Source organism: Rhizobium sp. P1_C7, assembly GCF_056406295.1.
Window position 1 is genome coordinate 55,537 of record NZ_JBFUAL010000021.1, and the last position, 56,763, is coordinate 112,299.

Annotated in this window: 55 protein-coding genes (2 of these 55 cut by a window edge); 27 read left to right on the forward strand and 28 right to left on the reverse strand. The window is 60.8% G+C overall.

Annotated elements, in window-relative coordinates; all coding sequences use genetic code 11:
- Window positions 1-464, forward strand: partial view of an ABC transporter permease gene (locus tag AC1D2R_RS25585; RefSeq protein WP_477971750.1) — the end only. It extends 520 nt beyond the left edge of the window; the window shows 464 of its 984 coding nt (coding positions 521-984); its start codon lies beyond the left edge, outside the window; its stop codon occupies window positions 462-464.
- On the opposite strand, the gene AC1D2R_RS25590 is transcribed toward AC1D2R_RS25585, so the two are convergent.
- On the reverse strand, window positions 461-1,186 hold the full coding sequence (locus AC1D2R_RS25590; protein ID WP_477971752.1) for an SDR family oxidoreductase: 726 nt from the start codon (window positions 1,184-1,186) through the stop codon (window positions 461-463). The two genes, AC1D2R_RS25585 and AC1D2R_RS25590, sit on opposite strands and share 4 nt — an antisense overlap.
- A gap of 438 nt (window positions 1,187-1,624) precedes the next feature.
- Between AC1D2R_RS25590 and AC1D2R_RS25595 the strand changes: the two genes are divergently transcribed.
- Window positions 1,625-2,152 carry a hypothetical protein gene (locus AC1D2R_RS25595; RefSeq protein ID WP_477971754.1) on the forward strand — a complete coding sequence of 176 codons (528 nt, stop codon included), beginning with the start codon at window positions 1,625-1,627 and terminating at the stop codon, window positions 2,150-2,152.
- A gap of 20 nt (window positions 2,153-2,172) precedes the next feature.
- Here the strand turns inward: AC1D2R_RS25595 and AC1D2R_RS25600 are convergent, their stop codons facing one another.
- The 3 genes from AC1D2R_RS25600 to AC1D2R_RS25610 form a co-directional block, all read right to left on the reverse strand.
- Window positions 2,173-2,916, reverse strand: a complete 744-nt coding sequence (locus AC1D2R_RS25600; RefSeq protein ID WP_477971756.1) for a hydrogen peroxide-inducible genes activator — start codon at window positions 2,914-2,916, stop codon at window positions 2,173-2,175.
- A 105-nt stretch (window positions 2,917-3,021) separates the two neighbouring features.
- Entirely contained in the window at window positions 3,022-3,585 is a 564-nt protein-coding gene (gene ahpC / locus AC1D2R_RS25605) for an alkyl hydroperoxide reductase subunit C (protein ID WP_477971758.1), read from the reverse strand.
- Window positions 3,586-3,869: 284 nt separating this feature from the next.
- Window positions 3,870-4,574, reverse strand: a complete 705-nt coding sequence (locus AC1D2R_RS25610; RefSeq protein WP_477971760.1) for an SDR family oxidoreductase — start codon at window positions 4,572-4,574, stop codon at window positions 3,870-3,872.
- Between the two features lie 128 nt (window positions 4,575-4,702).
- Between AC1D2R_RS25610 and AC1D2R_RS25615 the strand changes: the two genes are divergently transcribed.
- Entirely contained in the window at window positions 4,703-5,596 is an 894-nt protein-coding gene (locus AC1D2R_RS25615) for a LysR substrate-binding domain-containing protein (RefSeq protein WP_477971762.1), read from the forward strand.
- A gap of 21 nt (window positions 5,597-5,617) precedes the next feature.
- Here the strand turns inward: AC1D2R_RS25615 and AC1D2R_RS25620 are convergent, their stop codons facing one another.
- The 11 genes from AC1D2R_RS25620 to AC1D2R_RS25670 all read right to left on the reverse strand — a co-directional run bounded on the left by AC1D2R_RS25620 (window position 5,618) and on the right by AC1D2R_RS25670 (window position 16,622).
- A complete protein-coding gene (locus AC1D2R_RS25620; protein WP_477971764.1) occupies window positions 5,618-7,132 on the reverse strand; it encodes an aldehyde dehydrogenase family protein in 1,515 nt (504 codons plus the stop codon).
- Between the two features lie 94 nt (window positions 7,133-7,226).
- Window positions 7,227-8,102 (reverse strand): aromatic ring-hydroxylating dioxygenase subunit alpha, encoded by an 876-nt coding sequence (locus AC1D2R_RS25625; RefSeq protein ID WP_477971765.1) that lies wholly within the window; start codon window positions 8,100-8,102, stop codon window positions 7,227-7,229.
- A gap of 10 nt (window positions 8,103-8,112) precedes the next feature.
- Window positions 8,113-9,492 (reverse strand): amidohydrolase family protein, encoded by a 1,380-nt coding sequence (locus tag AC1D2R_RS25630; RefSeq protein WP_477971767.1) that lies wholly within the window; start codon window positions 9,490-9,492, stop codon window positions 8,113-8,115.
- A 36-nt stretch (window positions 9,493-9,528) separates the two neighbouring features.
- Entirely contained in the window at window positions 9,529-11,079 is a 1,551-nt protein-coding gene (locus AC1D2R_RS25635; protein WP_477971769.1) for a GMC family oxidoreductase, read from the reverse strand.
- A gap of 27 nt (window positions 11,080-11,106) precedes the next feature.
- The gene (locus tag AC1D2R_RS25640) at window positions 11,107-11,715 is read right to left on the reverse strand and encodes a thiamine pyrophosphate-dependent enzyme (protein WP_477971771.1); all 609 of its coding nucleotides are present in this window, start codon (window positions 11,713-11,715) and stop codon (window positions 11,107-11,109) included.
- The gene (locus AC1D2R_RS25645; protein WP_477971773.1) at window positions 11,712-12,212 is read right to left on the reverse strand and encodes a thiamine pyrophosphate-binding protein; all 501 of its coding nucleotides are present in this window, start codon (window positions 12,210-12,212) and stop codon (window positions 11,712-11,714) included. The genes AC1D2R_RS25640 and AC1D2R_RS25645 overlap by 4 nt, the downstream gene beginning before the upstream one ends.
- Window positions 12,213-12,305: 93 nt before the next feature.
- Window positions 12,306-13,235, reverse strand: coding sequence for a LysR family transcriptional regulator (locus AC1D2R_RS25650; RefSeq protein ID WP_477971775.1), 930 nt, complete (start codon window positions 13,233-13,235; stop codon window positions 12,306-12,308).
- Window positions 13,235-15,037 (reverse strand): adenine deaminase, encoded by a 1,803-nt coding sequence (locus tag AC1D2R_RS25655; RefSeq protein ID WP_477971777.1) that lies wholly within the window; start codon window positions 15,035-15,037, stop codon window positions 13,235-13,237. Before AC1D2R_RS25655 ends, AC1D2R_RS25650 begins: the two co-directional genes overlap by 1 nt.
- A 19-nt stretch (window positions 15,038-15,056) precedes the next feature.
- Window positions 15,057-15,689: a glutathione S-transferase family protein gene (locus AC1D2R_RS25660; protein ID WP_477971779.1), complete on the reverse strand. Its 633-nt coding sequence runs from the start codon at window positions 15,687-15,689 to the stop codon at window positions 15,057-15,059.
- Window positions 15,689-16,363, reverse strand: a complete 675-nt coding sequence (locus tag AC1D2R_RS25665) for a Rieske 2Fe-2S domain-containing protein (protein WP_477971781.1) — start codon at window positions 16,361-16,363, stop codon at window positions 15,689-15,691. The genes AC1D2R_RS25660 and AC1D2R_RS25665 overlap by 1 nt, the downstream gene beginning before the upstream one ends.
- A gap of 13 nt (window positions 16,364-16,376) precedes the next feature.
- Window positions 16,377-16,622 (reverse strand): hypothetical protein, encoded by a 246-nt coding sequence (locus AC1D2R_RS25670; protein ID WP_477971783.1) that lies wholly within the window; start codon window positions 16,620-16,622, stop codon window positions 16,377-16,379.
- A gap of 449 nt (window positions 16,623-17,071) precedes the next feature.
- On the opposite strand from AC1D2R_RS25670, the gene AC1D2R_RS25675 reads away from it, so the two are divergent.
- From AC1D2R_RS25675 to guaD, 8 genes are all read left to right on the forward strand, one after another.
- The gene (locus tag AC1D2R_RS25675; RefSeq protein ID WP_477971785.1) at window positions 17,072-18,193 is read left to right on the forward strand and encodes a BMP family ABC transporter substrate-binding protein; all 1,122 of its coding nucleotides are present in this window, start codon (window positions 17,072-17,074) and stop codon (window positions 18,191-18,193) included.
- An 88-nt stretch (window positions 18,194-18,281) separates the two neighbouring features.
- Window positions 18,282-19,856: an ABC transporter ATP-binding protein gene (locus tag AC1D2R_RS25680; RefSeq protein ID WP_477971787.1), complete on the forward strand. Its 1,575-nt coding sequence runs from the start codon at window positions 18,282-18,284 to the stop codon at window positions 19,854-19,856.
- Window position 19,857: 1 nt separating this feature from the next.
- The gene (locus AC1D2R_RS25685) at window positions 19,858-20,901 is read left to right on the forward strand and encodes an ABC transporter permease (RefSeq protein ID WP_477971789.1); all 1,044 of its coding nucleotides are present in this window, start codon (window positions 19,858-19,860) and stop codon (window positions 20,899-20,901) included.
- A 12-nt stretch (window positions 20,902-20,913) separates the two neighbouring features.
- Complete coding sequence (locus tag AC1D2R_RS25690; RefSeq protein WP_477971791.1) at window positions 20,914-21,849, forward strand: ABC transporter permease; 936 nt, start codon at window positions 20,914-20,916, stop codon at window positions 21,847-21,849.
- 17 nt (window positions 21,850-21,866) lie between these two features.
- Window positions 21,867-23,267: an 8-oxoguanine deaminase gene (locus AC1D2R_RS25695; RefSeq protein ID WP_477971793.1), complete on the forward strand. Its 1,401-nt coding sequence runs from the start codon at window positions 21,867-21,869 to the stop codon at window positions 23,265-23,267.
- A gap of 13 nt (window positions 23,268-23,280) precedes the next feature.
- A complete protein-coding gene (locus AC1D2R_RS25700; RefSeq protein WP_477971795.1) occupies window positions 23,281-24,138 on the forward strand; it encodes an aromatic ring-hydroxylating dioxygenase subunit alpha in 858 nt (285 codons plus the stop codon).
- A 4-nt stretch (window positions 24,139-24,142) separates the two neighbouring features.
- On the forward strand, window positions 24,143-25,474 hold the full coding sequence (locus AC1D2R_RS25705) for an amidohydrolase family protein (RefSeq protein ID WP_477971797.1): 1,332 nt from the start codon (window positions 24,143-24,145) through the stop codon (window positions 25,472-25,474).
- Between the two features lie 16 nt (window positions 25,475-25,490).
- Window positions 25,491-26,858, forward strand: a complete 1,368-nt coding sequence (guaD, locus tag AC1D2R_RS25710) for a guanine deaminase (protein ID WP_477971799.1) — start codon at window positions 25,491-25,493, stop codon at window positions 26,856-26,858.
- Window positions 26,859-26,883: 25 nt separating this feature from the next.
- Here the strand turns inward: guaD and mmsB are convergent, their stop codons facing one another.
- From mmsB to AC1D2R_RS25740, 6 genes are all read right to left on the reverse strand, one after another.
- Window positions 26,884-27,759, reverse strand: a complete 876-nt coding sequence (gene mmsB / locus AC1D2R_RS25715) for a 3-hydroxyisobutyrate dehydrogenase (RefSeq protein ID WP_477971801.1) — start codon at window positions 27,757-27,759, stop codon at window positions 26,884-26,886.
- Between the two features lie 75 nt (window positions 27,760-27,834).
- Window positions 27,835-28,824, reverse strand: a complete 990-nt coding sequence (locus AC1D2R_RS25720; protein ID WP_477971803.1) for a branched-chain amino acid ABC transporter permease — start codon at window positions 28,822-28,824, stop codon at window positions 27,835-27,837.
- A gap of 1 nt (window position 28,825) precedes the next feature.
- A complete protein-coding gene (locus AC1D2R_RS25725) occupies window positions 28,826-29,707 on the reverse strand; it encodes a branched-chain amino acid ABC transporter permease (protein ID WP_477971862.1) in 882 nt (293 codons plus the stop codon).
- Window positions 29,708-29,717: 10 nt separating this feature from the next.
- A complete protein-coding gene (locus tag AC1D2R_RS25730; protein ID WP_477971805.1) occupies window positions 29,718-30,419 on the reverse strand; it encodes an ABC transporter ATP-binding protein in 702 nt (233 codons plus the stop codon).
- A complete protein-coding gene (locus AC1D2R_RS25735; protein WP_477971807.1) occupies window positions 30,419-31,201 on the reverse strand; it encodes an ABC transporter ATP-binding protein in 783 nt (260 codons plus the stop codon). The genes AC1D2R_RS25730 and AC1D2R_RS25735 overlap by 1 nt, the downstream gene beginning before the upstream one ends.
- A 5-nt stretch (window positions 31,202-31,206) precedes the next feature.
- A complete protein-coding gene (locus AC1D2R_RS25740; RefSeq protein ID WP_477971809.1) occupies window positions 31,207-32,412 on the reverse strand; it encodes an ABC transporter substrate-binding protein in 1,206 nt (401 codons plus the stop codon).
- Between the two features lie 319 nt (window positions 32,413-32,731).
- On the opposite strand from AC1D2R_RS25740, the gene AC1D2R_RS25745 reads away from it, so the two are divergent.
- From AC1D2R_RS25745 to AC1D2R_RS25765, 5 genes are all read left to right on the forward strand, one after another.
- Window positions 32,732-33,652: a LysR family transcriptional regulator gene (locus tag AC1D2R_RS25745; protein ID WP_477971811.1), complete on the forward strand. Its 921-nt coding sequence runs from the start codon at window positions 32,732-32,734 to the stop codon at window positions 33,650-33,652.
- A gap of 110 nt (window positions 33,653-33,762) precedes the next feature.
- Complete coding sequence (locus AC1D2R_RS25750; protein ID WP_477971813.1) at window positions 33,763-34,950, forward strand: acyl-CoA dehydrogenase; 1,188 nt, start codon at window positions 33,763-33,765, stop codon at window positions 34,948-34,950.
- 94 nt (window positions 34,951-35,044) lie between these two features.
- Complete coding sequence (locus tag AC1D2R_RS25755; protein WP_477971815.1) at window positions 35,045-35,503, forward strand: DUF4126 family protein; 459 nt, start codon at window positions 35,045-35,047, stop codon at window positions 35,501-35,503.
- A complete protein-coding gene (locus AC1D2R_RS25760; RefSeq protein WP_477971817.1) occupies window positions 35,503-36,870 on the forward strand; it encodes an FAD-containing oxidoreductase in 1,368 nt (455 codons plus the stop codon). The genes AC1D2R_RS25755 and AC1D2R_RS25760 overlap by 1 nt, the downstream gene beginning before the upstream one ends.
- 45 nt (window positions 36,871-36,915) lie before the next feature.
- On the forward strand, window positions 36,916-37,485 hold the full coding sequence (locus AC1D2R_RS25765) for a DedA family protein (protein WP_477971819.1): 570 nt from the start codon (window positions 36,916-36,918) through the stop codon (window positions 37,483-37,485).
- Between the two features lie 20 nt (window positions 37,486-37,505).
- Here the strand turns inward: AC1D2R_RS25765 and AC1D2R_RS25770 are convergent, their stop codons facing one another.
- The 3 genes from AC1D2R_RS25770 to AC1D2R_RS25780 all read right to left on the reverse strand — a co-directional run bounded on the left by AC1D2R_RS25770 (window position 37,506) and on the right by AC1D2R_RS25780 (window position 39,527).
- Complete coding sequence (locus AC1D2R_RS25770; RefSeq protein WP_477971821.1) at window positions 37,506-38,549, reverse strand: NAD(P)-dependent alcohol dehydrogenase; 1,044 nt, start codon at window positions 38,547-38,549, stop codon at window positions 37,506-37,508.
- A 124-nt stretch (window positions 38,550-38,673) separates the two neighbouring features.
- Window positions 38,674-39,273 carry an NADPH-dependent F420 reductase gene (locus AC1D2R_RS25775; RefSeq protein ID WP_477971822.1) on the reverse strand — a complete coding sequence of 200 codons (600 nt, stop codon included), beginning with the start codon at window positions 39,271-39,273 and terminating at the stop codon, window positions 38,674-38,676.
- A 41-nt stretch (window positions 39,274-39,314) separates the two neighbouring features.
- Window positions 39,315-39,527: a hypothetical protein gene (locus AC1D2R_RS25780; RefSeq protein ID WP_477971824.1), complete on the reverse strand. Its 213-nt coding sequence runs from the start codon at window positions 39,525-39,527 to the stop codon at window positions 39,315-39,317.
- Window positions 39,528-39,778: 251 nt separating this feature from the next.
- Between AC1D2R_RS25780 and AC1D2R_RS25785 the strand changes: the two genes are divergently transcribed.
- From AC1D2R_RS25785 to AC1D2R_RS25810, 6 genes are all read left to right on the forward strand, one after another.
- Complete coding sequence (locus AC1D2R_RS25785; RefSeq protein WP_477971826.1) at window positions 39,779-40,234, forward strand: PTS sugar transporter subunit IIA; 456 nt, start codon at window positions 39,779-39,781, stop codon at window positions 40,232-40,234.
- Between the two features lie 614 nt (window positions 40,235-40,848).
- The gene (locus AC1D2R_RS25790; RefSeq protein WP_477971827.1) at window positions 40,849-41,874 is read left to right on the forward strand and encodes a sulfate ABC transporter substrate-binding protein; all 1,026 of its coding nucleotides are present in this window, start codon (window positions 40,849-40,851) and stop codon (window positions 41,872-41,874) included.
- A gap of 8 nt (window positions 41,875-41,882) precedes the next feature.
- Window positions 41,883-42,740 (forward strand): sulfate ABC transporter permease subunit CysT, encoded by an 858-nt coding sequence (gene cysT / locus AC1D2R_RS25795; protein WP_477971829.1) that lies wholly within the window; start codon window positions 41,883-41,885, stop codon window positions 42,738-42,740.
- Window positions 42,730-43,602 carry a sulfate ABC transporter permease subunit CysW gene (cysW, locus tag AC1D2R_RS25800; protein WP_477971831.1) on the forward strand — a complete coding sequence of 291 codons (873 nt, stop codon included), beginning with the start codon at window positions 42,730-42,732 and terminating at the stop codon, window positions 43,600-43,602. Before cysT ends, cysW begins: the two co-directional genes overlap by 11 nt.
- 10 nt (window positions 43,603-43,612) lie before the next feature.
- Window positions 43,613-44,656, forward strand: a complete 1,044-nt coding sequence (locus tag AC1D2R_RS25805; protein WP_477971833.1) for a sulfate/molybdate ABC transporter ATP-binding protein — start codon at window positions 43,613-43,615, stop codon at window positions 44,654-44,656.
- 209 nt (window positions 44,657-44,865) lie between these two features.
- A complete protein-coding gene (locus AC1D2R_RS25810; protein WP_477971834.1) occupies window positions 44,866-46,359 on the forward strand; it encodes a sensor domain-containing diguanylate cyclase in 1,494 nt (497 codons plus the stop codon).
- Between the two features lie 78 nt (window positions 46,360-46,437).
- Here the strand turns inward: AC1D2R_RS25810 and AC1D2R_RS25815 are convergent, their stop codons facing one another.
- The 3 genes from AC1D2R_RS25815 to AC1D2R_RS25825 form a co-directional block, all read right to left on the reverse strand.
- Window positions 46,438-47,430, reverse strand: coding sequence for an alpha/beta hydrolase (locus AC1D2R_RS25815; RefSeq protein WP_477971864.1), 993 nt, complete (start codon window positions 47,428-47,430; stop codon window positions 46,438-46,440).
- A 255-nt stretch (window positions 47,431-47,685) separates the two neighbouring features.
- Window positions 47,686-48,495: an endonuclease/exonuclease/phosphatase family protein gene (locus AC1D2R_RS25820; protein WP_477971836.1), complete on the reverse strand. Its 810-nt coding sequence runs from the start codon at window positions 48,493-48,495 to the stop codon at window positions 47,686-47,688.
- Window positions 48,496-48,586: 91 nt separating this feature from the next.
- Window positions 48,587-50,050: a phospholipase D-like domain-containing protein gene (locus tag AC1D2R_RS25825; protein WP_477971838.1), complete on the reverse strand. Its 1,464-nt coding sequence runs from the start codon at window positions 50,048-50,050 to the stop codon at window positions 48,587-48,589.
- Window positions 50,051-50,489: 439 nt separating this feature from the next.
- Here AC1D2R_RS25825 and AC1D2R_RS25830 point away from each other — a divergent pair, with 439 nt between their 5' ends.
- The 4 genes from AC1D2R_RS25830 to AC1D2R_RS25845 all read left to right on the forward strand — a co-directional run bounded on the left by AC1D2R_RS25830 (window position 50,490) and on the right by AC1D2R_RS25845 (window position 55,044).
- Entirely contained in the window at window positions 50,490-51,020 is a 531-nt protein-coding gene (locus AC1D2R_RS25830) for a dihydrofolate reductase family protein (protein ID WP_477971840.1), read from the forward strand.
- A 217-nt stretch (window positions 51,021-51,237) separates the two neighbouring features.
- Window positions 51,238-51,768 carry a hypothetical protein gene (locus AC1D2R_RS25835; RefSeq protein WP_477971842.1) on the forward strand — a complete coding sequence of 177 codons (531 nt, stop codon included), beginning with the start codon at window positions 51,238-51,240 and terminating at the stop codon, window positions 51,766-51,768.
- Between the two features lie 183 nt (window positions 51,769-51,951).
- On the forward strand, window positions 51,952-52,821 hold the full coding sequence (locus AC1D2R_RS25840) for a LysR family transcriptional regulator (RefSeq protein WP_477971844.1): 870 nt from the start codon (window positions 51,952-51,954) through the stop codon (window positions 52,819-52,821).
- Between the two features lie 1,563 nt (window positions 52,822-54,384).
- Window positions 54,385-55,044, forward strand: a complete 660-nt coding sequence (locus AC1D2R_RS25845; RefSeq protein WP_477971846.1) for a helix-turn-helix domain-containing protein — start codon at window positions 54,385-54,387, stop codon at window positions 55,042-55,044.
- 164 nt (window positions 55,045-55,208) lie between these two features.
- Here AC1D2R_RS25845 and AC1D2R_RS25850 read toward each other — a convergent pair whose 3' ends face one another.
- Complete coding sequence (locus tag AC1D2R_RS25850; RefSeq protein ID WP_477971848.1) at window positions 55,209-56,129, reverse strand: LysR family transcriptional regulator; 921 nt, start codon at window positions 56,127-56,129, stop codon at window positions 55,209-55,211.
- Window positions 56,130-56,251: 122 nt separating this feature from the next.
- On the opposite strand from AC1D2R_RS25850, the gene AC1D2R_RS25855 reads away from it, so the two are divergent.
- Window positions 56,252-56,763, forward strand: the 5' end (the start) of a protein-coding gene (locus tag AC1D2R_RS25855; protein WP_477971850.1) for an acyl-CoA dehydrogenase. Its footprint extends 703 nt past the window's final position; only the first 512 of its 1,215 coding nucleotides appear in the window; it begins with the start codon at window positions 56,252-56,254; the stop codon falls past the right edge of the window.

Genomic DNA, 56,763 nt, shown 5'->3' on the forward strand with positions numbered 1-56,763 from the left:
CGCTGGGTGCTTATGTCGTTGGCTGGATCTTCCTCGAACGGCATCCGTCAGGCCGCCATGTCCTGGCGATCGGCGATGGTCAACAGACTGCGACATTGATGGGCTTGAAGGTAGAGCGCACGCTTTTTGCGGTCTATGCCCTCTGCGGGCTGCTCGCCGGTCTTGCTGGCGTCATTCTGGCCTCTCAGTTCGGCGCCGGCCAACCAACCGAGGGCGTCGGCTGGGAACTCTTTGCCATTGCGTCTGTCGTCGTTGGCGGAACGCTGTTGGCTGGCGGATCCGGATCCGTGGGAGCGACACTTGCGGGCGTCCTGTTACTTGGCATGGTCTTCAACGTGCTCAACTTCGAAAACGGACTCGGCTGGATTTCGCTTTCCGCCTATTGGCAATCCGTCATTCGCGGCGCATTTCTGCTCATCGTGGTCGTGCTGCAGGCGCGCCTGACCGCAAGATCCGCGCCTTAGGAAACCGACAGCCCGCCATCGATCGGCAGCGAAACACCGTTGATCATGGAGGCCGCGTCGCTCAGCAAGAAGACTATGGCTTCCGCCACCTCATCTGGATCGATGAACCGACCGAGCGGAATGCGCGATTTCAAAGGAGCGGCCTTGGCGGGGTCACTCCATGCCAGCTCACCCATCGGGGTCAGGGTGACGGTGGGATTGACGCTATTGACCCGGATGCCGGATGGTCCGAGCTCTGCGGCAAGGACCCGTGTCAAGGCATCGAGGGCTGCCTTCGAAGCGCAATAGGCCGTGTGGTTTACCACGCCACGGCGTGCCGCGTCGCTGGAGACATTGACGATAGCACCCCCGATGCCACGCCGCAGCCAATCGCGTACTACGATCTGCGACAGCACCATCGGCGCTACGGTGTTGACGTTGAGAACACGATTGAAGTCCGAGAGCTCGCTTGAAACAAAAGACTGCAGGACGGTGGTGCCCGCACAATTGACCAGGAAGTCGACGGGAAGCGCAACGCTGACCATCGGCTCGATCGCCTCGATCTTTGCGAGGTCGATGCAGATTGCTTCGCATCCGATTTCAGAAATAAGTGTCGCAAGATCGTCTGGCGTGCGGGTAAGAGCCACGACCTTCGCGCCTCTTCCTGCGAGCATGACCGCGGTCGCCCGTCCTATGCCCTTGCCGGCACCGGTCACCAGCACGCGCTTTCCGTCCCAATTCATGAAAACTCGCTCCTCCAAGCGTCTTCAGGTACGAAGTACCATGCTTTCAGCGCCGCATGAATGGCCGCATGCAGCCGTCCAGCCAAAACGAAAAAGCCTGCCGCGGGAGGAGGTGCGGCAGGCTTTTCGAAAATAACCGAACAGCAGCTGGGAGGAGGAGTGCTGCTGTTCCCGCAAGCGCCCTCGGGAGGAGGATAAGGTCGCCTGCAAACACGAAGCTCTGCGGGAGGAGGTGCATCACTTCGATGGAACTAAGCATACAGACCGTTCGCCCAAATGATAGGCATGATTTTGCAGTACAGCTATGCGTTATGCGCGTGGCGCGCGGCTTAATGGCTGTATTCAGCATCCACAGCATCTGAGACGCAAATCAGTCGACACGCTTTGGTCGCGTCGTGTTTTCTGCTAACACGCCGCCGACGAAAAAAGGAATTGCAGATGACCGCGGCATTCTATCGGGACTACATTGTCGACCTGACGTTGAGGATCGATGATCTTCACACGGACCCTGACAGGTATCAGACATACGATCTGACGATGGAGCTGCTGGCGCAGCGCAACCTGGTCAGCTACACCATGAAAAGGCAGCGCGGCCAAACGGACAGTCTGTTCTATCGCCGCGACACGACAAACGACCAGGGTGCGCAGCTCCAGCAACACACGGCCTTTAAGCTGTTTGCGGGCTTTTTCGGTCTCGGCCAGTTTCTGGCCTCGACAGGACGCACCGATGGTCTTGGCGAGCAGGGATTTGCCGAGACGCTGACGGCGGATTGGCACTATCCGACATGTGCAGTGCACTTCACCTATCGGAAAAAAGGACATCCGCAGACAAGCTCGATGAAAATGCTCTTCGTCGGCTTGAACGGCGATGACGATGCCGCAGCCTACCAGCGTATGTTGGCGCGGGAGGATCTGCTGGTGCAGGACCGGCCTTTTTCATCACCGGTTCTGTGGGAATGGAAATGAACCGGGCCCGGTAGTGGCACCTAGTCGAGCGCGGGCGTCGATGCGGCAGCCAGCAGTCGCTGGGAGACATCACGCAACAGGACGGCAATCTCCGGGAGGAAGTGACGCATGGCGGATCCGTTCCGCCAGCAGATACAGACCTGACGACTTGGCGATGAATCAGTGAACCTCCGGAGCCTGATATTTCCGGAGCTGGAGGCAAGCGTGGCGAGCTCGGGCAGCAGCGTGATCCCGACATCGGCCCCAACCATCTGGCGAAGCGTCTCGAGGCTGGTGGCGCGAAATGATGCCCGCTCGCTGGCTCCCGCCAACCGGCAGACGTCCAGTGCCTGATCACGCAGGCAATGGCCTTCTTCCAGCAGCATCAGATTGTAGCCATTGAGATCGTCGAGCACGAGGGCCGTGCGCTTCGCCAGCGGGTGGGTCGCCGGTACCGCGAGCAGGAATCGCTCCGTAAACAGCACCTCTGTTGTCAGGCGCTCGTCGCTAACCGGCAGGGCAAGGATTGCAGCGTCCAGGTTGCCATCGTTGAGGCGCGACAGCAGGCTGTCGCTCTTTTCCTCGATCAGCAATGTTTCCAGACCGGGAAATGTTTCGCGGATCCGCGGAACGGCATGCGGCAGGAAATAGAGGGCGAGCGTCGGGAAGATGCCGAGGCGCAGCGTGCCTGCTTCGGGGTTGCGGCTTCGACGCGCGGCCGCCTTCATCTCCTCGACCTCAACCAGATAGGCTTTGAGCTGGGACTTCAGATTCTCGTCGAGCATGGAACACTCCGCAAAAAATAGATGGGCAATACCGCTTGGGTGCAGAATACGGCGGGCAACGACTGCCCAGCCCCGCTGAGAGTAGGGCAGCCTCTCATTGACGCGTCAGATCTTGCCGACGAGATGCAGGGACGGCGCAAGCGTCTTCTCGCCCTCTTCCCACTTCGCCGGGCAGACTTCGCCGGGATGGGCGCGGACGTACTGGGCTGCCTTGATCTTTCGCATCAGGTCTGCGGCGTTGCGGCCGATGCCTTCAGCCGTTACTTCCATGGCCTGAATGACACCGTCCGGATCGACGACGAAGGTGCCGCGGTCTGCAAGACCCTCGGATTCGCGCATGACGTCGAAGTTGCGGCTGATCGTGCCGGTCGGATCGCCGATCATCGTATATTGGATCTTCCCGATCGTCTCGGAGCTGTCGTGCCAAGCCTTGTGGGTGAAATGCGTGTCGGTGGAGACGGAGTAGACCTCCACGTCAAGGCGCTGGAGCTCGGCATAGTGATCGGCAACATCGCCGAGTTCAGTCGGGCAGACAAAGGTGAAATCAGCCGGGTAGAAGAAAAAGACAGCCCACTTGCCCTTGGTGTCGGCGTCGGTGACTTCAATGAATTTGCCCTGTCTGAAAGCCTGCGCTTTGAAGGGCTTAATGGATGTGTTGAAAAGGGACATGGCGACTCCTGTAAAATTGCTGCGAAGCGAAAAACCGCTTTCGCGCCGCAACATAAATGGAGGTCGGCGATAAATTGAAATAGATAAATTCTAAAACTTTGATAGGGAGCGCCTATCAATGGCAGCCTGTGGTTCGCGCGCCAAACCTGTTCGGCAACCGCTTTGCCAGCGGAGAATGAAGAATGGTCAGCCGGCTTCAGCGGTCTCCTTGAGGACAAGCCTCCAAGGACACCGGAGAGCCGGCTTCAGGCATGGCTGGACTATTCACTCGTGCTTGTCGGTGCCTAGACGGAACGTCCGAGACCGCCGTCGACCCGGATGTTCTGGCCGGTGATGTAGCCCGCACCCTCTGACGCGAGGAAGGCAACCGTCGCGGCGATCTCCTCGCTTTTGCCGTATCGCTGCATGGGTACAGCCTGGCGACGGTCCTCGGTTGCCGGCAGGCTGTCGATCCAGCCGGGCAGCACATTGTTCATCCGCACGTTATCGGCGGCGTAGGTGTCTGCAAAGATCTTGGTGTAGGAGGCAAGCCCCGCCCGGAACACGGCCGACGTCGGGAACATGGCGGAGGGCTCGAAAGCCCATGCCGTGGAGATGTTGATGATCGCGCCTGATTTCTGGGCCTGCATGATCGGCGTCACCAATCTCGCCGAGCGGATGACGTTCATCAGATAGATGTCCAGGGCCTTGTGCCAATCCTCGTCAGTGATGTCGAGAATTGGCGCACGGGGGCCGTGCCCAGCGCTGTTGACCAGCACATCAATTCGTCCCCATGCCTGCATTGCCTGATCGACCAGACGCCGGAGATCATCGTTCGACTGGTTGGAGCCCGTCACACCAACACCCTTGAGCTCGTTTGCCAGCGCTTCACCTTTGCCGGACGAGGACAGAACGGCGACCTTGAACCCGTCAGCTGCCAGACGGCGGGCCGCATCGGCGCCCATGCCGCTGCCGCCTGCTGTGACAAGTGCTACTTTTTCTACTGCCATGATCATTGCCTTCCGGTGAGCGCGTCGCAATCGACGCTTTGCTTTCAGTTAATCCCAAACATGATATCATTGTGACTTGGCCTGTTCGAGCCAATTCCCCTATCACTTGCCAGTAGAAATTCTATTGTATGACCAAGCCGCTTCATCGCCTTCCACCACTCAACGCCCTGCGTTGCTTCGAAGTGGCCGCACGCCACCTGAATTTCCGGCTCGCTGCAGAGGAGCTCGGTGTGACACAAGGCGCTGTCGCCCAGCAGGTGCGCGGATTGGAAGCCGAGCTTGGTTGCAAGTTGTTCAACCGCCTCCCGCGCGTGCTCGCTTTGACGGATGCCGGCCGAGCCTACGCGATCAGCATAAGACGTGCCTTCGAGTTGGTGGCCGAGGCAACGGCAACACTTCGGCCCGAGCCGTTTCGCGTGACCATAAGCGTCACGCCAACCTTCGCCTCCAAATGGCTGATGCCGCGCCTGCCAAATCTCTTGGCCACCCATCCGGAGCTCGATATGCGTATCCTTGCCACCGAGCGGATTTCGAATTTCCAGTCCGATGCCGTCGATATCGCGGTCCGCCTGGCACGACCTCCGTTCGATGCCGGACTGGTCGCCGATCTATTGTTCGAGCAGGACCTGGTGGCCGTGTGCAGTCCGGTTTTGCTACCCGCGGGAGGCGTTCTATCACCCGCTGAACTCGGCCGTTTCGTACTGCTGCACGATACGCACGATCAATGGCCGGCATTCATCGAGACGGTGCTCGCAAGCACGCCGTCACTTGCATCGAAAAGCGTGCGCTTCAATCACACCTCCTACGCAATCGAAGCGGCGATTGCGGGACAGGGGATGGCATTGGCCAGCAGTATCTTTGTCAACGAGGATATTGCCGCCGGACGGCTCGCACGCGCTTTCGACCAGACGATACGTGCGACCACGGACTTTTACGTGGTCGCTCCGCGCCAGCCTCAAAACGAACAATCGGTCGCCAAGGTTCGCGACTGGCTGTTGCGTCATGCACAAACAGCGCCCTGAGGGCGGCCCTCCAACCAGACCTCAAATGACCGCACAAACGGTCTTCAGCTCCAGATAGTTTTCGAGGCCCGGGGCGCCGTTCTCATATCCCCAACCGGACTGCTTGTGCCCACCCTTGGGAAGTTCCGGCGAGAAGTACGAATGACAATTGATCCATACGGTACCGGAGCGGATGCGGCCCGAAAGCCGATGGGCGGCGCTGAGGTCGCATGTCCAGACGCTCGCGGCGAGCCCGTAAGGGGAATCATTGGAAAAGGCGATTGCCTCCTCGACATCGTCGAACGGTGTGACAGCAACGACCGGCCCGAAGATCTCCTCCTGCATCATCCGCATATTCTGACGGACACCGGTAACAACGGTCGGTTCGAAGAACGTCTGCTGATCGCCTGCCTGCTTGCCTCCGGCGACAATCTGCGCACCCTCGCGCGCACCTTCCTTGACGTAGCCTGCGACGCGATCGGCCTGCGTGCGGTTGACTAGTGGCCCCAGATCGGTTTGTGGATCGAGGCCATGGCCGAGCCTCAGCTTGCCGGCCTCGTTTGCCAGTCCCTCCAGCAACTCCTCGTAGACCGTGCGATGAGCGTAAATTCGCGAGCCGGCAACACAGACCTGGCCGCCATTGGCAAAGATGCCGCGAGCAATACCAGGGACAGCAAGGCCCATATCCGCGTCCGGCATGACGATCGCCGGCGATTTGCCGCCGAGTTCCAGCGTCAGTTTTTTCAAGTTGCCGCGCGCCGCCCCGACAATCAGCTTGCCGACCTCGGTGGATCCGGTAAACGCGACCTTGTCGACATCCGGGTGGCTTGTCAGTGCAGCACCAACGCTTTCGCCGAGCCCGGTGATGATATTGACCACGCCGGCCGGCAGACCCGCCTCGACCATCAGCTCACCAAGGCGAAGCGTCGTCAGCGATGTCTCCTCGGCGGGTTTCAGCACGACGGTGCAACCCGCCGCAAGCGCCGGCGCAAGCTTCATCGCCGCCATCAGCATCGGCGAGTTCCACGGCGTGATGGCAGCGACGACTCCGATCGGTTCGCGTGTCGTATAGGCGAACACCTTCTTCCCGGCTGGCTGGTAGCCAATCGAGGTCGGGATGGTCGTGCCGAGGATCTTCGTGGCGAAGCCTGCGAAATAGCGGAACTGTTCTGCGCAGGCGGGGATTTCGCCCAAGCGGCCGGTCTTGAGCGATTTGCCCTGATCGAGGGTTTCCAGCTCTGCCAGCTCGTCCACATGGGCATCGATCAGATCGGCAATGCGCCACAGGAGCTTGCCGCGGGCCGATGGCGTCAAACCGCGCCAGCCATCACCTTCGAAGGCGCGCCGCGCTGCAGAAACGGCGGCGTTGACATCGGCCGCGCCTGCCTCGGCGAGTTCCGCCAGCATCCGCCCGTTGGCCGGGTCGTGCGTCGCAAAGGTCAAGCCGGACGAAGCATTGACCCACTCGCCGTCAATCAGCAGCATCTTGCGTTGCTTTGATAGAAAGTGCCGGGCACCGACGCTTGCCGGTTCCATGATCGGGATGGGTTTTGTCATGACGTCTGAACTCCAGGGCCTCGGCCGGACCGACGGCACGCAGGCGTTTTGCGACGACAGGCGCCGCCGGTCTCGAAGGAATGATGGCCGGTCGTCATCGTGATCCTTCCTCCATTGTGGTGCCGAAACGCAGGCCCTTTTCCTTCAGCCAGCGGCGATAGGCAACCGAGGAACTGTCGGCGCGCGTCGGGATTTCCTGTCGTGGCTCCAGCGGCAAAAGCAACGGCCGCTGGTTTTCGACGATGATGCGATCCTGCAGGAAGATGACCTGTTCGAAGTTGAGGAGCGACGTCTGGCTCGACGCATTATCCACCAGGTACATCACGGGCTGGGCGCGGCAGAGGCCTTCTTCGATCGGGTGGATGAAGAGTGCGATGGCATCGAGCCGCTCAGGCGCTGACGGGCAGACGCGGTAGAGCATCACGACAAACGGTGTCGGAACACGGTAGGTGAGTTGCACGAAAGCGCCTTCGCTTTCGGTCGCGGCAATGCGCGGCTGGAAAAAGGTACAGTTCGTCGCCCACACTTCATCGATGTCGCGCCGGATCTCGCTGAGATAGCCGGGCACTTCGGTGTGCGGTTCGGCGCCGAGAATATCGGCGTGCACGAAGGGAAAATGCGCCATGTCGAGGAAATTTTCCACGACGCGAAGACCGGACGCCCGCATCCTCACCCAGCCGCAGGGCACGAAACGGCGATCGGTTTCGACTGCCTCCGATATCTCGAAGATTTCCTTGCCGGGATAACCGAGCGTCGTCCAGACGCATCCGTATTTCTCCCGTACCTTGAGTGCCGGGCCGCCTGGCCAGCCAGCCGTGACTTCGCGGATCACCGGCTCTCCGCTCTCGCCGCGGTGGAGTTCGATGTCCTGCCCCAGCAGGCGGGTGCGGATCGGCTTGACGGTGAGATCAGCCGAACTCTCCACCGCATACCATTCGTTCAGCGCAGCCTTGTCGGTCGTCTTTGCCATGATCGCCTCCTCAGGCCTTGGTCCATTGCGCGGTACCCTCGCGGTTGTCCGCTAGCCAGGCGGCGCGGCGAGCAAAGTGCGGCGGAGCAATGCGGTGGATTTCAGCGATGATGTCCGTGAGATCCCCTGTCTTCAGCACACCGTCTTCGACCAGGATCCTGCCATCCACCATGGTCAGGCTGACATCACTTGCGCGCACGGCGTGGACCAGATTGTGTTGCAGGTTGAAATGGGGGCCTTCGCCAAAGCACGGCGTCATGCGCGGCGTGTTGGTGCGCACTGCGATGAGGTCGGCACGCTTTCCGGCTTCCAGCGACCCTATCTCGTGATCGAGGCCGATGGCCCTGGCGCCCGTGATGGTCGCCATGCGAAGCACATCCCAACTGTCCATGGCGGCGGCGTCCAGGTCCTTCAGCTTGCCGAGCAGAGAGGTGACCTTCATTTCCTCGAACATATCGAAGTTGTTGTTTTCCTTTTCACCATCGGTGCCTATGCCGACCGGCACGCCGGCCGCGAGCATCTCGCCGACCCGCGCGATGCCGCTTGCGAGCTTCATGTTGCTGACGGGATTGTGCGCGACCGAGACATTGTACTTCGAGATGAAATCGACTTCAGCCGAATCCAGCCAGACGCCATGGGCGATCATCGTACGGGGGGCCTCGAAGAAGCCGAGCTCCTGCAGCGCATACATCGGCCGTTTTCCGTACCGCTTGTCGAATTCGGCAAGCTCGATCTCGGCCTCGCTGCAATGTGTGTGGAAACCGGTATTATGGGCCTTGGCGAGCGCAATTGCGCGCTGCTGGCCTGCCTCGTCGGCGTAAAACAGATGCTCCAGCCCGACCCAGACATTGATCCGACCCTGTGCCTTGCGGTGCCAGGTCTCGATCATCGCCTCGTTCATTTCCAGCGTGTCGAAGTAATTGTACTCGGGATGCTCGCCGACATAGGGGACCGCCACCAGTCGGTTGCCGATCGTGCTGGCGGCCCTGGCGCTGCCATCCATGAAGCGCCACATATCGACGACAGTCGTGGTGCCGCCGAGAACGGACTCGGCGTAGCAAAGATAGGACGCTGCCTCTGCCTCATGCGGCAGCAGCATGCGGTGCATCGGGTTGATATGCAGCGTCAGCCAGTCCCAGACCGGCAGATGCTCGGCGGTGCCGCGCAGAAATCCGGAGTGGGCATGCGCATTGACGAGGCCCGGCATGATGACGGAGTTGTCGATTTTCCTGACCGGGACGCCGGGACCGGAAGCCGTGAGTTCGGCAAGCGGGCCGACGGCTTCGATCTTGCCGCCATCGATCAGGACGGCGCCCTCTGTGATGACGCGATTTCCGGCGTCCATCGTCAGGAGGTAGTCGCCGGCGATAATCTGCTTGTCCGCTGTCATGCTTTTTCCAATTCGCTTCGGTTTCGTCTTTCCATTTCACGCTGCTGACAGCAGGAAATCGGCAGCGCGTTCGCCGATCATCGTGACCGGTGCGTGCGTGTGACAGGTGGGAATGATCGGGATGACCGAGGCATCAGCAATTGTGAGACCCTCGATGCCGCGCACCCCCAGCCTGTTGTCGACGACGGCCCGATCGCCGCTTCCCATCGCGCAGGTCCCGCTCACATGGAAGAAGGTCGAACAGGCTTGTCTGACATAGCCGACGATCTCGGAGCGCGACAGACGTCGCGCCGGCGCTGCGTAGCCGCCGAACCAGCCGGCATAGCTCTTTGTCGCCGCAAGTTCCATCATGGTCTCGACCGCGATCACCAGTGCATCGAGATCATCAGGCTCTGCGAGATAATTGGGCTGGATTTCGACAGCGCCGCCAGGAACGGCAGAGAGCAGCCTCATGTAGCCGACGCTCTTCGAGCGCATCAGGCCGCAGCCGATCGAGAAGACGTCACCCGAGAGATCGTAGAGTTCGCGAATGCCGGGTTCGGCGCTGTTGCCCTGCACCGGGAAGGCGTGAAGATCGGCCTGTGCGAGGGCGGCGGAGGATTTCCAGTTGATGACGGTGCCGCCGCCATTGTCGCGGACCGGACCGAGCGGCTGCCTCGACCGGAAGACACAGGCCTGAACCAGCGGATGATCCTGGAGGTTTTGCCCGACGCCGGAAAGACCGAGCCGGACATCGATGCCCAACCGCTTCAGTTCCGAGGGATCGCCGATGCCCGACATCATCAGCAGCCGGGGCGTATCGATCGCGCCGAGCGCCAGGATCACGCCAGTGGTGGCCCTGACCACGTGTGGCTTTCCCGCGCGCAGGTATCTGACGCAAGTACACCGGCCGTTCTCGATACCAAGACCGGTTGCCAGGGTATCGGTCAGGATCGTCAGCCGCTCGTTGTCGAGGATCGGCCATAGATAGCCTCTTGCCGAACTCCAGCGCTTGCCCTTGGAGATGTTCAGGTTCGAGAGTGCGGCCCCTTCATTGTTGGGGCCGTTGGGATCGTCGATCACGGGAATGCCGAGTTCGGCGGATCCACCAAGCATCGCCTCGGCAACCGGGTGCGCAGACGTACTGCGTTCGATGCGCAAGGGCCCGCCGGCGCCACGAAGGGGCGTCTCTCCACCCTCCCAGTCTTCCGACCGCTTGAAATAGGGTAGCACATCGCGAAACGACCAGCCCTTGGCGCCGGCCGCCTCCCACCCGTCGTAGTCCATGGGATGGCCCCGATACCACATCATGGCGTTGATGCTACTGGAACCGCCGAGCACCTTGCCGCGCGGAATGCCGATCGTGCGGCCGTTGATCTGTGGCGTCGGCGCGTAGTCGTAGCCCCAATCGTAGGCGCTGCGTCCGAGTGGCACCCAGCAGGCAGGGTTGTCGATTTCAGCAATGCCGATGCCCGAACTGCCAGCCTCGATCAAGAGAACGGTGGCGTCGCTGCCGTCCACCAGTCGCCGGGCGACGGCGCAGCCGCCAGAGCCGGCGCCAACAACGAAGTAGTCGTAGGCTCGGGCGACCGGTCTGTTCTGGATCATCGGAAGATGCATCGGATATGGCGTCCCTTAGTTGTGTTCGCTTGGGCCCATGATGACGATGCCCTCGGTCGCCTCGACATGACGCACGAAGATGTACTTGTCCTCGCGCCCGTCGCTGTGCTTGCGCTTGATGTCCGGCTGGACGGTGCCGGCGACCTTGGCGACGACGACATAGGGCACCCCGGCGGCCAGCCCTGTCGCGCAATGGGCGTCGAATTCCTCGACGGTTCGTGCCGTATAGGCGTTCTCGACGCCGCATCCCCGTGCGATTGCCGCGATATCGACGCGGCCGAAGGCGGTGTGTGTCGGAGGACCGCCGATCGATTGATAGCTTTCGTTGTCCCAGACGACGACGAAGAGGTTCTCAGGCTGCTCGTTGCCGAGGGTAGCGAGAATGCCGAGATTGAACATCATGCCGCCGTCGGTATCGAGCGAGACGATGCGCCGGTGCGAAAGACCCGCGGCAAGGCCGAAGGCCTGTGGCGTCACACAGCCGAGCTGTTGCTGGAACAGGCTGGCCTCGCGCATATGCGGCGCGGCGTTGTACCATTCGTCGACGCTGCCGCCGAGCGAGAGGATGACCAGCTCGTCCTTGAGACGGGCGGCGAGAGCCGTCATGCAATCGAAACGTTTCATCGCACGATCTCCCCACCCAGCGCGATCGCCGAGTGATAATAGGCTGCGTAGGACCAGTTGTAGGCGTCTGCAATGGCGCGTTCGATCGCCTCTTCCTCACGCACCACCCGGTAGGGAATGCGCAGGGCGTCGAGCACCGGCTCCATCGTGATGCCGTGCGGTATCGCCCACCAGTTGTTTTCGCCCAGTTCGCCGCGATAGCTCATCAGCATGACGACAGGAATGCCGGCCCCGAGGCCCATGCGGGCAAGCGGTTCGACCGACGCCCGAAGCCCCGAGTTTTCCATGATCAGCGCCGCGCGCTTGCCGGAAAGGAAAACACCGCCGCAGATGGCAGCGCCCTCGCCTTCATTGGTGACACGGATGGTGCGGATATCCGGATCCGCGTCAAGCGCGGGGTATAGTTCCTTGAACAGGGAATCGGGAAGATAACAAACGATGCTCACGCCGGCCTTCTTCAGACCTCGGATGACGGCATCAACTGCAGATTTTTTCATTGTGCGTCCTCATTGCCGAGTGAAATTGGCAAACTGCAGTTGTTCGCAATAGTCCTTATTTTCTGATAGACGTGATGCGCCAAACGCAACAACTCACGCTCCGTCCTCACCGGAACGCTCGATGGAATGCGCCAGAAGCTTGCCCAGCGCCGAGGCCGCATCCGACATCTCCTTTTCCGAGCGCGAGAGCAGCATCAGCTTGCGCGGATTGAGCTTGGCGTCGCGCAGCGGCACGAATTTCAGCGCGCCGTCGGCGATTTCCTGTTCGATGCCGACGCGGGTCTGCAACACCGTGCCGAGGTTGCGCTTGGCGAGATCCACCATGAGCCCGATCGAATTTGTCCGTGCGCGTTGCGTCAGATCGATGAAAGAGCGGCTGAAGGCTTCCTCTATCCATGTGCCGAGCGTCAGGCTGGCGTCCGACAGGATGACGCGCTCGCCGGCGAGATCGAAAAGCTTGAGTTCCTTCTTTTCGGCAAAGCGACTTTCAGGCAGTGCCAGAACGCCCAATGGCAAGGAGACCGTTGCAATCCGCCGGACGTTGCGGGGCACCCGGATATCGAAGACGACGGCAAGATCGCATTCGCCCTCTGCAACCGCATTGGCAGCATGTTGCGAGCCCATCACGCGGACATTCACGGTGATCGCCGGGTGCCGTTTCCAAAATTCCTGCAGCGCCTCCGGCATCACCCCCCGTGACACGCTCTCGATCACGGCGACCGACACCGTTCCCCGATGCAGGCCATGCAGGTCGTTGATCTCGCTGCAGGCACGGTTCAGCTCCGAGAGGCTGAGACGGGCGTGATAGAGCATCAGCTCGCCAGCGCTGGTCAGCTTCAGACGCTGTCGCACGCGCTCGAACAGCGGCGTGCCGAGCTCATCTTCCAGCTGACGCAAGATACGGCTGACGGAGGACGGCGCGACGTTGAGCGCCTGGGCAGCCTGCCTTATCGAGCCCAGCCTTGCGACAAGCTGGAAGTAGTGGATGCGTGTCGCGACCAGTCCCAGCCGGTAGGGGTCCATCAGACGGTCTCGAAGAGCTGTTGGATTTCCATTTCAGGCACCAGCACGAGCCCCTTGTCGGTGATGCGGATTTCCGGAATGACCGACAGAGGAATGAGATTGAAGCCCATGTAGGCGATGGTGCATTCTGCCTTTTCCCACTCGACCTTCAGTGCCTTCACTTCCTCGGCGACCTCGTGCACGCGCTTGTCGGAAAGGAGACCCGCGATCGGCAATGGTACCATGGCCGTGACTTTGCCTCCCATGACGACGCAGACGCCGCCCTGCTTCTCCTCGATTGCATCGAGCGCTACTTGCATGTCCGCTTCGTTGGTGCCGGCGACAATGATGTTGTGGCTGTCGTGGCCGACGGATGAGGCGACCGCGCCCTGCTTCAGGCCGAAGCTGTGCAGCAGGCCATGCGCGACGTTGCCTGCGGATTTGCCGTGGCGTTCGACGACGGTGACAAAGCAAAGGCCATGGCGGTCGAAATGGGTCCGCCAGTCATTGGCGGGTTCCAGCCTCACCTTGGCGTGGCCGAGCGTGATGCCAGGAAGTTCCGTCTTGATCGTGTGCGCGATCACCGCTTCGGTCGGCAGATCGGGCGTCAGCTTGAGGTTCTTCGGCAGTTTGACGGTGTGATAGGCGGCGTCGGGATATCGGTAGGGCTTGGAAAGCGCTTCCTCCAAGACCGGCGTCACCTTCCGGTCTTCCACGACCAGCTCGCCGCCGTACCAGGTGTTGACCGGCGTCAGGTCGTCTGAGAGCAGCACGAGGTCGGCACGACGTCCGCCGCCAAGGCCGCCGATTTCATTGTCCATGCCGAACCGCGTTGCACCATGCAGGGAGCCCATCGCCCAGGCCTGTTCCGGCTTCATGCCGGCCTTCACCGCTTCGCGCGTGACCCAGTCGAGGCCAAAAAGAAGCAGGTCGTCGGCGTCGCGGTCGTCGGTGCAGACCGCAATGCGTTTATGCGATGCGCCGAGCTCGGTGATCGTCTTGATCGCATGCGGCAGGCTATGCCACGGCGTCGTCGGCGGGCCGCCGCGAAGGAAGAGCCAGATGCCGGCTTCAAGCATATCGTCGGCTATGTCGCGGTCGATTGCCTCGTGCGTATCGGTTACCCCCGAAGCCGCGTAGGCAGAGACGAACTCGCGCCCATAGACGTGACCTGACACCGGCCGCCCGCGCTGCAGCGCAGCTGCAAGGATCGCATGGCTGCGCTCGTCGCCCATCGCAACCTGCACGAAGTCCATCTTCTCGCCGAGTGCCACGGCTTCGGGCCATTTGTCGAAGAGCGCCGCAATCTTCTCAGGCGTCAGATCGCCGCCAGCGGTTTCGAGTTGCGGCGATGTGGCTGGTACCGTGCTCGGCACTGTCAGGAATATCGAGAGCGGCGCACGGCGCGCATCCTCCAGCATGGCCTCAACGCCAGCGACGTCCATGACGTTGCCGATCTCGTGGCTGTCGCAAAAGATCGTCGTCGTGCCATTGAGAAGCGCTGCCTCGGCGTAGGCGCAGGCCGTCACCATACTGGATTCGATATGGATATGCGGGTCGACGAGGCCCGGTGCTATGATCCCACCGCGGGCATCGTATCGCTTTGCCGCGCCGTTCTTGTAGCTGCCGGACGGTTTGACGGCGGCGATACGCCCGTTGGAAACCCAGACTTCCCTTTCGCCGAGAATACGCTCGGAATAGGTCGACAGCACCCGCGCACCCTGAATGACGAGATCCGGGTCCTGTCTTCCGAAGGCGACGTCGGCAAGCGTACGCGTCAGCGTCGAAAGCGGTTTGACGGCAAAGCGGGTCAGCGTGCTCATGAAAACTCCAATCTCAAAATCAATGATAGTCAGGAATGCCGGGCATCGTATGGAAGCCCTTCAAGCTGCGGAAACGGCGGATCCAGCGGCGCAGGGCCGGGTACTCATCGTGGTCCACCCCGTAGTCCCGGCTGAGTGCAAAGGACGGGAAAAGGACGAGATCGGCAAGCGTTGCCCGGTCGCCGACAAACCACTCCTTGCCGTCGAAATGGCGCGTCGTCATGTGATCGTCCATGATGCGGAACGCTTTGCGCGCGCTGGCGCGCAGCGCCTTTTCGTCGCCAGCGGTATCAAACAGCGCCTGCAGCCGGGCCTCGATGGCAGGTGCCAGTGCCGTTTCGCAAAAGCCCAGCCACATCGAGACCTGGCCGAAGGCGGCCGCATCGTCGGGCAGCCAGTGCTTTTCCCGATCATGAGCCTTGGCGAGATAGAGAAGGATCGCTGCCATGCCGTGGAGGACAAGGTCGCCATCGCGCAGCACCGGCAGCGTCCCGAGCGGGTTCAGCGCCAGCATCGGCGGCTTCTCCTGCTCATTGCCGGGGAACATATCGACCGCAATCGTCGTCCACGAAAGCCCGAGCATGGAGAGCAGCAGGCGGGCGCGGTAGCTCGATTCATCGAGGTCGTAGTTGTAAAGCGTGATCTCCGACATCAGGCAACCTCCTCCGCGCTGGGCGCGGCACGTTCGAGGTCGAAGCGGAGACTTTCGGCCCACTGGGCATAGTGCTTTTGCTTGGCACCGCCATAGATCGCTTGCGAGCCCGAGATGACGATGTGGACGGCCGTTTTCGCCTCCCCCGTTGCCTGGAAGGCAAGCAGCAGCACGTCGTCTCCCGACACCAGCTTGCCGGCCTGGTCGCAGAGCGCAGTCATGCCGACCCGTTCGAATGCCGCCCGGACATCGACGAACGCGCGATCGACGTACAGGCTTCTGACCGGCGTGATCGCTGCGGCATGGCCGGCATCCGGAAGCGGACTTTCGGATGCCGTCGTCGTCCAGACGATCCCATATTTTTCTTGCGCCTGATAGGTCGGAACCTTGATCGTCCCGGGGACCTCCAGGGTCGGGTGAGCCGGAATGTAGCGGCATTGCCCGGCGGTGTCGTACTGCCAGCCGTGATAGAGGCAGGCGATGTGATCGCCGCGCACGAAGCCGAAGCTCAACCGCATGCCGCGATGCGGACAGCGGTCCTCCCAGACATGGGCTTTGCCGCTGTTGTCGCGCCAGACGACGATCTCGCTGCCCTCGACGATCGCGCCCGTGGATGTTCCGGCCTCGATCGACGATGACAGCGCAACCGGCACCCATCCCTCATTCAGTTTCATAGTCCACTCCTGTTCACGACCCTGCGCGTTCGATATCGAGAATGATGCAGTCATAGGGGCCAAGGCTGCAGGCCATTTCGAAGGCGTCGACCAGATCCTCCTGTCCTTTGACCGACAGCGTCGCCGAAGTGGCGTCGCAAGCGCCGACATGGATCTCAAGGTCCAGCCTGCGAGCGCGATGGAGCGCAAATTCCCTGAAGCTTTCACACTCCATCTGCCCTCGAAACGTGAAACGCGCCGCCTGTATCAAACCGGACATTGTCTGCTCGCCGCCTGCATCCGATCCACCTTGTGCCTTATAATCCATCAATATGCATAAATACTATGCATGCTTTACTTTTAGGCATTTTAGGCATTGTCTGGATCTAAATTCAAGAGCCTTTGCGTGATTGCCTGTTGCCTTCTACGCATTGCAGTCATCAGAAAATTGGCTCTATTCCGAACAATTGTGATTTGCCAGTGTGGCAGCGCTTCCTTGTTTCCGGCTGCCAAAGGCTTTCCGCAAGGGTGTCCGCTACATTGTCCGGTGCCTCTTTCAGCCCGTCTGCCGCTCGCTGCGGCGAACGCCCGTCAGGGTGGTTGGCGGTTGCGGCGGCGCGACGGAGATGGTGCGCGGCAACTGGCATAATTGTTGCGTTTGAAACACCAGGGCCGACAAGGCCGAAGATCGGAAGCGCGGCCATCCGCGTCAAAACAAAAGGGGATACCATGATTGATCTGCGTACGCTTTCCCGCCGCGGTTTTCTGAACATGAGCGCTGCGGGTGCAGCCGCCATGATGCTGCCTGCAGGCTTTGCCCGAACGGCGCTCGCCGCCTCGCCGCTTCCGGCGATCAAGGAAGAGGAAGCGGTCATCGGCTTTGGTCATGTCGGCCCGATCTCCGACGAAGGCTGGACCTGGGCACACCATCAGGGCCTGCTTGCCGTCAAGCAAGCCTATCCGAAGCTCAAGAAGGTGCTGGAAGTCGAGAACGTCCCCTACTCCGCCGACGCGACGCGCACCTACCGCCAATTCGTCTCGGAAGGCGCCAATCTGATCTTCGACACCTCGTCGAACGGCGACTTCCTGCATGAAGTGGTCAAGCGCGCAACCGACGTCGCTTTCATGGAGTGCAACGGCCATGTCACCATGGACAATCTTGGCTGGTACTATCTCGCGCACTGGTATCCGACCTACGTTCTCGGCGTCGCCGCCGGCCACCTCTCCAAGACGGGCAAACTCGGCTATGTCGCCTCCTTCCCCGTCGCCTCCGTCTACGCCTCCACCAACGCCTTCCTGATGGGTGCGCGCACCGTCAACCCGAACGCAACGGTCCAGACGATCGTCATCAATTCCTGGTTCGATCCGCAGGCTGCCACCCAGGCCGGCACGGCGCTCATCGACAACGGTTGCGACTTCCTGTTCGGTATCATGGACGAAGCCGGCTATCTGCAGGTTGCCGAAAAGCGCGGCGTATGGGCGGCGATGTGGAACACCGATATCCGCCGCTATGGTCCGAATTCCTACGTCTCGTCGATCCTCATCGACTTCACGAAATTCTACGTCGACCAGGTCGGCAAGCGTCTTTCGGGCACCTGGACGCCGAGTGAGCAGCTGTTTGCGATGGGGGCCGGCGTCGACCGTGACAAGTGGGGCGAAAAGGTTCCAGCCGACGTTGCCGCCGCCGCCGACGCCGTGCGCGAAAAGATCATGGGCGGCTGGTCGCCCTTCGTTGGCGAACTGAAGGACGCCACCGGCAAGGTGCGTGTCGAGGCCGGTCAGACGATGACCGAGCTCGACCTCTACAACTGGGACTGGTCGGTCGAGGGTGTCACCGGCCTGTCCGCCTGATCTGTCCGCCTGATATGGCCTCCCAAGCCAAGAGCCCGGCCGTCCAGGATCGGCCGGGCTCACCGCCTTCACGCTCCGGTGCCATTCCATGACTGAAAATGCGACCCGTTATGCGCCCCCTCCGGGCACACCGCCCCTCGTCCAGCTGAAGGGTATCGCCAAGTACTTTCCGGGCGTCATCGCCAACGAGAACGTTGATCTCGACGTCATGCCCGGCGAGATCCACGCGCTTCTCGGCGAAAACGGCGCTGGAAAGTCGACGCTGATGAACATCCTGACGGGCATCTACCGGGCCGATGCTGGAGAAATCATCATCGACGGCTACGCAAAGGAGTTCGCTACGCCGCTGCAAGCAATTGCGGCAGGCATCGGCATGGTGCATCAGCATTTCAAGCTCGTCCAGGCCTTCACCGTCGCCGAGAACATTCATCTTGGCTGGTCGCAAACGCCACGCCGCGCCTCCGCACAGGTGCTGGAACAGCGCACCGCGGCGCTGGCTTCAACATTCAATCTCAAGACCACGCCCGGTGCCCGCGTCAGCGATCTTTCGACCGGCGAACAGCAGCGCGTCGAGATCCTGCGCGTGCTTGCCCGGCAGGCTCGCGTCCTGATCCTCGACGAGCCGACGGCCGTGCTGACGCCTGCTGAAGCGCGCGAGTTGTTCAAGGCGCTGCGCAGATTCGTGGCCGCCGGCAATGCCGTCATCTTCATCAGCCACAAGCTCGACGAAGTGCTGGAGATTTCCGACCGCATCAGCATCCTGCGCGGCGGCCGCAAGATCGCCACGGAAAATACCGCCGACTGCAATCCGCGCATGCTCGCCAAGCTCATGGTCGGCCGCGACATCGTGCTTGCCGACATGCGCGAGCGCCCGGCAGGTGCCGCGCCGATGTCGGAGATGCCGGTGCTCGCCCTCGAGGATGTTTGGGCGATCGGCGATGGAGGCAACGAAGCGCTGCGCGGCATCTCGCTTGACGTGCGCGCAGGCGAGATCGTCGGCGTTGCCGGTGTCGCCGGCAACGGCCAGCGTGAACTGAGCCAGGTCCTGACCGGCATCCGCCCCGTGAGCGCGGGCCGGATATTGATTGGCGGCAAGCCAGTCGAAAGGAGCAACGCTGCGGCATTTGCCGAAAGCGGCATCGGTCACATTCCCGAGGATCGCCTTCACAGCGGCCTTGCGCCGGCACTCAGTGTCACCGTCAATGCCGTGATGCGGGAATACAAGAAACCGCCGGTCTCGTCGGGCGGCACCTACAAGCCGGGCGCGGCGACGGCGCTCGCCAGGGAAATCGCGTCCGCCGCCGAAGTCGCCATTCCCGATTTCGGCATGCCGATCCGCAACCTCTCGGGCGGCAACCAGCAGCGCCTCGTCGCCCGGCGCGAGATGCGCATTGCCGACAAGGTACTGATCGCCGCCTATCCCAGCCGCGGACTGGATGTCGGCGCCATCAACACCATGCTGCGCTACATCGTCGAACTGCGCGATGCTGGCGCCGGCATCATTCTCATCTCAGAAGAACTCGAAGAGCTGCTCAACCTCTCCGACCGCATTGCCGTGCTTTACGAAGGGAAGATCATGGGGATCGTCGACAACGAAAAGACCGATATCGACGAAATCGGCCTGCTGATGGGTGGCCGCATCCAGGCGCGCGAGGTCGCATAGCATGGCAGCCTCCTTCCGCCTGCAACGACTTCCCTCGGCGTCTCCCGGCATTGCGCTCGTCGCGCGTGCGGCCGCCATCGTTCTGGCGCTCGTCTTCGCCGGCATCATTCTCGCTGCCACCGGTGCAAACCCGATCGAGCTCGGCTCGCAGGTCATCGTCGCCTCCTTCGGGTCGAGCTTTGGCATGGAAGATCTCGGCGTGCTGGTGATCCCGCTCATCCTAACCGGGCTGTCGGTGGCCGTGGCCCAGCAGATCGGCGCATGGAATATCGGCGCCGAGGGACAGTTTTACGCCGGCGCCTTCGCTGCCGCTGCCGTCGGTCTCTTCGTTCCCGGGCCACCCGCCCTGATTCTGGTGCTGATGTTCTTTGCGGGTCTTGTCGGTGGTGCCGTCTGGATCCTCATTCCGACGCTTGCCCGCGCCTATGCCAACGTCAACGAGTTGATCACCACTCTGCTTCTGAACTTCGTGGCCATCCTGCTCGTCTATTTCGTCTCGACCAATGCCTGGCGCGACCGCATGGCAAATTCCGCGACGCCCCGTCTTTCGGCCGAAATCCCGGAATTCTGGGGCTCGATCCACTGGGGCCTGCCGATCGCCATCGTCGTCGCGCTCGTCGTCGCCGGACTGCTCGCCTTTTCGCGATGGGGCTATGAGGTTCGCCTTGTCGGCTCCAATCCATCCGCCGCCAAATATGCGGGCATGCCGGTCCGCCGCCACCTGATCACCGTCATGCTGCTCTCCGGCGCGATCGCCGGTCTGGCCGGTATGCTGGAAATTGCCGGGACCGTGCATCGCCTCCAGGGTGGCATTTCCAACAATTACGGCTATCTCGGCATCATGGTTGCGGTTCTCGCCCGCAGCTCTGCCGTCGGCGTCATCTTCTCCGCTGCCCTCATGGCCTTCATCCTGAACTCCGGAATCATCCTGCAGACCCAGGGACTGACCACCTCGACCGTCTTGGCGATAACCGGCCTCATTCTGTTTCTGACGGCAATCGGCGACGAACTCGCCCACTACCGCATCGCCCGCGACAAGGCTTGAAGGAGAGCGACCATGGACCTTTTGACCGGCCTCTTCACCACGGCATTCCTGGCAGGTGGCGTTCTGGCGCTGGCAGCGCTCGGCGAAGTCCTTGCCGAACGCGTCGGCGTCGTCAATCTCGGTGTCGAGGGCTTGATGGCGATGGGCGCACTGACGGCGATCGCAACCGTCGCCGCCGTCCCCTCGCCGACCATCGGCTTCCTCGCCGCGCTCGTCGTCGGTGCGCTCTTCGGCACCCTTTTTGCATTCGCGACCGTCATTCTGCGCGCCAACCAGGTGCTCTGCGGCCTCGCACTGACGCTGATGGGCAGCGGCATCGCCTCGACGATCGGGCGTGCCTATTCGGGCATGCCGGCACGTGCCGTCTTCTCGCCGATCGAGGTTCCGCTCCTGAGCAAGATCCCGGTCCTTGGTCCCGCCTTCTTCTCGCAGAACGTCCTTGTCTACCTGATCTACGTCATTCTGCCGGTGGGCCTGAGCTACATCATGTTCCGCACCCGCCACGGCCTCAACCTGCGCGCCGTCGGTGAAAATCCGGCCGCTGCCGATGCCGCCGGTATCCCGGTGAACCTGATCCGCTTCGCCTATGTCACCGCCGGCTCGGCGCTGGCGGCCGGCGCCGGCGGCTATCTCACGCTCACCTTCGTTCCCTCCTGGTCGGACGGCGTCGTCGCCGGCCGGGGCTGGATCGCCGTCGCGCTCGTCATCTTCGCCGGATACCGACCCATCCCCGCTGTCCTGTCCGGCCTGCTGTTCGGTTTCATCACCGCGCTCGGCTTTGTCGGCCAGGCGCGCGGCTGGCCGATCGCACCCGCCTTCCTCTCCATGCTGCCCTACCTCGGCACCATGGCCTTCATCATCGTGCCGGTCCTTGCCTGGCAGCGCATGCGTCGGATCATGGCAGCACCCGCCGCGATCGGCGTGCCCTACTACCGCGACGTCCGATAAAAAATACCGGAAATGACATGACCACTCTGCTTGTAAAGAACATCAGCTATCTCGCCACCTTCGACGATGAAGCCCGCGAGATAAAGGACGGCGCATTGCTGGTGCGCGACAACGTCATCGAAGCCGTCGGCACGATGGCCGAGCTAAAGGACGCCGTCGCCGATCGGGTGCTCGATCTCTCCGGCCATATCGTCATGCCCGGGATGGTCAACATCCACCACCATATGTACCAGAACCTGACCCGCGTGATGGTGCAGGACGACGAGCTGCTCGTCTGGCTGAAGACGCTCTATCCGATCTGGTCGGCGCTGGACGATCATGCGATCGGCGTGTCGGCACGCGTTGCCATGGCCGAACTGATCGCGTCGGGCTGCACCACGAGCTCGGACCACCTCTACATCCTGCCGAACAACTGCACGCTCGATGCGACGATCGACGCGGCGAAGGACCTTGGCCTTCGCTTCCATGCTGCACGCGGTGCGATGTCGCGCGGAAAGAGCCAGGGCGGCCTGCCACCGGACAATTGCGTGGAGAAGGAAGAGGATATCCTCAAGGACGCCGAGCGGCTCATCCACGGATATCACGACAATTCCCGCCATTCGATGAGCCGTATCATTCTTGCCCCTTGCTCCCCGTTTTCTGTGACGCCGGGCCTGATGAAGGATGCGGCCGCCCTTGCCCGCAGCCACAAGGGCGTGCACCTGCATTCGCACCTCGCCGAGGACCTGTTCGAAGAGGACTACTGTCACGACGTCTACGGCATGCGCTCGGTCGGCTTTGCCGAGTCCGTCGGCTGGCTCGGCCCGGACGTATGGTTCGCGCATTCCATCTTCATGACGTCGGACGAGATCAGGCTCTTTGCCGACACCGGTACCGGCGTTGCGCACTGCCCGTCTGCCAACATGCGCTGCGGCCAGGGCATCGCCAAGGTCCGCGAAATGCTCGACATGGGGGTCAACGTCGGCCTCGGCGTCGACGGTTCGGCCTCCAACGACACGTCCAACATGTTCATGGAAGCCCGTCTTGCGCTGATGCTGCAGCGTGTCGCGCCCAACAGGTACCTCTCCGAAACGCCCGGCGGCCGTGGCGGCTTCGGCGGAACGCCAAAGGCGCTTTCGGCCCGCGAGGCGCTGACGATGGCGACACGTGGCGGTGCCAGGATACTTGGCCGTGACGACATCGGTTATCTCGCGCCAGGCATGAGCGCCGATTTCATCGCCGTGAAGGCGAACCAGCTCGGCCTGTCCGGCACACAGCGCGACCCGCTGGCGGCACTCGTGATGTGCGGCCCGTTCAAGGTCGACTATTCCTTCATCAACGGCCGCGAGATCATCGCAGAAGGCCATTTTCGCCATTTGGATGTGGACGGATTGTTGGCAAGCCACCAAACTGTGATGGACCGTATCTATGATCAATGAAAGCGAGCGTCCCATGAGCGAGTGTTCGGACAAGGCAGCCCTTAATCAGTGGTATCCGCTCGGCACCGAAACGGAGATTGCCTTCGGCCACTCGGCGACGCGCCTCTTGGGCTGCGATCTTGCTCTGAACAGGGAGGTCGACGGAACGATCGCCGTGATGGCCGAGGGTCGGGCCGAACCGCTGCCGATCATCAAGCGCTTCGGCCTCGTCTGGGCGACGCTCGGCGAGCCCAAGGGCGGCTTGTTCGCACTGCCGGAGGCCGACGAGGAGGACCGTCGCGTCGTCAACTGCGGTGCCGTCGTGGTGCGCGCCTCGGGGCTTCGCATCATCGAGAATTTTCTCGACATGGCGCATTTTCCCTTCGTGCATACGGATATTCTCGGTGCCGAGCCGCATACGGAGGTCATGCACTACAATGCCGAAATCCGTCGTGACGTCGACGAGGTCTGGGCGACCAACTGCCAGTTCTTCCAGCCTCAGGCCGCCCTTTCGGCGACCGACGGCATCATGACCGACTACATCTACCGGGTCATGACGCCGTTCGCGACGCTGCTCTACAAGACCTGCCCGAATGCCGCCAACCGCTGGGACGTCATCTGCCTGTTCGTGCAGCCGCTCGAACCGGACCGCTGCATCGCCCATCCCGTCATGTTTCTGATTGACGACGTCTCGACCACGACCGAACTCGTGCATTTCCAGCAGCTGATCTTCCTGCAGGACCGCATCATCCTGGAAAACCAGCGTCCGGCCCTGCTGCCGATGGAGGCGCGCGCCGAAATCCCGACACGCGCCGACGCAAGCTCGATCGCCTATCGCCGCTGGCTGAAGGAAAAGGGCATCACCTACGGCACAACGGCAATGGCAGCCTGAGAGCATGAGCAACCCCGATATCGCCATCATCAACGCCACCATCCTGCCGATGGGGGGCGCAAAAAAGATCGACAGTGGCAGTTTGACAATCTCTGGTGACAGCATAACCGCGGTCGGACTCGCGGCCTCCGTTTCGACGGCAGGAGCCAAGAAGCTGATCGATGCCAAGGGCCGCGTCGTCATGCCAGGCTTCGTCAATTGCCACACGCACATCGCATCCAACATGCTTTTGCGTGGACTGCTGGAAGACGTCCAGCTCTTCGAATGGCTCCGGACGATGTGGCAACTCAAGCGCAATTTCGACGAGGAAACGCTCTACTGGGCGAGCCTGATGGGCCTGGTCGAGATGGCAAAATCCGGGATTACAACCTTTAACGAGCACTTCGACGCCTACCGTGTCGAGCCCCAGATCGCGGCACTGAGCAAGATGCCGTTGCGCGCCACGCTCGGCTACGGCCTTGCCGATCGCGGACTTTACGCTCCGATCACCGATTGGTCCTGGAAGGCTCTGCACCATTTCGGCGACAAGGTCTCCCGGCATCATCGAACCGGAAATGATCGCGTCCACGTCGCGCTCTCGCCGCATGCGCCCTATTCCTGCGGCGCGGAGATGTTCAGGTTGGTGCGCGAAGTGGCCGATGCCCACAAGGTCGTCATCCACACGCATCTGTCGGAAGGCACGCAGGAGATCGTCTACATCAGGGAGAACTACGCAACCACACCGGTTCAGTGGGTGCACTCGCTGGGTTTCCTCGGTCCTGACGTGACGGCTGCGCACGCAACCCAGCTCAATGACGACGACATCCGCATTCTGGCGGAAACCGGAACCCGCATTGCTCATTGCCCGTGCTGCAACGCCAAACTCAATTCCGGGACGCTTCGTCTGCGCAGCGTCAGGGACGCCGGTATAACGGTCGGGCTGGCCACCGATGGTCCGGCCAGCCACAACGCGCTCGACATGTTCCAGGAGATGAAATTCGCCGGCATGATCCATAAGGACAAGACCGGCGACGTGGAGTTCATGAGGACCGGTGAACTTCTGGAGTTGGCAACGACAGGCGCTGCCGCCGCGATGAACCGGCCCGAAACCGGGGTCCTTGCAGCTGGCAAGAAGGCTGACGTGATCATCGTCGATATCGACAGGCCGCATTGTCTGCCCGTCTATGACGAGGCCGCAGCACTCGTTTATTCCGCGCGCGCAGACGATGTCGTAACCACCATTTGTGATGGACGGATCCTGATGGAAGAACGCGTGTTGCCCGGCATCGACGAGACGGAAATACGCCATAGATTTCGCGAGGGCGCGCTTGCGCTCAGGAACAGAAGCCTGAACTGAACGCGGGGACATGTCCGTGGATTTGCGTAACAAGACCCTTTGCGCCTCCGGCTTTCATGCACCGGAGCGTGGAGCAATCGAGATTTTGCAGGACGTGCTGATCGCCGTTGGCGCTGACGGCACGATCGAGGCGGTCCATCGGCCGGGCGATCCGAACTACCGTACCATTCGCGACGCACGAGAGGAGACCGGCGAACTCGTGACCCTGCCGCCCGGTTCGTATCTGCTGCCCGGTTTCGTCGATCTGCACGTCCACGCGCCGCAGTATCCGCAACTCGGCAGCGCGCTCGACGTGCCGCTTGAGGTCTGGCTCCAGACATACACCTTTCCGCTTGAAGCCCGCTACGAAGACCTGGCGTTTGCGCGACGCAGTTACGGCCTTCTGGTCGAGGAGCTGTTGGCGAACGGCACGACGACGGCACTCTATTTTGCCACCATCCACCAGGAGGCGACGCGGACGCTGGTCGATATCTGCCTCGACAAGGGTCAGCGCGCGCTGATCGGCAAAGTCGCGATGGACAATGCCGACCAATGCCCGGACTATTATCGCGACGCCTCGCCCGAGGCCGCGATTGAGGGGACGCGTGAGCTGATCGACTATATCCGCGCTCATCCGGCAAACGGTGAAAGCCGCGTTCTGCCCGTTGTAACGCCCCGGTTCATTCCATCATGCACCGATGCGACGCTGGAAGGTCTCGGCGCCATAGCCAGGGAATGCGGCTGCCATGTCCAGACGCATTGTTCGGAAAGCGACTGGGCGCATGGCTACGTGCTCGCACGCCACGGCGCAACGGATGCCGAAATGCTGGACCGCTTCGGCCTGCTCGGGCGCCGCAGCGTTCTTGCCCACGCCAACTTCCTGACGGCCGACGACATGGAGCGCATTCGTGTCCGCGAGGCGGCTGTGGCACATTGCCCGCTGTCGAACGTCTATTTCGCCAATGCCGTGTTTCCATTGCGTGCCGCGCTGGAGAAAGGGCTGCATGTCGGTCTCGGCACCGACATTTCTGGCGGCCCAAGCGCGTCGATCTTGGAAAATTGCCGTGGCGCGACCCTGGTCTCGCGGGCTCTCGAGACCGGTACCGACCCGCTCCTTGCGGCCGGCGCCCGCTCTGCCTTCGGCCCGGCGCACATCGATTTCCGCGATGCATTCTACATTGCCACGACAGGCGGCGGCATCGCGCTCGATCTTCCCGTCGGAAAGTTCCAGCCCGGCTACCAGTTCGACGCAATCGTGATCGACACCAGGGCGGAAAAGGGATCCGTAAGGCTGTTTGAGGAACTGGACGCCGGCGACCAGATCCTGCAGAAAATCATCTATACCGCATCGAAGGCGAATATCGCATCGCTCTGGGTTGGCGGGCAGCATCTTCGCTTGCCCTGAAGGGACGCAGCCCGCTCCAGCGCACTCAGCCGCGGAACATTTCGATGATCGCCGAGAAGTCGCGGCCGCCGTTCCCCTGTTTTTCGAAAAGCGAAAACAGCTGTGCCGCCTGCGCGCCGAGCGGCGTCGATGCTCCGCTCGAAAGCGCGGCCTCCTGCGACAGCCTGAGATCCTTCAGCATCAGGGCGGCGGCAAAGCCCGGTCTGTAGTCGTTGTTGGCCGGGGATGTCGGAACCGGCCCCGGCACCGGGCAATAGGTATTGATCGACCAGCATTGCCCCGACGAGGTCGAGGCGACGTCGAAGAGCGCCTGATGCGAAAGCCCAAGCTTTTCTGCGAGCACGAAGGCTTCGCAGACCCCGATCATCGATATGCCAAGGATCATGTTGTTGCAGATCTTGGCCGCCTGCCCTGCGCCCGCCTCGCCGCAGTGGACGATCTTCTTGCCCATCGCCTCGAGGATCGGCTTGGCCTTTGCAAAGCTCTCCGGCGACCCGCCGGCCATGAAGGTCAGCGTGCCGGCAGCCGCCCCGCCGGTGCCGCCCGAGACTGGCGCGTCGAGTGAAAGGCAGCCCGCGGCCGTCGCCAGCTCGTGTGCCTTGCGGGCGCTGTCTACATCGATCGTCGAGCAATCGACGACCAGCGTTCCCGCCGCAACAGAAGCAAGGATGTCCGTCCAGGCACTCAGCACATGCTTGCCTTGCGGCAGCATCGTCACGATGGCCTGCGCACCCGCGACGGCCTGGCTAATGTGGCTTGCCGGCTGAACGCCACTTGCTTCGGCAGCCTGCAGCACCGGCGCCGCAAGATCAAAGCCGATCACCTGATGGCCCGCCTTGACGAGGTTTGCCGCCATCGGCCCACCCATGTTGCCGAGACCGATGAATGCGATCGTTGCCATGCCGCTCTCCAATCCATTTGTCTAATCGCCGCCGCTTCGTCGGCGATCGATCCACGTGATGCAAACCGGCTGTGGTCAGCGGCGGTAGACGAAGCCCAGTTTCCGGCCGATCCGGGAGGCATACAATTCGCCGATGATGCCACGCCGGAAGATCAGTACGCAGACCATGAAGACAACGCCGGTGATGATTGTTACCGGGAATTCCGACGTCGCAAGATAGTTCTCAAGCGCGACGACCAGGCCCGCGCCGAACAGCGGACCGATCAGCGTCCCTATACCGCCAAGCAGCGTCATCAATATCACCTCTCCCGACATCTGCCACGCGACATCCGTCAGGGTGGCAAACTGGAAGACAATCGATTTGACCGCGCCTGCCAACCCCGCCAGGGCGGCCGACATGACGAAGGCGCCAAGCTTGTACCGCGCCACGGAATAGCCGAGCGAGATGGCGCGCTGCTCGTTCTCACGGATCGATTTCAGGATCATGCCGAAGGGCGAATTGATGAAACGCCAAATGATCAGCACGCCGATGACGAACACCGCCAGCACGAAATAATACATGTTGATCGAACTGTTGAGATCGATGACGCCGAACAGGTGGCCGCGCGGCACGGACTGGATCCCGTCCTCCCCGTGGGTGAACGTTGCCTGCAGGCAGAAGAAGAAGAACATCTGCGAGAGCGCCAGCGTGATCATCGCGAAATAGATGCCCTGCCGACGTATGGCGAAGAAGCCCATGACGAGCCCGAGGAAGGCGGCGCCTGCGACGCCGACGAGAATGCCGAGTTCCGGCGACAGGCCCCACTCCTTGACGGTGTAAGCCGTGAAGTAGGCAGCACCCCCGAAGAAGGTGGCATGGCCGAAGGAGAGCAGGCCGGTATAGCCAAGCAGCAGGTTGAAGGCGCAGGCAAAGAGCGCGAAGCAAAGCAGCTTCATCAGAAAGATCGGGTAGAAGAAGAACGGTGCCAGCAAGAGAAGCAGCAGCCCGATTACGAGGAAGCCCGCCTGCACCGACGAGGCTGCACGGCGCTTTTGCGTGTGGATCGTTTGGGTGATCTCGGTCATCTCATGCATCCCGGCCAAAGAGGCCCGCGGGCCTGATGAGAAGCACGATCGCCATGATCACGAAGATCACGATGTTGGATGCTTCCGGATAGAAGACCTTGGTCAGACCCTCCGCTATGCCGAGCATGTAGCCGGTGAGGATTGCACCCATGATCGACCCCATGCCGCCGACGACGACCACGGCAAAGACGACGATGATCATGTTGGAGCCCATCAGCGGCGAGACCTGGTAGATCGGCGCGGCGAGTACACCGGCAAAGGCGGCAAGTCCTGCACCGAGGGCGTAGGTCAGCGTCAAAAGCAGCGGCACGTTGACCCCGAAGGCCTGAACGAGGGTCGCGTTTTCCGTTGCCGCCCGAAGGTAGGCCCCGAGCTTCGTCTTTTCGATCAGCAGCCACGTGCCGATACAGACGACAAGCGACATGACCACGACCCAGCCGCGATAGATCGGAAGGAACATGAAGCCGAGATTGACGGCGCCGGCAAGGGCCGCCGGCTGCGCATAAGGTTGACCCGAAGAGCCGTAGAGATAGCGGAAGGTTCCTTCGACCGAAAGAGCCAGGCCGAACGTGAAGAGCAGTCCATAGAGCGGATCGAGATCGTAGAGATGGCGCAGGAACAGCCGTTCGACCACCGCGCCGGCAAGGCCGACGATAACAGGCGCAAGCACCAGGGACGGCCAGTAGCCGATGCCGAGATAGGCGAGCAGCAGATAGGCGACGAAGGCGCCGAGCATATATTGCGCGCCGTGCGCGAAGTTGATGACGCGCAGCAGGCCGAAGATGATGGCGAGCCCGAGGCTGAGCAGCGCATAAAACGAGCCGTTGATCAGACCGATCAGCAACTGGCCCATGAACGCCTGCAGGGGAATACCGAAAATCATCATGGTGCGATCATACTCCCAGAACCTTGTGCAGCGTATCCATGCGCTGCGGCAGTTCGCCGACGGGGAATTCAGACACCATCTGACCGTGGTCCATAAGATAGAAACGGTCGGCGATCCGGCTGGCGAACCGGAAATTCTGTTCGACGAGCAGGATCGTCATGCCACGCTCCTTGAGTTTCTTCAGCACGTCGCCGATGCGCTGGACAATGACTGGTGCCAGGCCTTCGGTCGGTTCGTCGAGTAGCAGCATGCGAACGCCGGTGCGCAGGATTCGGGCGATCGCCAGCATCTGCTGCTCGCCGCCGGAAAGCTTGGTGCCTGCACTGTTGCGCCGTTCGTAAAGGTTCGGAAAGAGCTCATAGATCTCCTCCACCGTCATGCCACCCGCGGCAACGACGGGTGGCAGCAGCAGATTTTCGGAGACCGTCAGCGTTGAGAAGATCCCGCGCTCTTCGGGAACGAAGCCGATGCCCTTGTGTGCCGTCTTGTGCAGCGGAACTTGCATCATGTCCGTGCCGCCGAAACTGATCTTGCCCTTGCGGGCGCGCACAATGCCGATGATGGTGCGCAGCGTCGTCGTCTTGCCGACCCCGTTGCGGCCAAGGATGGTAATCGTCTCACCCTCGCCCACCCGCATGTCGACACCGTGCAGGATGTGGCTTTCCCCATACCAGGCATTCAATCCCTGAACGTCGAGAAGTGCGCTCATCAGCCTTCCTCCGTACCCATGTAGGCCTGCCGGACCCGCGGGTCGGCGCTGACCGTCGCATAGTCGCCCTCGGCAAGGATCTCGCCGCGCTGGAGCACGGTAACCTGCTGGCAGATGTTGGCGACAACGGAGAGATTGTGCTCGACCATAAGAACCGCCCGGTCGCGGGCGACATCGCGGATGATCGCGGAAACGACGCTTACGTCTTCCTGCCCCATGCCGGCCATCGGCTCGTCGAGCAAGAGCACTTTCGGATCGAGCGCCAGCGTCGTGGCAATTTCGAGAACGCGCTTGCGGCCATAGGAGAGGTCGGCGGCGAAGCTGTCGCGCTCCTTGGACAGGCCGACCTTCGCCAGCAACTGTTCGGCGGGGGCGCTCAACCGATCAAGCGCCGACATCGGGCGCCAGAACTGGGTCGACAGGTGGTTGGGCCGCTGCAGGGCGACACGGACGTTGTCGAGAACCGTCAGATGCGGGAAGACTGCAGAGATCTGGAAGGAACGCACGAGGCCCATGCGCGCAACCTTGTCGGGGGCCGTCCTGGTGATGTCGGTTCCCATCAGCGTGATCGTGCCCGAGCTCGGCTGCAGGAACTTGGTCAACAGGTTGAAGACCGTCGTCTTGCCGGCGCCGTTCGGGCCGATCAGCGCGTGCACGCTTGCGTCATAGACATCGAGATCGACGTTCTTCACCGCGGTAAAGCCGCCGAAGTCCCGCCGAAGGCCACGGGCGGATAGAACCACCCGTGGCCTTGATTCAGTGTTTGTCGCAGAGACTGCCATGGTGCTTACTTTACCAGATCGCAACCGCTCTTGGCCGGATCGATGTAGGCTTCCTTGCCGGGGATGGTGGCCAGCACGTTGAAGTAGTCCCACGGCTCCTTGCTGTCGGCAGGCTTCTTGACCTGAAGCAGGTACATGTCGTGGATCATGCGTCCGTTGGGGCCAACGGTGCCGCCGCGACCGAAGACGTCGTCGACCGGCATTTCATGCAGCTGCTTGGCAACAGCGTCCGTATCGTCCGTGCCCGCCTTCTGCACCGCCTTGAGATACTGCAGCACGGCCGAGTAAGTGCCGGAATGAATCATGTTCGGCATCTTGCCGGTGCGGGCGAAGAATTTCTTGCCGAATTCACGACTGTCCTCGTCGCGATTCCAGTAGTAGCCTTCGGTCAGCGTCAGTCCCTGCGCAGCTTCAAGGCCGAGGCCATGGACTTCGGCGAGCGTAAACAGCAGTGCCGCCAGATGCTGGCCGCCCTGGGTAATGCCGAATTCTGCGGCCTGCTTGATGGCGTTGGCGGTGTCGAGCCCGGCATTGGCCAGTCCAATCACCTTGGCGCCGGAGGACTGCGCCTGCAGCAGGAAGGACGAGAAATCCTGGCTCGCCAGCGGATGGCGAACCGAGCCAACGACCTTGCCGCCATTGGCCTTGACGAAATCGCTCGTCTGCTGTTCCAGCGAATAGCCGAAGGCGTAATCCGCCGTCAGGAAGAACCAGGTGTCGCCGCCCTGCTTGACGAGTGCACCGCCGGTGCCGACCGCCAGTGCGTGCGTGTCATAGGCCCAGTGGAACCCATAGGGCGAGCAGGCCTTGCCGGTCAGATCAGTGGTCGCCGCACCCGTGACAATGTCGATCTTCTTCTTTTCCTTGGCGATGGCCTGGACTGCGAGCGCCACCGACGAGGTCGTCAGTTCCATGATCGCGTCCACCTGTTCGGTGTCGTACCACTGGCGGGCGATATTCGAAGCGATATCGGCCTTGTTCTGGTGATCGGCGTCGACGATCTCCACCGGTACACCCAGCACCTTGCCGCCGAAATCCTCGACAGCCATCTTGGCCGCCTCGACCGACGACTTGCCGCCGAAGTCGGCGTAGACGCCAGACTGGTCGTTCAGAATACCAATCTTCACCTTGCCGTCGGATGCACCATCAGCAAGCACTGCGGTGCTGCTTGCGAGCAAAAATGCCAGCGACGCAATCAAATTCTTTCGCATATGTCTCTCCTCCCAGAGATTGGCCGGAACACAGATCTGTTCAAAATTGGCCAGCCGCCCCCCTCAAAGCCACCAACCGATCCCTCAAGATCACGGAATTGCGCCGGCGAAGCAAGGCCGCTTTACAACCAATTGCAAACAGTATCTGTTCGTTTTTGAACAGACTGCCAATCCGAGGCCCCGCATCCAGTGAATGCAGGGCGTTCGGAGGCAGGGGATGGAAGTTAGGGCGAACCAAACAATTGTGCAGACAGGACGGCATTAGACGAAAGACCAATCGCCGTCCTCCTCGGGCCAGCTGGGCAGACAGTAAACATGGATGGCAAACCGGCCGCAATTTACCTGGGACGACCTCCAGTTCTTTCTGGCCGTCGCCCGCACCGGTCAACTTTCAACGGCAGCCCGGCAGCTGCGCACCAGCCATGCGACCGTTTCGCGACGGATCGACCGGCTCGAATCTGCTCTCAATGTCAAGCTCTTCGAGCGCAACCCTCGCGGCTATGTGATGACGGCCATGGGCACACGTTTCGTCGAGACGGCCGAGAAGATGGAGCAGGAGACAGAGCGCCTGCGCACCGACCTTGCCGATGGATCGATGACGCAGCGCGGCGTTGTGCGGCTGAGCGCGCCGGAGGGCTTCTCCAACTTCTTCTTCGCGACGGTGCTGCCGCGGTTTGCAGCGCGACATCCGCACCTGTCGCTTGAGCTGGTAACGATCCAGCAGATCATGTCGCTGTCGCGCAAGGAGGCGGACATCTCCGTCGTGCTCGATGAACCGAAGGGCGGTCCCTACTACGCGGAGAAGCTGACGGATTATCATCTGCAGGTCTATGGCTCACGGGACTATCTGGCGACGAGCGCGCCAATCACCCGCCGCGACGATCTTCTGATGCATCCCTTCATCAGTTACATCGAGGAGATGATCTTCGCACCCGGGCTGGACTATCTCGGCGACGTACACCCGCGCATCAAGCCAAAGTTCCAGAGCTCCAGCATTTTCGCGCAGCTGACCGCGACCAGAAACGGGCTCGGCCTTTGCATTCTGCCGTATTTCTTCGCGAGCCGTTACCCCGAGCTTCAGATGGTGCTGCCGGGCGAGATCGACCTCAACAGGCACTATTGGATCAGCTGCCATCGCGACCTGCTGCAATCGCCACGCGTGCGTGCCGTCTTCGACTTTCTGCGCGAAGCCACGGCCGACGAGGATGCGCGGTTCATTCCACCCTGGGTGAAGCGATAGGGCCTGCTCGGGGAACGCGCCGGGGCCTGCGTGTTGACGCACCATGCCCGCAGAGCTATGCCCAATGGACGTCGGCGGCATACCGACAACACACTCGAGGAGGACGGACCATGCAGCACACTCGCGAGATCTTCGACTGGGCCGATCCGTTCCGGCTTGTCGAGCAGCTGACGGACGAGGAGCGCATGGTGCTGGATACGGCCCACGCCTATGCGCAGGACAAGCTCGCGCCCCGCGTGCTGGAGGCCTTTCGTCACGAGAAGACAGATCCAGGTATCTTCCGCGAGATGGGCGAACTCGGACTTCTCGGACCAACCATCGCGCCTGAATATGGTGGCGCCGGCCTCAGCTATGTCGCATACGGCCTGATCGCGCGCGAGGTCGAGCGCGTCGACAGCGGCTACCGCTCGATGATGAGCGTCCAATCCTCTCTCGTCATGGTGCCGATCGATGCTTTCGGTTCGCAGATGCAGAAACAGAAATACCTGCCGAAACTTGCGACTGGCGAATGGATCGGCTGCTTCGGACTGACCGAACCCAATCACGGGTCAGATCCCGGCTCCATGGTGACGCGGGCGAAGAAGGTCGATGGCGGCTATCATTTGACCGGTGCCAAGACATGGATCTCCAACGCCCCTATCGCCGATGTCTTCGTCGTCTGGGCCAAAACCGAAGACGGCGTCATCCGCGGTTTCATCCTCGAGAAAGGATGGAAGGGACTGTCTGCCCCCGCCATCCACGGCAAGGTCGGGCTTCGCGCTTCGATCACAGGCGAAGTGGTGATGGACAGTGTCTTCGTGCCGCAAGAGAACCTTTTGCCCGAGGTGACAGGTCTCAAGGGACCGTTTACCTGCTTGAACTCGGCCCGTTTCGGCATTGCCTGGGGCGCACTCGGCGCAGCCGAGGATTGCTACGTCAAGGCCCGCCAATATGTGCTCGACCGCAAGCAGTTCGACCGGCCGCTTGCCGCCAACCAGCTGATCCAGAAGAAACTCGCGGATATGGCCACCGAGATCTCGCTCGGGCTGCAGGGGTGCCTGCGTCTTGGTCGCATGAAGGAAGAGGGCCATCCGCCGGTGGAGCTCACCTCCATCGTCAAGCGCAATTCGTGCGGCAAGGCTCTCGACATCGCCCGCATGGCGCGCGACATGCTCGGCGGCAACGGCATCTCCGACGAGTTCGGCATTGCCCGCCATCTGGTCAATCTCGAGGTCGTCAACACCTACGAGGGCACCCACGATATCCATGCGCTGATCCTCGGCCGCGCCATCACCGGCATCGCCGCCTTTGCGAATTAGGACATATTCGTCGTCGGGCAAATTGAAAGAGGTCCGACAATGTGCAAGCCTCTGTTGAGCGCGGGACGAACCCGTATCGCAAGGGGGATCGCATATGCTTCTGGTTCTTGCATTTCTGATCGGTATCGTCGCGGGCCTGCGTGCCATGACGGCACCTGCAGCCGTTGCCTGGGGCGCAGCACACGGCTGGTTCGACGTCTCGCAGACGCCATTCGCCTTCATGGCGTATCGCTGGACACCCTTGATTTTTACGCTTCTGGCCGTGCTGGAGTTGGTCACCGATCAGCTGCCCTCGACACCGTCGCGCAAGGTCCCCATACAGTTTAGCGCGCGCATTATCATGGGTGCCTTGACCGGCGCCACGATCGGCGCTTCCGGCGGCATGCTGGTGGGCGGATTGATCGCTGGCATCATAGGCGCGATCGTCGGCACGCTGGGTGGCGCCGCAGCCCGCAGCAAGCTCGCCTCCGTCTTCGGCAAGGACCCGCCGGCGGCCTTCATCGAGGACGCGGTGGCGATCGTCGGCGCCCTGGTCATCGTGGCAGCGGCGTGATGCGGAGCTTCGATGCAATCGTGATCGGCGCCGGCCAGGCCGGACCTTTTCTCGCTGCCCGCATGGTCGAAAAGGGCATGAAGGTAGCGCTGATCGAACGAAAGTTCCTGGGCGGCACCTGCGTCAACGCCGGCTGTATGCCGACCAAGACTCTGGTGGCGAGTGCACGTGCAGCGCACGTCGTTCGACGTGCCGGCGACTATGGTGTGACGATTCCGGGCGAAATCGGGATCGACATGACGGTGGTTCGAGACCGCGCCCGAACCGTCACCCTCAATGCGCGAAATGGGCTGATTGGCTGGTTCGATGGCATGCAGGGCATAACCGTCATTTACGGGCATGCCCGCTTCGAAGATGCCCGGACAGTGACCGTCAATGGTGAAAAGCTGACCGCTCCCCGCGTCTTTCTGAATGTCGGCGCAAGGCCGACTGTCCCCGATATGCCGGGCCTTGCCGACGTCGATTACCTCACCAGCACGTCGATCATCCAGCTTGATACGCTGCCGAAGCACCTGGCGGTCATCGGCGGCAGCTATATCGGCCTCGAATTCGCGCAAATGTATCGGCGCTTCGGTGCCGACGTGACTGTCATCGAACGAGGTCCGAAACTGGCGTCGCGTGAAGATGCCGATGTTTCGGATGCGATCGCCGATATTCTTCGTTCGGAGGGCATCACGGTGCATACAGACGCGGACGGCATCGCCTTTGCGAAAACCCGCAACGGGATCGCCGTCACGGCTGGCGCCGGCAAGCCGGATGTCCACGCGACCCACGTGCTCGTCGCCACCGGACGCAGCCCCAATACCGATGATCTCGGGCTCGATCTCGCCGGCGTCGCAACCGACAAGCGCGGCTACATCATCGTGGACGACAAGCTCGCGACCAATGTCGAAGGCATCTCAGCGCTTGGCGATTGCAACGGCCGCGGCGCCTTTACCCACACATCCTACAACGACTTCGAGATCGCCGCCGCCAATCTCCTCGACGGCCAGGACCGCAAGCTCAGCGACCGCATCCCCGCCTATGCGCTCTACATCGATCCGCCGCTCGGCCGTGTCGGCATGACGGAGAAGCAAGCGCGCGCTTCAGGGCGCGAGATCCTGATCTCCACCCGGGCGATGAGCCGCGTCGGGCGCGCCAACGAGCGAGGTGAAACCAAGGGGTTCATGAAGGTGATCGCAGATGCCGAAACCAAGCAGATCCTCGGCGCTGCCATCCTGGGCATCGAAGGCGATGAGGCGATCCATGGCATCATTGACGCGATGAACGCCAGGGCGCCCTACCCCGTGCTGCAATGGGCAGTGCCAATCCATCCGACGGTCTCGGAAATGATCCCGACATTGCTCGCAGACCTGAAGGCGGTTTAGCTTGAGAGACTGCTGCCAAAACCGTAACCCCTGAAGGTGGCCTTCGTGTCGATCGAACCGCTGATAGAAAACTACGGCTTGCTGGCGATATTTCTCGGCACTGCGTTCGAGGGGGAGACGGCTGCTTTTCTCGGCGGTGTGATTTCGCATCGCTCTCTGCTCACCTACTGGTCAGCCTCACTCGCCGCGTCGGCCGGGTCCTTTGCCGGGGATCAGATGTGGTTTTTTGCCGGACGTTACGCAGCCCAGTGGAGCGTCGTGCGCCGACTGATGGAAAAGCCGGCGCTTGCGCGGGCAACCCAGCTTCTCGAACGGTATCCCACCGGCTTCATCTTTGCATTTCGCTTCCTGGTCGGATTGCGGACGATAAGCCCCGTCGTCATCGGAACAACACGAATTTCCACCCGGAAATTCCTTGTCCTGAATGCAGCGGCGGCGCTGGTCTGGGGGCAGTTGTTCACCGCCCTCGGCTACATCTTCGGGCACGCCATCCAACAGGCATTGGGCAATCTTCCCATCCATCGCCATCTGCTGATCGCCCTTGGAGCCGCAGCCGTCATCGCCGCTGCAGCCCTTGCGTTTCGCAGGACGAGACCGAGCGTCAGGCCATCCTAGGTCGGTGAGGGAGGGCCTTATCAGTCCATCACGATCTGCAGTTTCACGTCGCTCGGGCGCGCCTCGACAGCCCGGTCGAAGGCTTTGATGGAATCCTCGAACCTGTACGTTTGCGAGATCAACGGCTTCAGGTCGACGCGGCCCGAACCGAGCAGCGCGATCGAACGCTCATACTGATGGGCATATCGGAACACCGTCTCGATGCGGATCTCCTTGGTGGAAGCCGTCGACACGTCGAAGCCGATCGGATTGACAGGCAGCCCGACCGCAACGATGACGCCGCCCGGACGGGGTAGTTCCATGATCGTTTCCCATGCTTTCGGCGAGCCGGAGCATTCGAAGATAACATCGGCGCCCCAGCCGCCCGTCAGTCCTGCGACCTCTTCGGCAAGGTTCGTCTCGCGAATATTGACCGGGATGACACCCTGGTACTGGGCGGCGATATCGAGCTTCGGCTGGGCCAGATCGGCGACGATCGCCCGGGCGCAGCCGCCGGCAAGGGCGGCGATCGCCACCATCGTGCCGATCGGGCCGGCGCCGAGCACGACGGCCGTGTCGCCGGGCGCGATCTTCGCTTTGGTCGCCGCCTGCATTCCGACCGCGAACGGCTCGACCATCGCGCCTTCGGCGAAACTGACATTGTCCGGCAGCTTGAACGTATAGTTGGCGGGATGCACGACCTCGGGCGTCAGCACGCCATGGATCGGCGGCGTCGCCCAGAAGGCAACGGCGGGGTCGACATTGTACATACCGAGCCGGCTCGCCTTGGAATTTGGATCGGGAATGCCCGGCTCCATGCAGACGCGGTCGCCGATCTTCAGGTGCGTAACGCCCTCGCCGATCTCGATGATGGTGCCGGCAGCCTCGTGACCAAGCACCATCGGCTCATTGACGACGAAGGGACCGATCTTGCCGTGCGTATAATAGTGGACATCCGACCCACAGACGCCGACCGTGTGAATCCTGATCTTCACCTGACCGGGACCTGTGTCCAGCGGCAGGTCGATATCGCGAAGAGCGAGTTCATGCTGGCGCTCCAGCACCAGCGCACGGACCTTGGTCATCGTCAGCTTCCTTCCCTATCGCCCGCCGCCTGAATCGCGCGAGGCTTTGGGAGGATTATAAGGCTGTAAGCCTCCGCAATTCAATTCCATTGCGAAGGCTTTTGCTCATCAACTGATAAAATGCTCAACCAAACCTGACGAGGTTCAGCGTCGGCAGCGGCCCGCCCGGGAACTGCGCGAGCTTGCCGCCAACGGCGATCGGACCGAGGTCGATACCAAAGAAGCCGAGCTTGTCGATCAACGCGCCGACCTCTGCTTTGGCGCTTTCCTCGTTGCCGGAATAAAAAAGCACCCGCCTGCCGCCTTCGGCCCGGGGATCGCCGGAGACGAGCGCCGACAGGAGGTGGTTGAACGCCTTGACAACGCGGGCGCCGGGCACGAGATCGGCAACGATCTCGGTCGAGAGACGACCGTTGAGCTCGGCCGGTTTGAAGAGTGGAGCCTCGATCGGGTTGTTGGCGTCGATCACGATGCGGCCTCCCCAATCGGGCAGGCCGTCGAGCGCCTCAGGCAGCCTCGACCAGGGAACCGCGACAAGCACCAGGTCGGCACCTGCAGCTTCCTCGATGGAGCCTGCCTTGATGAAGGGCTGAAGCTCGCTTTCGAGAGCCGAGAGTGTTTCGGGACCGCGGCTATTGGCGATGATGGCGGGGAGGCCGGCCCTGGCGAGCGCACGAGCAAACGCTGCGCCGATGTTGCCGGCGCCGATGATGCCGATAGACATTGTCTTTCTCCTTTGATGGCAGGGGTAAGAGGATCCGGAAATCAGGCAGTGAAGCCGCCGTCGGCGACGATCTCGGCGCCGGTCACGAAGGCTGCTTCGGGGCTGGCGACAGCGGCACCCGAGGCAGCCAGACGTTTGGCGATAGCTGCGCCGATTGAACGGGAGCCGCCTTTCCTGAGAGATTGTCCAGAGTGCTGGTCATTGTCTGAACTCCAAGGTTTCGTTGTTTCGATGGAGTGAATATCGTCGTTCAATTCCCTACGGATAAGCGGGGAGTATCTTGAATGAATTTCAAGCATTCGTTGAAAATGCGCATGACCTTTATGCGATGTTTATTTTTGTCCGGCAAAGGCCCACTGGAACCCTTATCTCAGTTGGGCATATGAACGCCCAGCAAACCGGGCCTCAACGCCTGACGCGTCAGACCTGCGGTTGAGGTGGCAAGCGGATGACATCGGTGTCGCGTTCAACGACGGGCTCTGCACGAACGACCAAGAGAGACGACATGAACCTTTCCGACATCATCCGCCCCGACCATACGTTCGTCGGGGTCGTTGCAACGACAAAATGGCATGGGCTGCAAACCATCGCGCAGAAGGCGGCAGAGGCATTCGCAATGGACAGCAAGACAATTCTTCGGGCGCTGGAAAGCCGCGAAAGTCTCGGCTCGACCGGCATTGGCAACGGCATTGCGGTGCCGCATGCAGTCGTCGAAGGCATGACCCATCCGCAAGGCTTGTTGATCCGCTTTGCCCGTCCGCTCGATTTCGAGGCGGTCGACGACGTGCCGACCGACATCGCCTTCGTCCTGCTATTTGGCGAGAGCCACCGCGGGGAATACCTGAATGTCCTTGCCGCCATAGCGCGGCAACTGCAGTCGCCCGGAATTGTAGCCTCGATGCGCAAGGCAAAGACCGCAGAAGAATTCTATTCCGACTTCCTAGCCGATTCCCGTGCATAGCAGACCGGAAACGGCGAACCTGTGAAAGGTGACCAGACGTCGCGCTGGAAGAGGAAGCCTTCGACCTGGTCGTCGATCGGATGACCCGGACTGGTCGCTTCCGACACGTTCCTCAACGCGCAGACAACCGCCGATGCTGAGGCCGGTCTGCGGGCCCGCAACGTGGGTTAACCGCTGCCATAGGCATCGCAGACGCGGACATGTTCGACCTCCTCCGGCCCCGATGCAACGACGGCGTCGGCTGCGTACGGCCACGAGACTGACATGATTGCTGCGGCGGCGCAGGCTGAGGACGGTTTCCCCAACGACATAAGATGCCCGATCACGTGATGGGGGGAAGCCTTGTCAAACCGTACGCAAACACGGCGCTTGTGATGGCCACAGGAAGAAACGAATGGCTCGACTTCATGCAAAATATTGAGGGTGCGACTTGGGGATGACGTTTGCGTGCCGCTCCCGGCTCGGGTTGGCCGCGGCCAACGCGAGCACATTCATTTCAAAACACGGCGTGAAATGGCACTCCATTCTAGGAGCCCGGCACCGAACAGAAACAATCTGCGTTTCATTATACGACCATGTTGGTAGAGTTTCGGCCACAAACGAAGGAGGTTTCCATGCAGTCATTACGGATCACCCGGCTTTTCGCGGCCGCGGTTCTGGCAGGCAGTGTCGCCATCGGTGCTGTCGCTCCCGCATTCGCGGATCAGACGCTTCTCAACGTATCCTACGATCCGACGAGAGAACTGTATAAGGATTTCAACACCGCTTTCGCTGCGAAGTGGAGGAAGGACACCGGTGAAACGGTCGCGATCCAGGCCTCGCATGGCGGGTCCGGGGCTCAGGCTCGGTCCGTTATCGACGGCCTGGAAGCCGATGTCGTGACGCTGGCACTCGAAGGCGACATCGATGCCATCGCCAAGAAGACCGGAAAAATCCCGGCCGACTGGAAAACCAAGTTCCCGAACAATTCGACGCCCTATACCTCCACCATCGTTTTCCTTGTCCGCAAGGGCAATCCCAAGGGCATCAAGGACTGGGCCGATCTGGTCAAGGACGACGTTCAGGTCATCACTCCCAACCCGAAGACCTCTGGCGGCGCGCGCTGGAACTTCCTGGCTGCCTGGGCCTGGGCCAAGCAGGCAAACGGCGGCGACGAAGCCAAGGCACAGGATTACGTGACGAAGCTCCTGCAGCACGTTCCAGTCCTCGATACCGGCGCCCGCGGCGCGACGACGACCTTCGTCCAGCGCGGTCTGGGCGATGTTCTGCTTGCCTGGGAAAACGAGGCTTATCTGTCGCTCGAAGAGCTTGGACCCGACCAGTTTGAAATCGTAACGCCTGCCTTTTCGATCCGCGCGGATCCGCCGGTGGCCATCGTTGACGCAAATGTCGACAAGAAGGGAACGCGCAAGGTCGCCGAAGCCTACCTCAACTACCTCTATGCCGATGAAGGCCAGAAGATCGCCGCCAAGCACTTCTATCGCCCGATCAAGCCAGAGGCAGCCGATCCGGCCGATGTCGCCCGGTTCCCGAAACTGACGCTTGCGACCATCGACGACTTTGGTGGCTGGAAGGAAGCGCAGCCGAAATTCTTTGGGGATGGCGGCGTATTTGACCAAATCTACAAGCCGGCCCAATAATACACCGCATGAAAGCACATAGCCCCACGCGGTGGCGGTTCAAGCGGCCGAGTGTCATTCCAGGATTTGGAATGACGCTCGGCTTTACCTTGATCTGGCTCACCCTTCTGATCCTCATTCCTCTTTCGGGCCTTGTATGGCGCTCGAGCGAACTCGGCTGGGAGAAATTCTGGTCGATTGTCGTTGATCCACGCACAGTGGCTGCTCTTCGCATCAGTTTCGGCGCCGCGTTTGCTGCCGCCTGTCTCAATGCCGTATTCGGAATTGTTCTTGCCTGGGTGCTGGTGCGCTACCGCTTTCCGGGCAAGCGCGTCATCGACGCCATGGTCGATCTGCCCTTCGCCCTGCCGACGGCCGTCGCGGGCATCGCGCTTGCGACGCTTTACGCCCCCAACGGTTGGATCGGGCAATTTCTGACCCCGCTTGGCATCAAGATCGCCTTCACCCCGCTCGGCATCGTGATCGCGCTTGTCTTCGTTGGACTTCCCTTCGTCGTGCGTACCGTGCAGCCCGTCATGGAAGAGATCGACAAGGAAGTGGAGGAGGCCGCCGCCACCCTCGGCGCGAACCGTTTCCAGACGATCTTCCGGGTGCTGCTACCGGGTCTGGCGCCCGCCGTCCTCACCGGTTTTTCGCTTGCCTTTGCACGCGGCGTCGGTGAATACGGCTCGGTTATCTTCATTGCCGGCAATCTGCCGTTCAAGTCGGAGATCGCACCGCTCTTGATCGTCATCAAACTCGAAGAGTACAACTACGCCGCTGCGACGGGCATTGCGGCAATCATGCTGGTGCTCTCCTTCGCCATGCTGCTCGTTATCAACATGATCCAGAGCTGGAGCAGACGGAGGTATGGTTATGGCACTTGAGACTGGTGTTAGATCAGCAAAGGTCCGCTCCGTCGTCACCGAAAACAAGATCGCGCGCTGGACACTGATTGTCGCATCGCTGGTGTTTCTGGCGTTGATCCTGCTCCTGCCAATGGCCGCGGTCTTCGTGGAAGCGTTCCGCAAGGGCGCTCCGGCATTCTTCGCGGCTCTGCAGGATGCCGAGACATTTTCTGCGATCCGGCTGACGCTGATCGTCGCTGGCGTCAGCGTGCCATCGAACCTCATCTTCGGCGTCGCCGCCGCCTGGGCAATCGCCAAGTTCGAATTCAAGGGCAAGGCATTCCTGACGACGCTGATCGACCTGCCCTTCTCCGTGTCGCCGGTGATCTCGGGCCTCGTCTTCGTGCTTCTGTTCGGCGCCAACACCTATCTTGGCAGCTGGCTCAGCGCCCACGACATCAAGATCCTTTTTGCCGTGCCAGGCCTGATCCTTGCAACCATGTTCGTGACTTTTCCCTTCGTCGCGCGCGAACTGATCCCGTTGATGCAGGAACAGGGCATCGGGGATGAGGAGGCGGCAATTTCGCTCGGCGCCAGCGGCTGGCAAACCTTCTGGCACGTCACCTTGCCCAACATCAAATGGGGCCTGCTCTATGGCGTGCTGTTGTGCAACGCCCGTGCCATGGGAGAGTTCGGTGCCGTCTCGGTGGTCTCCGGCCATATACGCGGCCAGACGAACACCATGCCGCTGCAGGTGGAAATTCTCTATAACGAGTATAATTTCACCGGCGCCTTCGCCGTTGCTACCCTGCTTGCCCTGCTGGCGCTTGTAACCCTTGTTTTGAAGACGCTGCTCGAAATGCGATACAGCGATGAAATCGCCGCCAGCCGGCGGCACTGAAGGAATTAGAATGGAAGTTCGCGTTCAAAACTTACGCAAGGAATTCGAGCGGTTTCCGGCCCTGCACGACGTCTCGCTCGACATCCACTCCGGTGAACTCATCGCCTTGCTTGGACCTTCCGGATCCGGCAAGACGACATTGCTGCGACTGATTGCCGGGCTTGAAAGCCCGACCGAGGGCCTGATCTACTTCGGCGATGAAGATGCCTCGAGGAAGACGGTACAGCAGCGCAATATCGGCTTCGTATTCCAGCACTACGCGCTGTTCCGGCACATGACAGTGCTCGACAACGTTTCCTTTGGCCTCAAGGTCCGCAAACCGTCGCGCCGCCCGACGAGGGCCGAGATCCGCAGACGCGCCCTCGAACTGCTCGACCTGGTGCAGCTTTCCGGCCTGGAGAAGCGCTATCCGGCGCAGCTCTCCGGGGGACAGCGCCAGCGCGTGGCGCTTGCACGCGCCATGGCGGTGGAACCCAACGTGCTCTTGCTCGACGAGCCGTTCGGCGCGCTCGATGCGCAGGTGCGCAAGGACCTGCGCAGATGGTTGCGCGAGATCCACGATCGGACCGGACATACCACGGTCTTCGTCACGCACGACCAGGACGAGGCAATGGAACTTGCAGACCGCGTCGTCGTCATGAGCCAGGGGGCGATCGAACAGGTTGGCACCCCTGACGAAGTCTACGACAATCCGAATTCGCCCTTCGTGTTCGGCTTTGTCGGTCAGTCGAACTGTCTCAAGGTCACGATTACCGATGGAGAGATCTGGTTTGAGGATCGCCCTCTTGGTCTCAAGGCCGAGGGCGAGCCGGATGGCGATGCGCAGCTCTATTTCCGCCCGCACGACATCGAACTGCGTGACGGTTGTAGCGGTTGTATCGCCGGTCTCTTGACCAGCGCTCGCCGCGTCGCTGGAACGCGGCATATCGAAGTCGATATCGGCAATAGCCATCCCTCGATCGAACTCGAACTTCCCCCGGCTCAGGCTGACAGGCTCGATCGCAGTCGCATTGCCTTCCGCCCGACGCGCTGGAAGCTGTTTAGAAACGCCTGACAGGCCTGCTGCAAAGGTCACTTTCGTCACATCGCAATCATTCCGACAGCCGCTCTAAAGCGCGGCTGCCCTGAAGCTGGGCATTTGCTTGGCGTGCCGATCATTCTGCGTCAAATTAGGATGAACGAATCGCCCTCAAAGGTCGATCGGAGTGTTTTCTGGTGCGCGGATCCAAAAAACGCGCCAACGGTCGCAGCAGGAATGAGCCCATGAACAGTAAATCTATCGACACCGACGTTTTTGATCTCGCCCCCATCGCGATGTGGATTGAAGATTTCAGCGGCGTGAAAGAGCAATTTGATCGTTGGCGAAAAGACGGCATCGAAGACATTCGCGCGTTTTTGAAGGACGATGTCAGTCGCGTGAGAGCGTGCTCCCAGCAGATTCGCATCCTGCGCGTGAACCGCAAGACGCTCGACCTGTTCGAGGCAGAGAGCCTCGACCATCTCGTCGACAATCTGTCCAGGGTCTTTCGCGACGAGATGCTGGAGAGCCATGTCAACGAGCTGGCGGCCCTTTGGGAGGGCAGGACCGAGTTCTCTGGCAGCGCGGTGAACTACACCTTGTCCGGCCGCCGGCTGGACATCCAGCTGCGCGGGGCCGTTCTGCCAGGGCATGAGCAGACGCTTGGCCGACTCCTGTTGACGACGGAAGACGTGACGGCGCGTGAAGAAGCACGACGCAGCGAGCGCGAGAACCGGCGCTATGCGGAAGGGATATTCGAACACTCGCCGGTATCGCTCTGGGTCGAGGATTTCAGCCGTATCAAAGCTCTCCTTGAGGACGTGCGCAACCGAGGCATTGTCGACTTTCGCGTCTTTACCGACGTTCATCCGGAGTTTGTGCGCCAATGCATGAGCGAGATCCGGGTCATCGATGTCAATCAGGCGACGCTTGATCTCTTCTCTGCGCCCGACCGGCGCACACTTCTCCATCGCCTCGGGGAAATCTTCCGTGACGACATGGAAAAACACTTCCGTGAACAGCTGATCGAGCTGTGGAACGGTAACTTCTTCCACCAGCGCGAGGTGATAAACTATGCGCTCGACGGCTCCGAGCGCTTCGTCCTGCTGCAGTTCTCGATACTGCCCGGGCACGAGGGCGACTGGTCGCTGGTCCAGGTGGCCCTGACCGATATCACCGCGCGCAAGAAGGCCGAGGCCTATCTCGAATATCTCGGCAAGCACGACGTGCTGACGAAGCTGCACAACCGCGCCTTCTATATGGACGAACTGAACAGGCTCGAGCGCAAGTCGCTGCGTCCAGTTTCGGCGATCGTCATAGATCTCAACGGCTTGAAGGACGCCAACGATCAGCGTGGGCACGATGCAGGCGACGCCTTGTTGCGCCGGCTCGGCGAGGTTCTAAACGGTGCCGTCTCGTTGCCCAACCATACGGCGCGAATCGGCGGAGACGAGTTTGCCGTCCTGATGCCGGGAGGCGACAAGCAGAATGCCCTGGCCATGGTGGAGACCATTGGCGAACTGCTGAAGATCAACAATCAGTTCTACTCCAATGCTCCCTTAAGCATTGCACTTGGCGTCGCAACCAGCGAACCGGGGGAAACGATCGAGGCCATGGTGAGACGCGCCGACCTTGCCATGTATGACCACAAGCGGGCACATTATGCCGACCGTCAGGATGCGGATCGCCCAGATGAATTGTCGTACCAGGCAACCGACCCTTCCGTCGCCTTCGGCTGATATCCAAAGGCGCGAACGCAAACTGTCCTATAAGACGACCATCGCCCCTGCCGGCGGCGGACAATGCCGAGCCGGGCCCTATTGCTGCGGCCTGTCAGCAAAATGCTGCATGGCATAGTCCGCCGCGCTTTGGTTGGACTTGCGAGCGTCGTCGAGCCAGAATGGGAACAATTGCCACTGATGGATCATGCCGGGCCACACTTCGGTCGTCACGTCGACGCCCGCCTTGCGCGCCTTGTCTGCCAGACGCTCTGCACCGTCCCGTAGGGCATCCCCCGCACCGACCTGCATCAGCAACGGCGGAAACCCGGTCATCTCAGCATAAAAAGGTGAAACTCGTGGATCCTTTGGGGAGCGCCCCCCGAGATAAGCCTTGCTGGCAGCCTCGAGCCCGAGGACGCCCAACACGGGATCGCTGCCTGCATTCGCTCCTGTTGAAGCCCCGATGTCCGACAGATCCGTGATCGGGCTCATGGCGATGACGGCCGCCGGCAGTGGACCCTTCAGCTGCATTTGTCGAAGCACCGCTTCGATCGCCAGATTGCCGCCGGCCGAATCGCCGACCACCACGATGTTGTCGTTCTGGTAGCCAGAGTCGAGCAGCCAGCCGTAGGCTGTCAGCGTATCATCGATCTGCGCAGGATAGGGATACTCGGGCGCCAACCGATAGTCGATCAGGAGGACGTCGGCCGACGTCGCCTTGGCGAGCGATCCGGCCAACACGCGGTGCGTATCCGGCGAGCCGCCGTAGAACGCCCCGCCGTGGACAAAAAGAATCGCTCTCCTGCCGATCGGGTGATGAAGGCGCGCCGGCCAAATTAATTCGGCATCCACGCCGCCGGCATCAACGTGCCTGATTTGCACACGCGATGGCCCGGGCACCTCAGCCATCAGGCGCTCGAACGCGGAGCGCCGTTCACGGAGGCTGTCTGCACCGGCGTAATTCTGGTGCCAGAGGCCGAGGAGCTTTTCGACCTGCAGCTTCGAGGCGTCGGTTTGCACCGCGTGATCGAGTGCGGATGCAGGCGACGGGAAGACGGCGAAGGACAGGCTGGCGGCAATGGCCGCGATCAGCGCACGCCAGGCGTGCGTGACATGTCGTTGTAAACTACGCGCACAAAACACTGCGATGCCTCTCCCCTGCAAGGCGACTGTCAAGATCCGAGCAGAACGTGACACGACTGAAAACGGAGTCAAGGCTTTCGAGCGTGACTGTTGGCCGGGACGCAACATCACCCTGGCCGACACTCCTGCCGACAGGGATCGCGCAACCTTGGCGGCCATCGAGGCAAGCCGCGCTTTGCACATCACCATCACTTCAGACCGTCAGGTCTGGTCGAGCGTGACGATGGCTTTGATCGGCAGATGGTCGGACGCAACACGAGCAAGCGGTGTGTCGTGCGCGCGCACAGCCGAGACCACCCCCTTGCGGTTCGACATGATGCGGTCCAGTGCCAGGACCGGAAGCCGGGCGGGAAAGCTCGGCACGGCGGCAGGCTGCGGACCGAAGATGGATTGAAATGTATGCAACGACGAGCGGTCCCCAAGACGCCACTCGTTAAGATCGCCGAGCAGGATTGTCGGCGTATCGGACTTGTCGGCCATCAGCTCGACCAGGACTTTTGCCTGTTGTGCCCGCGAATGCCGCAGCAGACCGAAATGGGCGGCAATGATGCGCAGTGCCCCGCCTTGCTCGAGCTCAAGCTCGGCCACCAGCGCGCCGCGTGGTTCCAGTCCGGGGAGATTGATCAGATGGACGTCCCGCACAAGGCCCTTCTTGAAAAGGACGACATTGCCGTGCCAGCCGTGGGCTTTGGCCATGCCACTGACGGGAACGGGAAGCAGGCCCGTTTCGCGTTCCAGTCTGGCCAGATCGAGGATACCGGTACGCTCCCCGAAGCGCGTGTCGGCCTCCTGCAGGGCAATGACATCAGCGTCGATCTCGTGAATCACGCGGCTGGTGCGCTCAGGGTCGAAACGCCGATCGTTTCCGACACCCTTATGGACGTTGTACGACGCGATGAGCGTGCCTTCGGCGCGCGGATGCATCTCGGGATGCGCCGCATCCAGACGTCTCTTGCGGTTCCTGATCGACGCCAGGATGCTGGCGGGCAGATTTTCTCTTCTGGCATGCATCGCTGTCTGTTGGCGCTCCGTTTGAACAGGTGGCTCCGTTGCGAGTATAGGCGCTGCGATCAAACTTGCCACGGCCAAGCGTCGGGAATGATCAAAGATATGGCGAACCGAGCCAGAGTATCTTGTCGAGAAGCCGACCGGCAAAGGACCGGGCCCGCAGCGCGCTGAGCGTCACCGGCGAAGCCGACTTGATCACCTCGTCGATATGCTCATCGATTTCGGCGGCAAATCCCTCGTTGAGAACTTCGAGATCGATTTCAAAGTTCAACCGCAGTGACCTTGGATCGAGGTTCGAGGATCCGACGTAGGACCAGGCTCCGTCGATAGACAGCAGTTTCGAGTGGCTGAATGCACCGCTCGAGCGCCAGATGCGGCAGTAGTTGCTGACGATCTGATCGAACTGGGCCGTCATTGCGCGATCAACGAGGACGAGGTTGTTGACAGCGGGCACCACGATATCGACATCAACGCCGCGTCTTGCCGCTGTCGAAAGCGCACTGATCAGTTCCCGATCCGGCAGAAAGTAGGGGGACATGATCCGGATGGATCTGCGCGCGACGGAAAACGCGCCCATCAGCATCTTGTGGTTCGTCTCGATCCTCCTGTCGGGGCCCGACGCCACAACCCGCATGAAGACGGGGTCGCCAGGCTCCCGCTCGGGGGCGGCGATCCGCCATTCGTCCCCCGTGAGTTCTTCCTCGGTGGTAAAGCGCCAGTCTTCAGCGGCCACATCGAAGAGATCGGCGACGACCGGACCGGTGACCAGGAAGTGCGTATCACGCGCAAATTTCTCGCCCGCCACCTCGCGGGTGAACCCCTCCCTGATATTCATCCCCCCTGTCAGCGCCACTCGGCCGTCGACGACGAGGATCTTGCGGTGGGTGCGCAGGTTCGCATACGGCAGACGCAGCCCCATGATAACGTTGCCATTGAACACCGCAACGGTGACCCCGCCGTCGGTGAGATGCCGGAGTATGCTGGGCACCGAGTAACGGGCGCCGACGGCATCGATCAAGACCCGCACTTCAACGCCACGCCTGGCGGCGGCGATCAAGGAATCAGCGATCCGCAGACCGATCCTGTCCCGATCAAAAATATAGGTTTCCAGCAGCACGCTCCGTTCGGCGGCGTCAATCGCCCCCTTCATCGCCGCATAGCAGTCGTCGCCCGTCTCGATCATGTCGATCGTGTTTCCGGTTGCGAGCGGACTTCGGGCCACTCTGTCGCCAAGCGTCTGTAGGGCGGCGAAGCGTTGGCCGAAACCACTGATGACCAGCTCCGCCTTCGCGTCGAAACTTTCCAGCTCATCGAGATCCGCCTCGGAAATCAGGGCGTCACGCCGGAGGCTTAGAGAGGTCCGACGCATGCGATTGATACCGGCAATGGCATATAGCATCGCACCGATGATGGGAGACAGGACAATCACGCCGACCCAGCCGATGGCAGCGCGCACCTCTTCCTTGGTCATGGTGGCGTGAACAGCCGCCACCGCCCCCATGGCAAATGAGACAATGAAGAGAATATGCGGCCAATAGGTCGATATGAGATAAAGCATGGGTTGAAAATATAGCTGAGAAGATCCTTAGCAAAAGTCACCGAACCAATAAAAACGTCAGTGACGGTGCCTGAAATCTCGCAAACGCGTGTCCCGGCATCCTTTTGACCGCACCTTTGAGGTAGAAATCGCTGAAAGCCCATTTCCGGCACCTGTTTGCTGACAAGAGATTCGCCTGCGATGACACGGGGGCCCGGCGTTCACCGAGCCAATCTGCCTCGGGCCTGCTTGATAGAATCTGACGCCTGGTACCAGCGCAGAAACCTCCAGCGCGGGTCGTGGAAGGCGTTCCGACCCTGCCCGCAAGCAGAAAACGGGTGGTTGGGTCCTTTGGTTGTTCGTCACTTCGACAAGGCGACGCGCAGTTTATGCCGAACCTCACTTTTGCATGACGTCGCCTCACGCTATTCTGAAGACCCTGAGGTGGAGATTTTGCAGCATGGCGAAGCTCGTCTTTGGAATGAACCAGTCACTGGACGGCTATGTCGGCCACCTGGAAATGCCGACAGGCCCCGCACTCTTTCGTCACTGGATAGAGCAGGTGCGCGACCTGACGGGCAGTGTGTACGGTCGCCGCATGTACGAGATCATGCGCTATTGGGACGAAGACCATCCTGAGTGGAGTACGGAGCAACACGAGTTCGCGGCGGCGTGGCGGCGCCAACCGAAGTGGGTCGTGTCACGCTCGTTGAAATCCGTCGGCCCCAACGCCACACTTGTCGAGGATGACATCGAGGCGGTGATAGGTGGCCTGAGGGCTCGGCTCGTTGGGGAGATTGCTGTTTCCGGACCAGAGCTCGCACGAAGCCTGACCGACCTTGGTCTTGTTGATGAGTATCGGCTCTACTTCCACCCCGTCGTGCTTGGTCGCGGCAAGCCATTCTTCGCCGGCCCGCGGCCACCGCTCCGCCTTGTTTCCACCGATCACGTTGGCGAGGATGTCGTTAGGTTGACGTACGTTCCGGCTTGATCACGCGTCTCGCCAGGAACTGCGCAGACGCGTCGAGTCCGCTCTGGGTCGCGTTTTCCCGTTTGGCACGCCGAACACCGCAATCCTGGCGCGTCTGATCTGGCGAGGCGCTGCCCATTTTTTTGACGTAGAACTCGCTAAAATTGTATTCAATCCCATGACTCGCATTTAGCACGCACGGGTTATGGTCGGGGGGAAGAGTTTTAGGGGCTGAGCGTTGCTGACAGATACCGAGGTCACATATTTTCGAAACCGTATCGACGACGTTCTGCAGATGGGGCGCATGTCCAAGTGGCAACGTGGGTTCCTTCTGGACATGCGAGCGAAGATCGAGCGCTACGGGGCGAGGACGCGCTTTTCCGAAAAGCAGTTTTCGACACTGAAGAGATTGACTGCGATCAAAGGCGACACCAACCTGCGGCTTGCCGTCAGCAACAGGACCCCGCGCACTCGACATCATCGATGGCATTGGGCGATGAGCCATCGAGAGCAGAAGCTGCTGTTTATGGCAGCAGTCATGGTCGTGGTTCTGATAGCGTCATTGAGCAGACAGATCGTCGACAATATGAGCTTCAGCTTTCCATCGATGTCGACTTCGGAAGCGTTCCAGGCAAGGAATTACTCTGTCACTGACGGCGATACGATACGAATGGACGATGGTACTCGCGTGCGTCTCATCTATCGCGGTGACATGACACAAGCGGGCTGCGACTGGAGGATCACGGAGACATTGAGTATGACCAGCTAATATATAGATATTATGATTACGCACAATTGTAGACCACAAAAAGTGATGTTATATCGTACATCCGAATACGCAAGTTTTAGTAGAGCACCGGGCACTTGACCGCCCTCACACCGCCCCCCGTGTCAATCAGTCATGGACTGGGTAGGAAGCGAATGCTTGCGCAACTCGGGGCAGGATGCGGAAATGCACTATAATATCAGGGCATTGCAGATTTTCGAGTGTGTCTATCGGCACGGATCGATCATAAGCGCATCCGACGAACTCGCGATTACCCCAAGTGCCATCAGTCACCAACTGCGCCACCTGCGGATACAGGTCGGAGAAGCTCTTATTGAAAAGAATGGCAAAAAGCTGATCTTCTCTCAACGTGGTGTTCGTCTCGCCCAATCGTTGAGTTTCGCTTTTTCACACATCCAGAGCTCCGTGTCTCAGAGCATCAGCGACGGTCAGGGCGTATTGCGCGTTGCCGCCTGCAGTTCCTTCGGATCGGGATGGCTCATCCGCCGGATCAAGCAGTGCGCAAATCTGGCAGATCTCAATATCCAATTGAAGATGCAGTCGTTCGAGCCCGATCTCAGCGACGCGGTCGCAGACGTCTTCTTTACGACGGAACCGCTGAAGGAGGGCTTTTGGAGTACGAAACTTCTCGATGAGGAACTCGTGGCGGTTACTGGACGTGACCGATCACCGGCACAAGGTGGCCCTCGATGCATGCTGATTTCCACCAATCCGGACCACCGCAAGATGGGCGAGGACTGGGCCAGATTTGCCAGTTTCGTCCAGCAGGAAGAGATCCTTCAAGACGCGTCCTTTGTTGGCGCCAGTCATTACATTTTCGCCTTGGAGATGGCCGAGCATAGTCTCGGCGTCGGCCTCGTCCCTCATTTTCTGGCTGAAAGTGCCGTCGCAAGGCAACGGGTGGTCCTGTGGCATGAGGGGAGGATGCCCTCGGGCAGATCCTATTTCATGAATATCAAGCAGGCCCGCAGGCAGGAGCCACAGATAAGGGACTTTGCCTCCTGGGTGCGACGGACCGCAAGCGAGGACGTATGAATGGATCTGTTTCACAATTGGATTTTCCCATCTTGAATTGAGCTCATGTCAACGAGGTTTAAACAGTTGTCCTTGTCGGGAAAACTGTCAGCCTCCTGGTCCTCGGCGAGTTATCTCGAGGGCTGAAACAGGCAGCTAGCCCGCCATTTTGGATGACCGCATTCGTAGCCAGGAGAAAGCGACCATCCCGGCCCGGCCACAGGATGCCGTGATTGCGAATGGTGATGGTCGACGTTCGCGATCAGGACCTTGACGACCTCGCCTTGACCGAACGGCCGTCGGTGGCCTCAAAGCTCCACTCCCGGTCCCGAGGCGACAACAGGCCCACTCGCTGGGCTCGGATTGCCCAGATTTTCGTGCAATGCGAATTCGCTTGAGAAACGCACACCATCGTCAAAGATATCGACGCATTGGTTCGAGGGCGACGTGCATTCTGGCGACCGGCATGAACGCGCTTCCGAACGCACCGCCTGCATTGCATGATAAATTCTCATTCGGCTGAGATCTTCTCATGCTCAGGCACGCCGACCTATAAAAGGTCCATCGCCAGGCTACGCCGGCATCATATCCCCCGCATGTGAGAATAGATCTCGCGAACATATGAGGGTGGCCTCGTTCGAGAACCCTCGGGCGTCGAGGCAGAGCTCACCAGCGTCATTGGTGCAGTGTTCTTATCGCATTGACTTTCAACGCTTAAATCCAAATACTGCTAGGCGTCTTGAGGCGTTTTCGATGACCCCGGCGACCGACCGTGCTTGCGGCATTCGAAAGCGGCAAGATTGAACGAACCGCCGATCGCCCGAACACGCAAAACCACCGGTGTCGCAAAACGGATAAATACGTTGCAATGGGCGACGCAATCCTTCCGCGAGAAAATCGCCTGAAAACCGTCCCATCAAATTTGATGTATTGCGGGTCAGTAACCGCAAATTAGACTTCAACAACCGCTCAAAACGCTGGGGTAAAATGCGTTGTTTGTTAGCAGGGACGGCACGGAGGGTAGAGTTGGAATTTAAGATTGGTCTCCAGAAACAATACACCATGTGTTTGTGCTCGAGTGCTGCACCCTACAGCGCTGTACGGCACGACGCACCCGGCAACCTGTTCTTGTCGTCCTCCAGTCGAGCGATCGATTGTTCACGATGAAGGGGTCGAAAAAAGTGCCTGCTTAGGTCGCATTGCCGCATGCGCCCTGTCCATCCACTGAGGATGCCATCGTCACCGAGCAAGCACTTCTGGTGCCGACCCGCGACGCGAACTCGCGGGTCGGCACTGCGGTATTCGGTGTTGGATGCGTGTGTCACAGGGCGGCTGACATCGCCCGAACACTGCCCACATCGCGTGTAACAATAGCCAGCCGCATTTCGTATGACAGGATAGCGTCACGACCTGACGACCAACATTGCTGAGATCAACTCGTCCTATCGAGAAGGGAAATAACTTGAGCTTCAACATACGACGTAAGGACTGGCGATACGCCGGGTCCACGGACTTCAACATGAACATGCTGATTGACGCACGTCGTTTTCGACAGTCCGGGTTCCTTCCGGGGCACGGCGACTGGTGATAAAGATAACGCTTCAAGAAGACAGGTCGTCGCGCCTGGGCCACGACATGATGGAGATCTGCGTTGCCGAGAATTTTCAGTACTACGTCGCACTTCTATTCCCTCAGGCCGACAAGACCTGTTTCTTCGAGAATGTGATCGCCACCAACTGGCCAGAGGACCTGGTTAAGAAATACAGGCAGTCTGATCAGTTCTTTGCCAGCTCATTCATGGATCGGTGCCGCCAGACGACGCTGCCGGTCGTATCGCCTTCAAGCGCATTGTACTCAGGCTTGAACCGTGACGTGGACCTGCCTCGAATAGGAACCGAGATCTGCGGTTTCATTCTGCATGATCCAAGCGGCTCCCGGTATCTTGTGATTTTCAGTGGCGCTTCATCAAATGAGCGCAACATTCATACCGCCTTCATACGATCACTGGCGGCCGTAAATGGCTTTTTCGAGCTGAGGTTGGCAAACAAGGGGCGGCCCCTTTCAAGGCGGGAGGTCGAATGCCTGCGATGGACGGCGGCTGGAAAAAGCAGCGAGGAAATCTCCATGATCCTCGACCTGTCAGCCGCGACCATCAACGCCTACATCAAGTCCGCGATCAGAAAGCTCGATGTCACAAACAGAACCCAGGCGGTCGCGTTGGCCTGCCGTTTGCGCATCATCTAGTTGAGGCGATTTCGAGAAGAATACTGATCGCCGACGGTTCGCGAACCACTCGAAATCTTGTCCTTCTTTCACTCGGCATGGCGGGCGGGATTGATTCACTGTCTATCGGACAGAGGATGGGCAGGAGGCACTAACTTGCTTCCGATCGAGAATAGATAAAGCTATCATCCAATCGTTCTTGTGTTCGAATGTTCAATGCTGTCGCGCGACACCATTTGCTCCAGCCATTTGCGGAATGCTTGCAGCGGGGGGTAGTGGGCCCGGTCCTGTGGCCAGACCAGCCAATAGCTACCCCCTCTGACGGACATCTGCAAAAGCGGGGTAAGGCGCTTTTCACGGAATTCCATCTCCGCCAGGTAGTCCGGTAGCAGTGCCACGCCCAGCCCGGAAATCGCTGCCTGTGTCATGGTCGCGAACTGGTCGAACAGCATTCCCGTGGTAAATGGAACGTCGGCGCCCTGTGCCTCAAACCACATCCTCCACGCGCTCGGCCTTGTTTCGAGCTGAAGGAGCGGCCAGCGGAGGACGTCGGTCGGGGAAGCAACCGGATAGCTATCCAGCAGAGACGGCGCGATGCAGGCCGTCAAGCGCTCATCGAACAGTTTCATATGGCCGGCGTCGCGCCAGTCGTCTATCCCGTAGTGGATCGCGGCATCGAAGCTTTCAGCCGCGAAATTGAACCGCCTCAGCCGAGTGGCGAGATTGACTGTGATGCCCGGATACTCGTTCAGAAAGTCACCCAGCCGTGGTGCAAGCCAGCGCGTCCCGAACGCCGGCAATATAGCGAGAGAGAGCGTGCCGCCGCCAGGGTTGGCGGTGAATTCCATGCTCGAACGCTGAATCAAGTTTAAAGCGCGGGAAATATCCTTGCCGTAAGCCGTCGCGGCATCGGTCGGCACGAGCCGTTGGCGGTGCCGCTCGAAAAGCGGCCGGCCGAGCTGTGTCTCCAATGTCTGCACCAGCCGGCTGACCGTGCTTTGCGTGAGGTCCAACTCCCGTGCAGCGGCGGCCGTCGAGCCCGTGCGCAACACCGCCTCGAAGGCGGAGAGGAGGCTGAGAGAGGGCAAGAAACGCCGCTGGCGCATGTCTCATCCTATTCATTTTATGAATTACAATAGGGGTAAATAGCGTTATTTCGAGGCTACTTCAACCTGTAGATACATGGTTCAGCACCAACGGAACAACGCGCAGCTTGAAGGAGAGAGAAATGTCCGCCAGCAATCATGACAAGCAAACCTCGAAGGGCGGCCCGTTTGCATGGAACGATCCCTTCCTGCTCGACGATCAGCTGTCGGAGGAAGAGCGCATGATCCGGGACGCGGCGGCGGCATTCGCCGAAAACGAACTGCTGCCTCGCGTGAAGGAAGCCTATCTCGACGAGCACACCGATCCAGGGCTCTTCCGGCTCATGGGCAAGGCGGGCCTGCTCGGCGTCACGCTTCCGGAAAAATACGGCGCCGCCGATGCCAACTATGTTTCCTACGGCCTCGTGGCACGGGAGATCGAGCGCGTGGACTCCGGCTATCGCTCGATGATGAGCGTGCAGTCTTCCCTGGTGATCTTCCCGATCTTCGCCTACGGCTCCGAAGCGCAACGCGACCGTTATCTGCCCGGCCTCGTGTCCGGTGAGCTGATTGGCTGTTTCGGCCTGACGGAACCGGACGCCGGCTCCGATCCGGGCGGCATGAAGACCCGCGCGGAAAAGATCGAGGGCGGCTA

Bases quoted from the DNA above. Each gene is read 5' to 3' on its own strand.
- AC1D2R_RS25590 (WP_477971752.1), bottom strand. From the start codon at position 1,186: ATGAATTGGGACGGAAAGCGCGTGCTGGTGACCGGTGCCGGCAAGGGC.
- AC1D2R_RS25595 (WP_477971754.1), top strand. From the start codon at position 1,625: ATGACCGCGGCATTCTATCGGGACTACATTGTCGACCTGACGTTGAGG.
- AC1D2R_RS25600 (WP_477971756.1), bottom strand. From the start codon at position 2,916: ATGCTCGACGAGAATCTGAAGTCCCAGCTCAAAGCCTATCTGGTTGAG.
- ahpC (WP_477971758.1), bottom strand. From the start codon at position 3,585: ATGTCCCTTTTCAACACATCCATTAAGCCCTTCAAAGCGCAGGCTTTC.
- AC1D2R_RS25610 (WP_477971760.1), bottom strand. From the start codon at position 4,574: ATGGCAGTAGAAAAAGTAGCACTTGTCACAGCAGGCGGCAGCGGCATG.
- AC1D2R_RS25615 (WP_477971762.1), top strand. From the start codon at position 4,703: ATGACCAAGCCGCTTCATCGCCTTCCACCACTCAACGCCCTGCGTTGC.
- AC1D2R_RS25620 (WP_477971764.1), bottom strand. From the start codon at position 7,132: ATGACAAAACCCATCCCGATCATGGAACCGGCAAGCGTCGGTGCCCGG.
- AC1D2R_RS25625 (WP_477971765.1), bottom strand. From the start codon at position 8,102: ATGGCAAAGACGACCGACAAGGCTGCGCTGAACGAATGGTATGCGGTG.
- AC1D2R_RS25630 (WP_477971767.1), bottom strand. From the start codon at position 9,492: ATGACAGCGGACAAGCAGATTATCGCCGGCGACTACCTCCTGACGATG.
- AC1D2R_RS25635 (WP_477971769.1), bottom strand. From the start codon at position 11,079: ATGATCCAGAACAGACCGGTCGCCCGAGCCTACGACTACTTCGTTGTT.
- AC1D2R_RS25640 (WP_477971771.1), bottom strand. From the start codon at position 11,715: ATGAAACGTTTCGATTGCATGACGGCTCTCGCCGCCCGTCTCAAGGAC.
- AC1D2R_RS25645 (WP_477971773.1), bottom strand. From the start codon at position 12,212: ATGAAAAAATCTGCAGTTGATGCCGTCATCCGAGGTCTGAAGAAGGCC.
- AC1D2R_RS25650 (WP_477971775.1), bottom strand. From the start codon at position 13,235: ATGGACCCCTACCGGCTGGGACTGGTCGCGACACGCATCCACTACTTC.
- AC1D2R_RS25655 (WP_477971777.1), bottom strand. From the start codon at position 15,037: ATGAGCACGCTGACCCGCTTTGCCGTCAAACCGCTTTCGACGCTGACG.
- AC1D2R_RS25660 (WP_477971779.1), bottom strand. From the start codon at position 15,689: ATGTCGGAGATCACGCTTTACAACTACGACCTCGATGAATCGAGCTAC.
- AC1D2R_RS25665 (WP_477971781.1), bottom strand. From the start codon at position 16,363: ATGAAACTGAATGAGGGATGGGTGCCGGTTGCGCTGTCATCGTCGATC.
- AC1D2R_RS25670 (WP_477971783.1), bottom strand. From the start codon at position 16,622: ATGTCCGGTTTGATACAGGCGGCGCGTTTCACGTTTCGAGGGCAGATG.
- AC1D2R_RS25675 (WP_477971785.1), top strand. From the start codon at position 17,072: ATGATTGATCTGCGTACGCTTTCCCGCCGCGGTTTTCTGAACATGAGC.
- AC1D2R_RS25680 (WP_477971787.1), top strand. From the start codon at position 18,282: ATGACTGAAAATGCGACCCGTTATGCGCCCCCTCCGGGCACACCGCCC.
- AC1D2R_RS25685 (WP_477971789.1), top strand. From the start codon at position 19,858: ATGGCAGCCTCCTTCCGCCTGCAACGACTTCCCTCGGCGTCTCCCGGC.
- AC1D2R_RS25690 (WP_477971791.1), top strand. From the start codon at position 20,914: ATGGACCTTTTGACCGGCCTCTTCACCACGGCATTCCTGGCAGGTGGC.
- AC1D2R_RS25695 (WP_477971793.1), top strand. From the start codon at position 21,867: ATGACCACTCTGCTTGTAAAGAACATCAGCTATCTCGCCACCTTCGAC.
- AC1D2R_RS25700 (WP_477971795.1), top strand. From the start codon at position 23,281: ATGAGCGAGTGTTCGGACAAGGCAGCCCTTAATCAGTGGTATCCGCTC.
- AC1D2R_RS25705 (WP_477971797.1), top strand. From the start codon at position 24,143: ATGAGCAACCCCGATATCGCCATCATCAACGCCACCATCCTGCCGATG.
- mmsB (WP_477971801.1), bottom strand. From the start codon at position 27,759: ATGGCAACGATCGCATTCATCGGTCTCGGCAACATGGGTGGGCCGATG.
- AC1D2R_RS25720 (WP_477971803.1), bottom strand. From the start codon at position 28,824: ATGACCGAGATCACCCAAACGATCCACACGCAAAAGCGCCGTGCAGCC.
- AC1D2R_RS25725 (WP_477971862.1), bottom strand. From the start codon at position 29,707: ATGATTTTCGGTATTCCCCTGCAGGCGTTCATGGGCCAGTTGCTGATC.
- AC1D2R_RS25730 (WP_477971805.1), bottom strand. From the start codon at position 30,419: ATGAGCGCACTTCTCGACGTTCAGGGATTGAATGCCTGGTATGGGGAA.
- AC1D2R_RS25735 (WP_477971807.1), bottom strand. From the start codon at position 31,201: ATGGCAGTCTCTGCGACAAACACTGAATCAAGGCCACGGGTGGTTCTA.
- AC1D2R_RS25740 (WP_477971809.1), bottom strand. From the start codon at position 32,412: ATGCGAAAGAATTTGATTGCGTCGCTGGCATTTTTGCTCGCAAGCAGC.
- AC1D2R_RS25745 (WP_477971811.1), top strand. From the start codon at position 32,732: ATGGCAAACCGGCCGCAATTTACCTGGGACGACCTCCAGTTCTTTCTG.
- AC1D2R_RS25750 (WP_477971813.1), top strand. From the start codon at position 33,763: ATGCAGCACACTCGCGAGATCTTCGACTGGGCCGATCCGTTCCGGCTT.
- AC1D2R_RS25755 (WP_477971815.1), top strand. From the start codon at position 35,045: ATGCTTCTGGTTCTTGCATTTCTGATCGGTATCGTCGCGGGCCTGCGT.
- AC1D2R_RS25760 (WP_477971817.1), top strand. From the start codon at position 35,503: ATGCGGAGCTTCGATGCAATCGTGATCGGCGCCGGCCAGGCCGGACCT.
- AC1D2R_RS25770 (WP_477971821.1), bottom strand. From the start codon at position 38,549: ATGACCAAGGTCCGTGCGCTGGTGCTGGAGCGCCAGCATGAACTCGCT.
- AC1D2R_RS25775 (WP_477971822.1), bottom strand. From the start codon at position 39,273: ATGTCTATCGGCATCATCGGCGCCGGCAACATCGGCGCAGCGTTTGCT.
- AC1D2R_RS25785 (WP_477971826.1), top strand. From the start codon at position 39,779: ATGAACCTTTCCGACATCATCCGCCCCGACCATACGTTCGTCGGGGTC.
- AC1D2R_RS25790 (WP_477971827.1), top strand. From the start codon at position 40,849: ATGCAGTCATTACGGATCACCCGGCTTTTCGCGGCCGCGGTTCTGGCA.
- cysT (WP_477971829.1), top strand. From the start codon at position 41,883: ATGAAAGCACATAGCCCCACGCGGTGGCGGTTCAAGCGGCCGAGTGTC.
- cysW (WP_477971831.1), top strand. From the start codon at position 42,730: ATGGCACTTGAGACTGGTGTTAGATCAGCAAAGGTCCGCTCCGTCGTC.
- AC1D2R_RS25805 (WP_477971833.1), top strand. From the start codon at position 43,613: ATGGAAGTTCGCGTTCAAAACTTACGCAAGGAATTCGAGCGGTTTCCG.
- AC1D2R_RS25810 (WP_477971834.1), top strand. From the start codon at position 44,866: ATGAACAGTAAATCTATCGACACCGACGTTTTTGATCTCGCCCCCATC.
- AC1D2R_RS25820 (WP_477971836.1), bottom strand. From the start codon at position 48,495: ATGCATGCCAGAAGAGAAAATCTGCCCGCCAGCATCCTGGCGTCGATC.
- AC1D2R_RS25825 (WP_477971838.1), bottom strand. From the start codon at position 50,050: ATGCTTTATCTCATATCGACCTATTGGCCGCATATTCTCTTCATTGTC.
- AC1D2R_RS25830 (WP_477971840.1), top strand. From the start codon at position 50,490: ATGGCGAAGCTCGTCTTTGGAATGAACCAGTCACTGGACGGCTATGTC.
- AC1D2R_RS25840 (WP_477971844.1), top strand. From the start codon at position 51,952: ATGCACTATAATATCAGGGCATTGCAGATTTTCGAGTGTGTCTATCGG.
- AC1D2R_RS25850 (WP_477971848.1), bottom strand. From the start codon at position 56,129: ATGCGCCAGCGGCGTTTCTTGCCCTCTCTCAGCCTCCTCTCCGCCTTC.